The sequence below is a fragment of the Pedobacter kyungheensis genome, assembly GCF_000812965.1.
Taxonomy (GTDB): Bacteria; Bacteroidota; Bacteroidia; order Sphingobacteriales; family Sphingobacteriaceae; genus Pedobacter; species Pedobacter kyungheensis.
On the sequence record NZ_JSYN01000005.1, the window covers coordinates 57672 to 115342 of the forward strand.

General features: G+C 40.3%; 53 protein-coding genes, 2 tRNA genes and 1 pseudogene (2 of these 56 cut by a window edge). 24 read left to right on the plus strand and 32 right to left on the minus strand.

Features of this window, described 5'->3' with window-relative positions; genetic code table 11:
- A protein-coding gene (locus OC25_RS05755) for a hypothetical protein (protein ID WP_039472754.1) crosses the window boundary here: on the minus strand, window positions 1–89 show its start. The gene continues 169 nt to the left of window position 1, outside the view; only the first 89 of its 258 coding nucleotides appear in the window; the start codon lies at window positions 87–89; the stop codon falls past the left edge of the window.
- 336 nt (window positions 90–425) lie between these two features.
- Here OC25_RS05755 and OC25_RS05760 point away from each other — a divergent pair, with 336 nt between their 5' ends.
- Together OC25_RS05760 and OC25_RS05765 are read left to right on the plus strand one after the other, a co-directional pair.
- The gene (locus OC25_RS05760; protein WP_245221905.1) at window positions 426–1379 is read left to right on the plus strand and encodes a sensor histidine kinase; all 954 of its coding nucleotides are present in this window, start codon (window positions 426–428) and stop codon (window positions 1377–1379) included.
- Between the two features lie 57 nt (window positions 1380–1436).
- Window positions 1437–2186 carry a LytR/AlgR family response regulator transcription factor gene (locus tag OC25_RS05765; protein WP_039472761.1) on the plus strand — a complete coding sequence of 250 codons (750 nt, stop codon included), beginning with the start codon at window positions 1437–1439 and terminating at the stop codon, window positions 2184–2186.
- A gap of 82 nt (window positions 2187–2268) precedes the next feature.
- On the opposite strand, the gene OC25_RS05770 is transcribed toward OC25_RS05765, so the two are convergent.
- From OC25_RS05770 to OC25_RS05785, 4 genes are read right to left on the minus strand one after another with little or no spacing between them, the layout of a single operon-like run.
- The gene (locus OC25_RS05770; RefSeq protein ID WP_039472763.1) at window positions 2269–3036 is read right to left on the minus strand and encodes a lysophospholipid acyltransferase family protein; all 768 of its coding nucleotides are present in this window, start codon (window positions 3034–3036) and stop codon (window positions 2269–2271) included.
- A 58-nt stretch (window positions 3037–3094) separates the two neighbouring features.
- Window positions 3095–3649: an NUDIX domain-containing protein gene (locus OC25_RS05775; RefSeq protein ID WP_039472766.1), complete on the minus strand. Its 555-nt coding sequence runs from the start codon at window positions 3647–3649 to the stop codon at window positions 3095–3097.
- A gap of 27 nt (window positions 3650–3676) precedes the next feature.
- A complete protein-coding gene (locus OC25_RS05780) occupies window positions 3677–6103 on the minus strand; it encodes a TonB-dependent receptor (RefSeq protein ID WP_039472769.1) in 2427 nt (808 codons plus the stop codon).
- Between the two features lie 58 nt (window positions 6104–6161).
- Window positions 6162–8648: a TonB-dependent receptor gene (locus OC25_RS05785; protein ID WP_039472770.1), complete on the minus strand. Its 2487-nt coding sequence runs from the start codon at window positions 8646–8648 to the stop codon at window positions 6162–6164.
- A 242-nt stretch (window positions 8649–8890) separates the two neighbouring features.
- Between OC25_RS05785 and OC25_RS05790 the strand changes: the two genes are divergently transcribed.
- Entirely contained in the window at window positions 8891–9817 is a 927-nt protein-coding gene (locus OC25_RS05790; protein WP_039472773.1) for an NAD(P)-dependent oxidoreductase, read from the plus strand.
- A gap of 138 nt (window positions 9818–9955) precedes the next feature.
- Window positions 9956–10432, plus strand: coding sequence for an OsmC family protein (locus OC25_RS05795; protein WP_039472775.1), 477 nt, complete (start codon window positions 9956–9958; stop codon window positions 10430–10432).
- A gap of 69 nt (window positions 10433–10501) precedes the next feature.
- Here the strand turns inward: OC25_RS05795 and OC25_RS05800 are convergent, their stop codons facing one another.
- Window positions 10502–12382 (minus strand): M1 family metallopeptidase, encoded by a 1881-nt coding sequence (locus OC25_RS05800; protein ID WP_039472778.1) that lies wholly within the window; start codon window positions 12380–12382, stop codon window positions 10502–10504.
- 315 nt (window positions 12383–12697) lie between these two features.
- On the opposite strand from OC25_RS05800, the gene greA reads away from it, so the two are divergent.
- The gene (gene greA / locus OC25_RS05805; RefSeq protein WP_039472782.1) at window positions 12698–13171 is read left to right on the plus strand and encodes a transcription elongation factor GreA; all 474 of its coding nucleotides are present in this window, start codon (window positions 12698–12700) and stop codon (window positions 13169–13171) included.
- A 78-nt stretch (window positions 13172–13249) separates the two neighbouring features.
- Complete coding sequence (locus OC25_RS05810) at window positions 13250–13648, plus strand: HIT family protein (protein WP_039472785.1); 399 nt, start codon at window positions 13250–13252, stop codon at window positions 13646–13648.
- A gap of 58 nt (window positions 13649–13706) precedes the next feature.
- On the opposite strand, the gene OC25_RS05815 is transcribed toward OC25_RS05810, so the two are convergent.
- Entirely contained in the window at window positions 13707–14579 is an 873-nt protein-coding gene (locus OC25_RS05815) for a hypothetical protein (protein WP_039472788.1), read from the minus strand.
- A 173-nt stretch (window positions 14580–14752) separates the two neighbouring features.
- Between OC25_RS05815 and OC25_RS05820 the strand changes: the two genes are divergently transcribed.
- Window positions 14753–15391, plus strand: coding sequence for an RNA polymerase sigma factor (locus OC25_RS05820; RefSeq protein WP_082018520.1), 639 nt, complete (start codon window positions 14753–14755; stop codon window positions 15389–15391).
- Complete coding sequence (locus tag OC25_RS05825; RefSeq protein WP_039472791.1) at window positions 15388–16572, plus strand: porin family protein; 1185 nt, start codon at window positions 15388–15390, stop codon at window positions 16570–16572. Before OC25_RS05820 ends, OC25_RS05825 begins: the two co-directional genes overlap by 4 nt.
- Window positions 16573–16579: 7 nt before the next feature.
- Here OC25_RS05825 and OC25_RS05830 read toward each other — a convergent pair whose 3' ends face one another.
- The 5 genes from OC25_RS05830 to OC25_RS05850 all read right to left on the minus strand — a co-directional run bounded on the left by OC25_RS05830 (window position 16580) and on the right by OC25_RS05850 (window position 20463).
- The gene (locus tag OC25_RS05830; protein ID WP_039472794.1) at window positions 16580–17458 is read right to left on the minus strand and encodes a pirin family protein; all 879 of its coding nucleotides are present in this window, start codon (window positions 17456–17458) and stop codon (window positions 16580–16582) included.
- Between the two features lie 368 nt (window positions 17459–17826).
- Complete coding sequence (locus OC25_RS05835) at window positions 17827–18927, minus strand: NADH:flavin oxidoreductase (RefSeq protein WP_039472798.1); 1101 nt, start codon at window positions 18925–18927, stop codon at window positions 17827–17829.
- Window positions 18928–18936: 9 nt separating this feature from the next.
- Window positions 18937–19239, minus strand: a complete 303-nt coding sequence (locus OC25_RS05840; protein WP_039472802.1) for an ArsR/SmtB family transcription factor — start codon at window positions 19237–19239, stop codon at window positions 18937–18939.
- A gap of 289 nt (window positions 19240–19528) precedes the next feature.
- Window positions 19529–19996, minus strand: coding sequence for a hypothetical protein (locus OC25_RS28210; RefSeq protein ID WP_209435570.1), 468 nt, complete (start codon window positions 19994–19996; stop codon window positions 19529–19531).
- Window positions 19997–20052: 56 nt separating this feature from the next.
- Window positions 20053–20463, minus strand: coding sequence for a winged helix-turn-helix transcriptional regulator (locus OC25_RS05850; RefSeq protein WP_039472805.1), 411 nt, complete (start codon window positions 20461–20463; stop codon window positions 20053–20055).
- A 98-nt stretch (window positions 20464–20561) separates the two neighbouring features.
- Between OC25_RS05850 and OC25_RS05855 the strand changes: the two genes are divergently transcribed.
- Both OC25_RS05855 and OC25_RS05860 read left to right on the plus strand, forming a co-directional pair.
- Window positions 20562–20945, plus strand: coding sequence for a DoxX family protein (locus tag OC25_RS05855; protein WP_039472807.1), 384 nt, complete (start codon window positions 20562–20564; stop codon window positions 20943–20945).
- Window positions 20946–21011: 66 nt separating this feature from the next.
- Window positions 21012–22709 carry an arylsulfatase gene (locus OC25_RS05860; protein WP_082018521.1) on the plus strand — a complete coding sequence of 566 codons (1698 nt, stop codon included), beginning with the start codon at window positions 21012–21014 and terminating at the stop codon, window positions 22707–22709.
- 55 nt (window positions 22710–22764) lie between these two features.
- On the opposite strand, the gene OC25_RS28105 is transcribed toward OC25_RS05860, so the two are convergent.
- Entirely contained in the window at window positions 22765–22941 is a 177-nt protein-coding gene (locus OC25_RS28105; RefSeq protein WP_167335366.1) for a hypothetical protein, read from the minus strand.
- Window positions 22942–23097: 156 nt separating this feature from the next.
- Here OC25_RS28105 and OC25_RS05865 point away from each other — a divergent pair, with 156 nt between their 5' ends.
- Complete coding sequence (locus OC25_RS05865; protein WP_039472809.1) at window positions 23098–23970, plus strand: oxidoreductase; 873 nt, start codon at window positions 23098–23100, stop codon at window positions 23968–23970.
- Between the two features lie 101 nt (window positions 23971–24071).
- The gene (locus OC25_RS05870) at window positions 24072–24878 is read left to right on the plus strand and encodes a helix-turn-helix domain-containing protein (protein WP_039472812.1); all 807 of its coding nucleotides are present in this window, start codon (window positions 24072–24074) and stop codon (window positions 24876–24878) included.
- On the opposite strand, the gene OC25_RS05875 is transcribed toward OC25_RS05870, so the two are convergent.
- The 5 genes from OC25_RS05875 to OC25_RS05895 all read right to left on the minus strand — a co-directional run bounded on the left by OC25_RS05875 (window position 24871) and on the right by OC25_RS05895 (window position 30114).
- A complete protein-coding gene (locus OC25_RS05875; RefSeq protein WP_039472814.1) occupies window positions 24871–26061 on the minus strand; it encodes a T9SS type B sorting domain-containing protein in 1191 nt (396 codons plus the stop codon). The genes OC25_RS05870 and OC25_RS05875 overlap by 8 nt on opposite strands.
- 129 nt (window positions 26062–26190) lie before the next feature.
- Window positions 26191–28116, minus strand: a complete 1926-nt coding sequence (locus OC25_RS05880; RefSeq protein WP_039472817.1) for a carbohydrate-binding domain-containing protein — start codon at window positions 28114–28116, stop codon at window positions 26191–26193.
- A 164-nt stretch (window positions 28117–28280) separates the two neighbouring features.
- Entirely contained in the window at window positions 28281–28505 is a 225-nt protein-coding gene (locus tag OC25_RS05885) for a CDGSH iron-sulfur domain-containing protein (RefSeq protein ID WP_039472820.1), read from the minus strand.
- Window positions 28506–28564: 59 nt separating this feature from the next.
- Window positions 28565–29263, minus strand: a complete 699-nt coding sequence (locus OC25_RS05890) for a GNAT family N-acetyltransferase (protein ID WP_039472824.1) — start codon at window positions 29261–29263, stop codon at window positions 28565–28567.
- Window positions 29264–29316: 53 nt separating this feature from the next.
- The gene (locus tag OC25_RS05895; protein WP_039472828.1) at window positions 29317–30114 is read right to left on the minus strand and encodes an alpha/beta fold hydrolase; all 798 of its coding nucleotides are present in this window, start codon (window positions 30112–30114) and stop codon (window positions 29317–29319) included.
- Window positions 30115–30271: 157 nt separating this feature from the next.
- On the opposite strand from OC25_RS05895, the gene OC25_RS05900 reads away from it, so the two are divergent.
- Entirely contained in the window at window positions 30272–30862 is a 591-nt protein-coding gene (locus OC25_RS05900; protein ID WP_082018522.1) for a DUF2306 domain-containing protein, read from the plus strand.
- Here OC25_RS05900 and OC25_RS05905 read toward each other — a convergent pair.
- Together OC25_RS05905 and OC25_RS05910 are read right to left on the minus strand one after the other, a co-directional pair.
- Window positions 30830–31039, minus strand: coding sequence for a hypothetical protein (locus OC25_RS05905; RefSeq protein ID WP_039472831.1), 210 nt, complete (start codon window positions 31037–31039; stop codon window positions 30830–30832). The genes OC25_RS05900 and OC25_RS05905 overlap by 33 nt on opposite strands.
- A 112-nt stretch (window positions 31040–31151) precedes the next feature.
- A complete protein-coding gene (locus OC25_RS05910; RefSeq protein ID WP_039472834.1) occupies window positions 31152–31766 on the minus strand; it encodes a hypothetical protein in 615 nt (204 codons plus the stop codon).
- Between the two features lie 485 nt (window positions 31767–32251).
- Between OC25_RS05910 and OC25_RS26755 the strand changes: the two genes are divergently transcribed.
- Window positions 32252–33478: a TlpA family protein disulfide reductase gene (locus OC25_RS26755; protein ID WP_167335367.1), complete on the plus strand. Its 1227-nt coding sequence runs from the start codon at window positions 32252–32254 to the stop codon at window positions 33476–33478.
- A gap of 123 nt (window positions 33479–33601) precedes the next feature.
- Here the strand turns inward: OC25_RS26755 and OC25_RS05920 are convergent, their stop codons facing one another.
- Window positions 33602–35269: an alpha/beta fold hydrolase gene (locus OC25_RS05920; protein ID WP_052265995.1), complete on the minus strand. Its 1668-nt coding sequence runs from the start codon at window positions 35267–35269 to the stop codon at window positions 33602–33604.
- A gap of 90 nt (window positions 35270–35359) precedes the next feature.
- Window positions 35360–35842, minus strand: coding sequence for a glycosyl-4,4'-diaponeurosporenoate acyltransferase CrtO family protein (locus OC25_RS05925; RefSeq protein WP_039472837.1), 483 nt, complete (start codon window positions 35840–35842; stop codon window positions 35360–35362).
- 222 nt (window positions 35843–36064) lie between these two features.
- On the opposite strand from OC25_RS05925, the gene OC25_RS05930 reads away from it, so the two are divergent.
- Window positions 36065–36412 carry a lipocalin-like domain-containing protein gene (locus tag OC25_RS05930; RefSeq protein WP_039472843.1) on the plus strand — a complete coding sequence of 116 codons (348 nt, stop codon included), beginning with the start codon at window positions 36065–36067 and terminating at the stop codon, window positions 36410–36412.
- A 12-nt stretch (window positions 36413–36424) separates the two neighbouring features.
- Window positions 36425–36556: pseudogene (locus tag OC25_RS27285) on the plus strand (DUF1398 family protein); the annotation flags it as partial.
- Window positions 36557–36633: 77 nt separating this feature from the next.
- On the opposite strand, the gene OC25_RS05935 reads toward OC25_RS27285, so the two are convergent.
- Complete coding sequence (locus OC25_RS05935; protein WP_039472846.1) at window positions 36634–37407, minus strand: LuxR C-terminal-related transcriptional regulator; 774 nt, start codon at window positions 37405–37407, stop codon at window positions 36634–36636.
- 156 nt (window positions 37408–37563) lie between these two features.
- A complete protein-coding gene (locus OC25_RS05940) occupies window positions 37564–37986 on the minus strand; it encodes a GNAT family N-acetyltransferase (RefSeq protein WP_039472848.1) in 423 nt (140 codons plus the stop codon).
- 137 nt (window positions 37987–38123) lie between these two features.
- Between OC25_RS05940 and OC25_RS05945 the strand changes: the two genes are divergently transcribed.
- Complete coding sequence (locus OC25_RS05945; RefSeq protein WP_039472850.1) at window positions 38124–38624, plus strand: adenylate kinase family protein; 501 nt, start codon at window positions 38124–38126, stop codon at window positions 38622–38624.
- A gap of 42 nt (window positions 38625–38666) precedes the next feature.
- Here OC25_RS05945 and OC25_RS05950 read toward each other — a convergent pair whose 3' ends face one another.
- Window positions 38667–39203, minus strand: coding sequence for an NADPH-dependent FMN reductase (locus OC25_RS05950; protein WP_039472852.1), 537 nt, complete (start codon window positions 39201–39203; stop codon window positions 38667–38669).
- A gap of 254 nt (window positions 39204–39457) precedes the next feature.
- On the opposite strand from OC25_RS05950, the gene OC25_RS05955 reads away from it, so the two are divergent.
- The 5 genes from OC25_RS05955 (at window position 39458) to OC25_RS05975 (ending at window position 48743) form a co-directional block, all read left to right on the plus strand.
- Window positions 39458–40036, plus strand: coding sequence for an RNA polymerase sigma-70 factor (locus OC25_RS05955; RefSeq protein ID WP_052265996.1), 579 nt, complete (start codon window positions 39458–39460; stop codon window positions 40034–40036).
- A 100-nt stretch (window positions 40037–40136) separates the two neighbouring features.
- Window positions 40137–41303 (plus strand): FecR family protein, encoded by a 1167-nt coding sequence (locus OC25_RS05960; protein WP_039472855.1) that lies wholly within the window; start codon window positions 40137–40139, stop codon window positions 41301–41303.
- Between the two features lie 153 nt (window positions 41304–41456).
- Window positions 41457–44774: a TonB-dependent receptor gene (locus OC25_RS05965; protein ID WP_052265997.1), complete on the plus strand. Its 3318-nt coding sequence runs from the start codon at window positions 41457–41459 to the stop codon at window positions 44772–44774.
- Between the two features lie 21 nt (window positions 44775–44795).
- Window positions 44796–46439 carry a RagB/SusD family nutrient uptake outer membrane protein gene (locus tag OC25_RS05970; protein ID WP_039472859.1) on the plus strand — a complete coding sequence of 548 codons (1644 nt, stop codon included), beginning with the start codon at window positions 44796–44798 and terminating at the stop codon, window positions 46437–46439.
- A gap of 135 nt (window positions 46440–46574) precedes the next feature.
- Window positions 46575–48743, plus strand: a complete 2169-nt coding sequence (locus OC25_RS05975) for an alpha-N-acetylglucosaminidase (protein ID WP_039472862.1) — start codon at window positions 46575–46577, stop codon at window positions 48741–48743.
- Between the two features lie 18 nt (window positions 48744–48761).
- On the opposite strand, the gene OC25_RS05980 is transcribed toward OC25_RS05975, so the two are convergent.
- Window positions 48762–48959, minus strand: coding sequence for a sigma factor (locus OC25_RS05980; protein ID WP_039472865.1), 198 nt, complete (start codon window positions 48957–48959; stop codon window positions 48762–48764).
- Window positions 48960–49167: 208 nt separating this feature from the next.
- Here OC25_RS05980 and OC25_RS05985 point away from each other — a divergent pair, with 208 nt between their 5' ends.
- Window positions 49168–49347, plus strand: coding sequence for a hypothetical protein (locus OC25_RS05985; RefSeq protein WP_039472868.1), 180 nt, complete (start codon window positions 49168–49170; stop codon window positions 49345–49347).
- 45 nt (window positions 49348–49392) lie between these two features.
- On the opposite strand, the gene OC25_RS26760 is transcribed toward OC25_RS05985, so the two are convergent.
- From OC25_RS26760 to OC25_RS06005, 4 genes are all read right to left on the minus strand, one after another.
- On the minus strand, window positions 49393–50031 hold the full coding sequence (locus tag OC25_RS26760; protein ID WP_052265998.1) for a Crp/Fnr family transcriptional regulator: 639 nt from the start codon (window positions 50029–50031) through the stop codon (window positions 49393–49395).
- Between the two features lie 208 nt (window positions 50032–50239).
- Window positions 50240–51226: a 2-hydroxyacid dehydrogenase gene (locus tag OC25_RS05995; RefSeq protein ID WP_039472871.1), complete on the minus strand. Its 987-nt coding sequence runs from the start codon at window positions 51224–51226 to the stop codon at window positions 50240–50242.
- A gap of 392 nt (window positions 51227–51618) precedes the next feature.
- Window positions 51619–51690 (minus strand) — tRNA-Glu (locus OC25_RS06000).
- Window positions 51691–51723: 33 nt separating this feature from the next.
- Window positions 51724–51799: transfer RNA gene (locus tag OC25_RS06005), tRNA-Met, on the minus strand.
- A gap of 763 nt (window positions 51800–52562) precedes the next feature.
- Here OC25_RS06005 and OC25_RS06010 point away from each other — a divergent pair.
- Window positions 52563–53027: a hypothetical protein gene (locus OC25_RS06010; protein ID WP_245221907.1), complete on the plus strand. Its 465-nt coding sequence runs from the start codon at window positions 52563–52565 to the stop codon at window positions 53025–53027.
- A 68-nt stretch (window positions 53028–53095) separates the two neighbouring features.
- On the opposite strand, the gene OC25_RS06015 is transcribed toward OC25_RS06010, so the two are convergent.
- Together OC25_RS06015 and OC25_RS06025 are read right to left on the minus strand one after the other, a co-directional pair.
- A complete protein-coding gene (locus OC25_RS06015; RefSeq protein ID WP_156131404.1) occupies window positions 53096–53815 on the minus strand; it encodes a hypothetical protein in 720 nt (239 codons plus the stop codon).
- Window positions 53812–57671 carry the 3' portion of an FG-GAP-like repeat-containing protein gene (locus tag OC25_RS06025; RefSeq protein ID WP_039472887.1) on the minus strand. The gene runs 2455 nt beyond the window's last position, so 3860 of the gene's 6315 nt are visible here — the last part of the coding sequence; its start codon lies off the right edge, out of view; it ends in the stop codon at window positions 53812–53814. Before OC25_RS06025 ends, OC25_RS06015 begins: the two co-directional genes overlap by 4 nt.

Sequence of the window (57671 nt, forward strand, 5' to 3'; positions counted from 1 at the left end):
ATGATTGATTGTTTTATTTGAGAGGCAGTGAAGCTGACATCAGCAGTTACTGCTTGGTTGTTTAAGTTGATTGCTGATGTAGTTTTCATGTTATTATCGTTTTGATGATTCAAAGAAACTCAAGAAAAACAAGCTGCTAAAATGTATTATACCAAGTGTTCAAGATTCTAGATCAACAGCCGTTTTTGGCGTTTGTCGATAAAATTTGGCGATTGGGCCGTTGGTAGAAAAAAAATGCCCGTTGGTAGATTGTGTTCGGTTTAAATTGAAAGTTTATTTACTTTGGATGCATAAACTAAACACGCATATATCAATCAATTTAGTTTATACTGATAAAATATATTTTAATGAAACAAAGCAAAGGACCTTTAATACTTCATTCTATCTTTTGGGGGGTAATATTTCTTTTCTTAATTGGTGTATCCATGATAGATAAAGAGCCACATACTTTAAAAGATTACTTTCTCTCCTATGGCGTTTTTGGAATGCTTAATGTTTCGGTATTCTACATCAATTATATTTTTCTGATACCGTCATTAATCAAAAAGCGGAAAAGATATTGGTTATATATCATATCCTTTTTGTTGTTGATTGTTATCATGTCGTTGGTGAAAACGGTAATCGCAGTATTAAATCCAGATGAATTGCTGCATTACACTATGGATGGTGAAGTGCGTGAAATGTCTGTAAATGCTTTTGCTATAAATAGAGTTTTTGCGATCGGCTTTTTTCTTGTCGCAAGTTGTATCATTAAATTCACTATTGATTGGTTTGGCAGCGAACGGATTCAAAGAAATTTAGAAAGCGAGCGCCGCGAAATGGAACTCCAGTTTTTGAAATCGCAGTTAAACCCACATTTCCTGTTCAATTCGTTAAATAATATTTACTCGCTGGCTTATCAGAAATCGGATAAAACTGCCGATGCAATTATGAAGCTTTCGGAAATTATGCGCTACATGATTTATGAAAGCAATACCCCAACAGTTTCATTAAGTAAAGAGGTAGATTATTTAACCAATTATATCGAACTGCAAAAAATCAGGTTTAAAGATGGTGCTTTCATCGAGCTTACGTTGAACGGCGAGATTGACGACCAGAAAATTGTGCCCTTAATGTTGATTTCTTTTGTTGAAAATGCCTTTAAGCACGGTGTGGTGAATGACCCGGCCGAGCCTGTAAAAATAAATATTATTGCCAACCAGAAGATTTTGCATTTTAGTGTAATTAACAAAAAAAGCAATTTAAATAAGGATGCGCAGGGCGGAGTAGGTTTAACCAACGTAGAAAGACGTTTACAATTGGTTTATCCCGACAGATATAAATTAAATGTTGTAAATTCGGCTACGCATTACACCTGCGAACTGATGATTGATATATAAGGGCAAATTACTTGTTGGCCGGATATATTAAATCGTGAATTAAAATTAAAATCTAAAATGAACCTAAACTGTATTGTTGTTGATGACGAGCCTTTAGCGCTTGATATTTTACAGGATTATATCTCAAAAGTACCCTTTTTAACCCTGGTTAAAAGATGCGAAAACCCCATTGAAGCCTTGCAGGTTGTGCAGGCCGGAGGGATTGATCTGGTGTTTTTGGATATTCAGATGCCTGAATTAACGGGCATACAGTTTTTGAAGATTGCAGGCAACAAATGCCATTATATTTTAACTACGGCCTATCCACAGTACGCGCTGGAAAGTTACGACCTGAACGTTTCTGATTATTTGTTAAAGCCAATTGCTTTCGATCGTTTTTATAAGGCGGTAGAAAAGGTACATAATCAGGTAAAGCCTGTAGAGGCTCCGGCAAGTGTGGCGCAACCACTGGTTACTCCAGCGCCATTTTCGGGTACACCAAACCCTGTACAGGATTATATTTTTGTTAAAACGGAGCATAAGATCCAAAAAATTTACCTCCACGATATCTTGTACATTGAAGGCTTAAAAGATTACATTTCTATTTTTACCAAAGATGAGCGTGTAATTACGCTGCAGAGCATGAAGAAAATGGAAGAGGCCTTGCCGCAAAGCCAGTTTATCCGCGTACACAAATCGTATATTGTTGCTGTAGATAAAATTGAAAGCATTGAGCGCAGCCGCATCACCATTAACCAGAAAATTATTCCGGTGGGCGATACTTACCGCGACGAATTTTTCAGGGTAATCGGGAATAAGAATATTTAGTGCGGGATCTTTAGTCTGAAGTTCGGAGCCGGCAAGTAAAAGCTGGAATTAAACGTTTGGCTCTTCCTAATCTTGATACTTGCTACGCAGTACCTGATACTTTATTTTCCTCAAGCTCCTGCCCCAAAACTTTTCTGATTGCATTTTCGGCTTCCAAAGTAATTTCATTGGCTGTTTTTCCTTCTGGTTCTATCGAGCTTAAAACTGTCCATTTAAGAGCATTGCCTGTGGTTAAAGGGAACATGCCAAAGCGTACAATTTTCCACGAGTTTTCGATTGCTACCGGAACAACAAGCGCATTAGGTACCACTTTTAAAATGGTTGCAATACCGCCAAACTGAAAGGTTTTTACCTGTCCATCTTTGGCCCGTGTACCTTCAGGAAAGATTACCGTGCTCCAGTTGTTTTCTTTCATGCGGCGGCCAAGTTTAATAATTTCTGATATAGCCTGTTTATTGTCTTTGCGGTTAATATTGGCCCCGCCACCTAAACGCAGGTTGATGGATATGGATGGAATACCTTTGGCAAGTTCAATTTTGGAGATAAACTTTGCGCTGTATTTTCTTAAAAACCAGATTAGCGATGGGATATCATACATGCTCTGGTGGTTTGCTGCAAAAATAATGGGCCTGTCAGTTGGTAAATTGTAGGTGTTTTTAAAGCTGATGGAATTAAAAAGAAACAGCTGACAATAGGTTAAAAAGAAATTCAACACATCAACAGAAACCTTGTGCGCTTTATAACCGGATAGTTTATAGCATAACCATTGAATGGGATGGAAAATGCAAAGGAATAATCCGAAGAAGATATAGAAAATCGGGCTTAAAATATAGCCAAAAAGCTTGCTCATCTGGTTGATTTAATGGATGGCAAAGATAACAATAAATTATTCGGGTTTGATTATAGCATTATAATTCGCCGTTTTGCATCATTATTTTGGCTTTTAAAATTGCCGCAACGCTTATCGAATCGGTTATTTCGGCATTGAGCACCATTTGGTAAGCTGCTTCAAAAGGTAATTTTTTAAGCACCAGTTCTTCTGTTTCTTCGGGCATGGCAATACCCTGAATCAGGCCGGTAGCCACATAAATAATGCCCAGTTCATCGCTTACCGAATTGGAGAGGTGCAACCTTAAAATTTCTTTCCAGTTTTGTGCGCTCATCCCGGTTTCTTCCAGTAATTCTCTCCTGGCGCTCTCTAAAGGTGCTTCGTGGAAGGGGCCACCACCTTCCGGAATTTCCCAGCTGTAAGCTTTTATGGGGTAACGATACTGACCAACCAGCCAGGTGTTGTAATCCTCATCAAGTGGTAAGATCCCAATGGCCAGGTTCTTAAAGTGCACCTCACCATAAATGCCTTTTCCGCCAGTGGGGTTAATTACCTGATGCTCGGTTACGCGAATCCAGTTGTTATCGTACTTTACATCACTTTGCAGCGTTTTCCAGGGATTAATCTCTTCCATACCGCAATATAGGGATATCCTTTTAGCTTATTGCGGTTTTGTCGGTGGTGGTGGCGGAATTTTATTCACCTTGATTTTGGTAAAACGGTAATTCAGGCTGAAAGTGAAATTTTGGGTATTGTTAGTCGAATAATTCTCTACCCTGAAATTCTGGCCTTCGTTAAAAAAGGTATTGGTACGGTTGCCTAAAATATCGTTGATGGTTACATGAAGGTTTAACCGGTTAGCGAAAAAGACTTTCCTTGCCGAGAAATTAGAAGTCATAGAGCCTTTGTTGCGGCCTTGTGCATTGGCATTGTTGGCATAATTTAGATTCGACTCAAAAGCCGTTTTGAAAGGTAGTTGCATTGATAAGCCAACTGCAGCCCTGAAGCTGATCCCATCACGGTTTAAAGAGCTGTTGAGTTGCGATTTATAATTGCTTTGGATAATACTAAAATTCCCGTTGGCCGATATTTTATTAGTTGGCCGGTAATTACCGATTAAAATGAGCGATAGTGCACGATTGGTGCCCACATTATCGTAGGTGTTTTCAGATCGAGCAGTGTTCGAACCCGGAATTAAGGTAACCGTGCGGTAACGTTCTATCACGCCCTGACTGGTAGAATACGATAATCTGGGGTTAAAAGACCATTTCTGCCCAAATGCACCGAAATTAATATCGAACTGGTGAGTGTAAGCTGGCGATAAATTGGGATTTCCGTAAGAGATATTCAGTGTATCTACATTATTTACCTGAGGGTTTAATGTATTTTCACGCGGGCGATTAATGCGGATGCTGTAGGTAGCGCCAATATTATAGCGTTTGCGGTAAAAACGATTTAGCGAGAGATTAGGGAAAACACTTAAATAGGGCTTTACATTATAATTTTCTCCTGTCGATAAATCGAAGGCTACATCCGTAAGCTCTGCTCTGACACCGGTTTTTACGCCCCAGCCTACGTTACGGTAATTATACGAAGCATAAGCAGCACCAATGTTTTCGTTGTATAAAAATTGGTTTGATAATTTGTTGTTCCGCAAAAACTGCTGCGTGGCAAAGTTGAAATTCTCTATTAACAGGTCGTTATCGTTTTTTCTATAGTTAAAGGCCAGGCCTGCTTCAATGCGGTCGCGCTTTTTAAATATGGGCTTTTCGTAATCCAAAGTTACATTCAATCCGCGGTTGCCAGTGTGGTTATTGTTCTGCTGCAAGCTGGGGTTTAATGTGCTGGGTTGGGCATAGGTGGTACTGTAGCTGCGGAAATCGATATTTTTATTGGTATTGAAGTTTATTCCTAATGATATTTTTCCGCCGCTGGTGTCGGTTTGTAAATCGTAATCGGTATTAAAAACAAAATTGTTGCTGTTTCCGTTGCCGGTGTTGAGCTGATTACGCAAGCGGCTTTCTATATGATTTTCATTTAGATAATGCAGATCGGTAGAAGAGTTGGAATTGGTATGGTTGAGGTTGTAATTGGTTGACAGGCGTAAACTCTGTTTGGGGCTAATGGTCCAATCTAAACCCAGCCTGAAATTGCCACCGTTATTATGGTTTTTGTAGCCTCCGTACTGATCGTAATAGAAAGTGGTATCGGGAAAGAAATTCTCGCGGAAATTATGGCTATTGCCTTTGCTTACATTGTAACGGTAAGCGGCACTGCCATTAAGCGCGTACGATTTACCCCTATAAGAAGCATTTGCATTGGTGTTGCCGTTGCCCTGCAAGCCACCTGCAATGCCAACATTACCGTTAAAGCCAACTTTAAACCCTTTTTTCATCACAATATTAATGATGCCTTCACCATCGCCGCTGTATTTGGAAGGAGGGTTGGTTAGTACCTCTATTTTATCAATCGCATCTGAAGGAAGTACATTGAGCAGGTCGGCAATGTTCGAGGTCATATAATCAGATGGTTTACCATCTATAAAAATCCGGGTATTTCTTTTGCCAGCTATGGTGGCATTACCATCAATATCAACCTGTACCATGGGTACATTTTTAAGTACATCGGTGGCGGTGCTGCCTTCGGCCAGCAAGGTAGAGCCCACGTTATAGGTAACGCCATCGGCACCAAATTCGATGGGTGGTTTTTGTACGGTAATGGTAACTTCCTGTAACGCATTTTGTTCGGAGCTTAGTTTTAACGCTCCCAGGTTTTTATCGTAATCTTTCTCGGTTAGGGCGATGCCATTTACTTTTAAGGGAGCGTAACCTACAAAACTTACGCGAATGCTATAATTGCCTGATTTTAGGTTTTTAATGCTAAAGCGGCCGTCTTCATCAGTGGCTGAGGTAATTACCGGCTGTTCAGAGTTATCGAGGTAAACCGATATTACTGCAGATGGAATGGGTAAGCCACCAACTTCTTCGACCACTTTTCCACTAATTACCCCTTTTTCGACTGCAAAGGCTGTGAAGGAGTAGAAGAATAGAAAAAATATAAGACCAAGTTTAGGTAAAGGTTTTTTCAAGCGCTAATTATTTAAAAAAAAAGGTGCTTAGCAAATTTACTAAGCACCTTTGATAAAATTAAAATGATCCTTCATCAGGTCGGTTATCCTGATCTTCTCTTTTTTGTTTTTTAGTACCGGTAAAGGTTGTTTTTCCAAAACGATAAGAGAAGGTTAAGTTACCCATAGTTCCCTGAAACTGACGTTCAAAATCAACAATGGTTGCTTTATCTTCTGTAGTCATGCTCCATCTTCTGGTGTTAAATACATCCCGCACATTGAAACTTAACGAAGCTTTTTTGTTCGGGAAATCATATTTGGCACCTCCGTCTACTCCGTACATTGCATTGCGTTTACCTTGAGCCATTACTTCAGGGGCACGGTAATCGCCACGCAGCTGCAACGACAGGTTTTTAACTACAGTTAAGTTTGCGGTAAGGTTCGCATTCCAGCTAAAACCGCTACTCGAAGGGATATCAAATCTCGCATCGCCAGCAAACTTAGCCTGGTATAAGTTAACGTTAGTGGTAAAATTTAAAGGTTTGATCAGATCAAAACGACCAATTAATTCTACCCCGCTATTAATCTGGTGCGATAAGTTTTGAGGGGTTGAAGTAATGATACCATTAACCGGCGTGCTTCTTACCCTTTGGATCACATCGTTGGTTTGACGGAAATATAAGCTAGAAGTTAAAGTTACTTTCTTCCAGTATTTGCTATAGCCCAGCTCAAATGAGTGTACATCTTCCGGGATCAGGTTCGGATTACCGCCTCTGTAGTTTAAGGGATCAGAAACATCTAAAAACGGGTTGGTATCCCACGGGCGTGGACGGTTTACACGACGGGTATAGCTTAACTGAAGCTGGTTTTCGCCTTTCAGTTTTTGTGTTAAGAAAACGCTGGGATAAATTCTTTTGTAATGGATATTACCTACACTTGTACTTAGCACATTATTGGTGTAACCTTCAAGGTGCGTATCTAAACGTGCATCTTCGCCCCTTAAACCAATCTGGTAACCAAAATCTTTAATCTGGTTCTGATAGTTAAAATAAAGTGCATGCACCTGGTCTTTACTATCAAAACCGTTAATTAGTTTATTGTTGCGCACATAAACCTCTGTATTGGTTGGGATCGAATCGGCATATTGATCGTTATTACCTAAGCGGATCTGGCTGCGGTAACCTACTTCAATTTTACCTGCTTTACCAACCGGCAAAGCATAATCGGTTTGGATATTGTAATTGGTGTTATTACCGGTATTAAAAACACGTTGTAAGCTTAACGTTTCGTTAATGGGCGTGCCATTACGGTTTGTGGTAGTAGTACTGTAATTCTGGTCGTTGTTATTGGTGCCATACGAGTAACCAAAATTAAAGGTTAGCTCTTCTTTTGGTTTTTTAAACTTCTGCACAAAATCCAGGTTGGCATCGTAACTGTTGCCATAGCCATCAGTAGTATTGGTTCTGGTACTCAATAAAACCGGCGCTTGCGCAAGGTTTAATTGTCTGATATCAAGCAGTTCGTTACGGTCGTTTGTCCTTGAGTTAAAACCTCCCGATAAACTGATTACACTTTTGGGAGCCACATAATAATCGATACCTGCTTTGGCATTATGGCCCTTATCTAAGGATTTTGAAACGGTAGTCTGGTTGGCAAATCTAGTAACAAGTGTGTCTGGTTTATAAAAGATATCCTGAAAACCACCACCAACACGGTTACCGTAACGGTAGCTGTAATTACCATAAATATTTACTTTACTATTTTGGAAGCTTAAATTGGTGTTTGCATTGTAATTATCGCGGTTACCAGCTGTTGCAGCAACCGAACCGTTAAAGCCCAGCCTGGTGTTTTTCTTTAATACAATGTTAATGATACCCGATTGGCCCTCTGCATCGTATTTAGCCGATGGATTGGTAATTACTTCAACGCTTTCAATCGAACTTGCCGGAATAGAAGCTAAAATCTGCGCCACATTTCCGCCGGCAATTAAAGACGGTTTACCATCAATTAAAACCTTAACTCCTGTCGAACCGCGTAAACTCACATTTCCGTCCATATCGGTAGAAACTGAAGGTACATTTTGCAATAAATCACCAGCCGAACCACCTTCACTCACCAGACTCTGGTCAACTGAAAATACTTTCTTGTCAATTCCCATTTGCATAGCGGCTTTTTGACCAGTAACGGTAACCTCGCTCAGCACATTGCCCTTGGCAGCATTCATTTTAATTTCGCCAAAGTTTAATGCACCAGTAGCGGCTGTAATGGCCACATTATCGCGAACCATGGTTTGGTAGCCCACAAAGCTGATTTTAAAAGTGAAATTTCCTTTTGGAATATTGGTCATCGTAAACGCTCCGTTTACATCTGTTTGGGCAATTTTGGCATTTTTGCCTGTCGCTTTATCAATTAAAACTGCTGTTGCAAATGGAATGGTTTCTTGTGTTTTAGCGTCTTTAAGTACGCCGGTAATTTTTGCATTTCCGCCGGTTTGGGCAAAAAGATTAAAAGCAAGGGTTAAAAGCAATAAGATAATTGGTATTGTTCTCGAATGTAAGAGTCTCATTAAAAGTTAGTTTTTGTCGTGTATTTTTATAAAGGGAGACAAAGTAACGGCAAGGAAGTTTAATTAAGGAGCCGTAACCATTTTATTACAGCCATTTTATGGTAATATTTTTGTTGGTTATAAATCGATTTACAGTTAGCAATTGGCAGTTTTCCCTTTCGTGGAAAACAATGGTGGAATATTACAATTGAACGATCTTCAAAATGTTACTTTTGTTTATCACATTGAGCATAAAATAACAGATGAAAAAAATATTGATTGTTGATGATTTGCACCCTGCATTTAAAGAACAGGCTATTGCTATGGGATATGAGGTTGATGATGAACCGCAAATTACCCGTCAACAAACACTCGGGAAAATAAAAGATTATACAGGTATTGCCGTAAGAACTAAATTCAAGATTGATGCTGAAATTTTTGCCGCTGCACCCCATTTAAAATTTGTGGCCCGGGCTGGGGCGGGTTTAGATAATATCGATGATAAGATTGCTTTTGAAAGAAATATTGAACTGATTAACGCACCAGAAGGCAATTGCGATGCAGTGGGCGAACATGCTACCGGTTTGTTGCTTTCGCTGATGAATAATTTCAGGAGGGCAGATATCGAAATCAGAAATGGCCTTTGGGACCGGGAAGGGAACCGTGGTTACGAGCTGAAAGGTAAAAAGGTAGGTATTATTGGCTATGGTTTTATGGGACAGAGCTTTGCTAAAAAACTGGCTGGTTTTGAGGTTGATGTAATGGCTTACGATAAATATAAAACCGGTTTTAGCGATGCCTTTGCTCGCGAGGTAAGCATGGAAGAAATTGTAAAACACAGTGATGTATTGAGTTTGCACATTCCACTAACTGCCGAAACCAAGCTGATGGTGGATGATGAATATTTCTTTCACTTTAAAAAACCGATTTTCTTTATCAATACTGCCCGTGGCGAAATTGTTAAAATTGATGCGGTGTTAAACGCCATTAAAGCAGGTAAAATATTAGGTGCCGGGCTTGATGTATTGCAAACAGAAAAATTTCCAGCCCTGGGCGAACAGCCCTGGTATAATGAACTTAAAAATAACGATAAGGTGATCTTAACCCCGCACGTTGGTGGCTGGACATTCGATTCGTACCGTAAAATATCTGAAGTATTGGCAGAGAAGCTGAGTGTACTTCATTTTTAGTATATAACCTCGCAGGTTTCAAAAACCTGCGAGGTTTGAAGCATTATAAATTAGCTGCGTGTAAAAAACAGTTGATATTTTTTGCCTCAATTCAATCATAATGTTTAAATTGAGTTAGAAAATTTAACTCAATTTATCATGCCGAAAGATCACTTATATTCAACTACAGTAACCTGGACGGGCAATAAAGGCTCTGGTACAATGGATTATCGCTCGTACGATCGCGATTATGTTATTTCTGTAAAAGGAAAAGCCGATATTTCGGGTTCTTCAGACTCAGCCTTTTTAGGTGATAAATCTAAATATAATCCCGAAGATTTATTACTGGCATCTATATCGAGCTGCCACATGTTGTGGTATTTACACCTTTGTTCAAAAAATGAAATTGTGGTAATCGATTATAAAGATGAGGCGGTAGGCACCATGGAAGAATCGGCTGATGGAAGCGGACGTTTTAGGGAAGTTACGTTGCACCCGCAGGTTTTAATTGCTGATAAGGCACATTACGAGCTGGCAGAAGCATTGCATAAAGAAGCCAATAAAATGTGTTTTATAGCCAATTCACTCAATTTTCCAGTAAAACACGAAGCAAGCTGCAAAGCAGAAAACGCATAGCAGTAATAAGTTATCAATTTTCAGTTGGCAGTTATTGATAATTGCCAACTGAAAACTGTGAATTACCAACTATTTGGTTGCCCAAACATTATCAGCAGGAGTGGCATCCATATAAATGCCATTATCCAGCGAAACTGATTTTATCTTTTTGCCTGCATTAAAGGTTACATTAATTTCTTTCTGGTTTGCTTTCCAAACGGCAGGCGTTTTATGGATCGTATCTGTTTTTCCATCTGTATAGGTAACTACCACATCAAACGGAATAGCAAAACCACCCACATTTTTAATCGTTACGGTAGCTTTACCAGCTGCAGAACTCACTTTAGTAATGGCTAAGTCGAGGTAATTGTTGGTAAAGAACCAGTTTTGGAAAAACCAGTTCAGGTTTTGTCCTGAGCCTGCGTTCATCGAATTAAAGTAATCCCACGGAATAGGGTGTTTACCATTCCAGTTGCTCATATAGGTGTGCAATGCTTTCTTAAATAATTCATCGCCCAGCATATCTTTCAGTGCCAGGTAAGATAAAGAAGCTTTACCGTACGAGTTATTGCCGTAACCAGCTCCCGAAACCTGATCGGACATTGAAATTACCGGCTGATCTTCTTCTGTTGATTTATCGTTAATGTATTTATCAACTCTAAAGCTTTTGTAAAATTTATCGGCTGCTTCTTTACCATGTTCGGCAATGCCAATCAGGTATTCAAAAGTAGTTGCCCATCCTTCGTCCATGTAGGCATAACGGGTTTCGTTAATACCCATGTAAAACGGGAAATAAGTATGTGCCACCTCATGATCTTGCACCAGCTGTGCAAAAACCGGATCGCCAAACTGCGAATCGTTTACCATCATCGGGTATTCCATATCGGCAAAGCCCTGGAAAGCGATGGTTTTTACATAAGGATAAGGAATGCCTGGCCAGTTGTTCGAAAACCAGTCTAAAGCATTCAGGTTGTATTTAACTGAATTTACAAAATCGGTACCGGTAGTTGGGTTATAAGCGGCTTGTGCACTGGCCCTGCGGTTAGTCTTTTTATCTACAATTACACTGGCGCCATCCCAAACGTAATGGTTACTCAAGGCAAAAGTAACATCGGTAATGTGTTGTACAGCAAATTTCCAGGTATTCCAGTCTTTTTGTGCAGTAACCTTACCGTCTTTCATTTCCTGCTCGGTTGCAATGTGGATTACCTCATCACCGTTATACGATTTTTTTAAACGTGCCGAAATTTCGGGTTGTAATACCTCATCAGGGTTTAAGAAATCGCCTGTAGCATAAACTACATAATTTTTAGGCGCTTTGATCGAGAATTCATAATCGTTAAAGTCGTTGTAAAACTCGGCCCGGTCGGTATGTGGTATACGATCCCAGCCATTATAATCGTCGAAAACCGAAATGCGTGGATAACTATAAGCTACAAAAAAAGAATTGGGATCGATTTGTCCTTCTCTGCCACTTTCTTTCGATAGAGGATAATCCCAGGTTATTTTAACTGTGATTTTTGATTTGGGCAATAAAGGCTTTTTTAATTTCACATTACCAACAGTTCCCCAATCTTTACTGTTTACGTTATAGGTTTCGCCATCAACCGAAAAAGCAGAAATGTTTAAGCCAGAGCTTAAAAAATCTTCACTTACCGCACCGCCTCTTGGCGAAGTTGGCTTATGTAGGTTATTTACAAAACGAATAGCCAGGTTTCTTAAGGTATCGGTGCTGTTGTTGCTGTACAAAATTTCCTCCTCGCCGCTAACCACCTTTGTGTCGGCATTTACCTTAATATCCATGTTATATTTACCATGGTTTTGCCAGTAATTTGGCCCCGGTTTTCCGCTTGCCGAGCGCGTACCCTTTGTATAGGCCGCTTTAATATTCCGTGGCATATAAAGCTCTTGTGCAGAAGCTGCATAGCCGCCCAGGCCGATCAGCAGGGCTATAGAAAGTAACTTTTTCATTTTTACGAATAATTTTAAGCTAAAAATAGAATTAATGATTGAATTTCGGAGGGGTGTATGGCTGAATGTTACGATTTGGTGAGCTTCGCATATTGGTAAAATGATTGGATTTTTAAGTTTTGAAGGATTGAAATAATGTTTAAGCTAATTCCATAATCTTACTCAAACCTGGGTAAACTGAAAAATCATGGTAATTTATTTGCTTTTGTAATTTCCACAATTTATCTTCGTTATAATTGAAGCAAGACTATGTAGCAAACCAACTATGTAGTCTTGTTTGTTTTTTATAGCGTTTGAATAAAAATTAAAAGAGCAATGACAGAGGTAACATACTATACCCAAGAGGGGTTGGATAAATTGAAAGAAGAAGTACATTATCTAACTACAACCGGTCGTCAGCTTATATCTAAAGCAATTGCAGAAGCAAGGGATAAAGGTGATTTATCGGAGAATGCAGAATACGATGCAGCTAAAGAGGCTCAAGGGTTGCATGAAGCAAAAATAGCCAAATTACAAAATACGCTGGCCAATGCACGTTTAATTGATGAGTCGAGATTAGATTTATCGAAAGTGCTTGCATTATCTATCGTTAAAATAAAAAATGTTAAAAACGGCGCAACCATGACTTATCAATTGGTGGCCGAGAGTGAAGCTGATTTAAAAACAGGAAAAATTTCTGTTAAATCGCCTATTGCGCAAGGCTTACTGGGTAAATCGGTTGGCGAATTTGCCGAAATCGAAGTACCTGCAGGTAAAATGCAATTCGAAGTACTCGAGATCTCGAGATAAGTATATGGCGTATGGCGCTAGATGGGTAAACCGCTTCGCGCCATACGCTTAACGCTAACCTTTATACCCTTTACCTTAATGACTATATTTTCAAAAATCGTTGCAGGAGAAATCAGCGCACATGTTGTAGCCGAAACTGCTGAATATTTAGCCTTTTTAGATGTTTCGCCATTAACTGCCGGCCATGTGCTGGTAATTCCGAAAATCGAAGTCGATTATATTTTCGATATGGAAGAAGATCACTATGTTGGGCTTTGGATGTTTGCCAAAATTGTAGCTAAAGGGGTAAAAATTGCTTTCCCTTGTAAAAAGGTTGGTGTTTCGGTAATTGGATTAGAGGTGCCTCATGCACACATCCATTTAATCCCGATGAACAATGTGAGCGATATGAACTTTAGCAAAGAAAAGCTAAAGCCTACCACTGAAGAACTGGCAGAAGCTGCTGCGAAAATCAGGCAGGCTTTACTCGAAGCATAAAAAAAGGTCGGCTGCAAATTTGCCAGCCGACCATTCTACCCGCCTAACCCCAAATATTTTAAGGTGCCGGAGCAACTGTAGTTGTGGTATACACATACGGCCAAACTGAACCAACTGCAGCAGTAGCTGGTTTAACGGTAATTCCTTTGTTATCGCCCCTTTTTGCATCAGGTACATAATAATACAATGGCCAGCCTTTATAAGTAAGCTGTTTTTTGCCAATTGAGGCAACAGTAATTACAGCAAGATCTGTTTTTGCAATAACTGAAGGTGCAATCAATACTTCAGCTTGATAAACCGGCCAGATTCCTTCCTGGGTAGCACCTTTTGTGTAGTTGTTAACCCCATTTTTATCAGGTGCAAAAGCATAAAGTGTTCTGCCAAAAGCATCGGTAAAATATTTGGTATTGCCAGTTCCTTCTGCATAAGCGCTGGTGTAGCTTTTACCGTCAGCACCGATCAGTTGCGCATTGGCAATCATTAACGAATAATCAGGCTTGGCCACAAACCAGATTCCACCCACACCATCACCTTTAATTTCTCCGGCGGCAGCATCGCTGGCATAATAATACAAGGGATAGCCGCGGTAAGTACTTTGCTTACGTCCATCGGCACGGGTTACTTCGCCCACTTCGGCTTTGTTTAAGTTGAGGTCGGTGCTGGCATCAGCCGAATAATATATTGGCCAGGTTGTTTCGCAGCCACCACTGCAGGTTGGCGTACCCGCTACATCAGAAGCAAAAAAGTAAAGCGTTTTTCCGTCCTTATCTGTTAATACCGCTCCAAATGTGGTAGTGCTTGCCAGTTGGATCCCTTTTTTCTGTGGTACAGGTTCAGGAGTGGGTTCGTCGGCACTGTTCTTTTTGCAGGCCGTAATAACCAGGGCCATACAAGCTACGGCCAACAGGTTTCTTTTTAAGTAGATTAGCATAAGATTTCGTTTTTAGTTTTAACTTTAATAAAATAATATGCTGCTATTACGCCGCGGCTTTGTAAATAGTTGCTTCCGGAAACAACATTTTTTGCGAAAACCAGTGAAATAAAAATAATTTCAAAAAATAAATTTTAAAGGCAACCTTTTGTAATCGGTTACCGTAATGTGTTTTGAAAGGAGAACATGTGACCGCTAGTAGCGATACCGAACATACTATACAAAAGCATATTCAGGGCTGTATTAGAAATGATAGAGATAGTCAGAAAGCACTATACAAACATTTCTATAGCTTTGCTATGGGAATCTGTTTGCGATACACTAACGATCGGCTGGATGCTGCCGGGATACTGAATGATGGCTTTTTTAAGGCTTTTAAAAATATTTCAAAATACGAAACTTCTAAAGCATTTATGCCCTGGCTTGGGCGGATCATAACCAATACCGCTATAGATTATTACCGTGCTAATTTAAAATTTGCCGATCATGTTGATATTCAGGATCACGAAAACATTGTGCAGGTAAGTTCTGTATACGATAAATTGGCCTATCATGATCTGCTGGCGCTGGTACAGCATTTAAGTCCGGCTTACCGCACGGTTTTTAACCTTTTTGCCATAGATGGGTACAGCCATGAAGAAATTGCCGAAATGCTGGAAATATCTGTCGGCACATCAAAATCGAACCTGTTTAAAGCCAGGCAAAAATTACAGGAAATGCTAAAAGCAACCGAAGCGAAAACTTACCAGGTAAGAAATTCGGAAGTAGACAGAAACCTTTTAGAGGTTAGGTTAAACACAAACATGCAATGAAAGAGGGAAAAGATATAGATAAATTGTTTAAGGACGGACTGGAAAACCCCGATCTGCCTTTTAATGATTTAGATTGGGATGATCTGGAGGAAAGATTGCATCCGAAACCAAAACGAAGGGTAATACCTGTGGTTTGGCTTGCTGCTGCGGCAATTGCTGCCATGGTATTGATTGTATTTTTATTGGTAAAACCAACTGAAGGACCAATTGGTATTAATCATGTGGTGAAAAACAGTGCGGGCGATAAAAACAAAGCTAATCCTGAAAATAATGCAACTAAGGTTACAGAAACACATTTAAAACCAAATGATCCGATAGTAAATACTGATCCGGCAGGGTTAGTGGCTAATAAAGCTAACAGGAATCCTTTTGTACAGAAACCTGTCGGAAAAAATGTTTTGAGCGGAACAAATACGCCAAAGTTAGTTTTGGTGGATGCTGATCGTGCAAATTTATTGGCTGATGTGGTTTATCAACCTGGGCTCCATACTGAATTTGATCCGGCAACTTTTAAAGATCAAAAGCTGATTGCCTCTGTAGCTACAGGTAAACCTGAACGGATTAAGCAACGGGTTTTGAATAAAAAACCACGGTTGGTATTGAGTATTTTAGCTGCACCCGATTTAACCAGTGTGCAAAAATCGGGTATGAGTAGTTTAAGTGGTGGTTTGGGAGTAGAGGCTACCTATATTTTAAGCAAAAAAATTAGTATTACTACCGGGGCCACCTATGCTAAGAAAATTTACGATTCGGACTTTAGCTTATATAAACCGAATAGCAGTTACGTTTTTAAAATTATACCTTCAAATATCCACGCCAATTGCGATGTAATCGACATCCCGTTAAATGTTAATTATAAAGTTTTTGGCAATAACCGGAATAGCGTTTCAGTAAGCACGGGGCTTTCGAGTTACCTCATGCTAAAAGAGAAATACAGTTATAGCTACGATGGCGTTTACCAGGGACCGCAGGATTATGAGGTGAGGGGCCGTAACCAGCATTATTTAGGTATTGCGAACGTAGGTATCGAATTTCAACACAAAATAAATAACAATTTAAGTATCAGCGCCAAACCTTTCATGAAAATTCCGCTAACCGATATTGGTTACGGAAATTCGCGACTGTCGTCAACAGGCGTGGCCGTTTCGGTAAATATGAATTTGTTCGGAAAAGGAAATTAATCCTGTTTTATTGTCTTTGCTGCGGTAGCGGTACGAAATCCGTTTCGCCTGGTACGGGTTTGAAGCTTTGCTCCAGCCATTTTTGTTTCGCCTTTTCAATGAGTTCTTTATCCGATGCCACAAAATTCCAGTAAATAAAACGTTCTTCGGGGAAAGGTTCGCCTCCAAAAATGTAAACGGTTGTGTTTTCGTGCAGGGTAAACTCACACAGTTTGGAATCGTTGGCAATTAAAATCTGTCGTGGCTCAAAAATATGACCATCGCTTTCTATGGCACCTTCTAAAATGTACAGGGCACTCTCGCCGAAAAGAGAATCGCCAATATTAACTTTTTGGCGGCTTGTACTTTTCAATTCTAAGAAATACAGCGGACTATAAACCGGAACTGGTGATTTTCGGCCAAAAGCTTCGCCCGCAATTAACTTAATAGCAACACCATCTTGTTCCCATGTGGGGATATCGGTTTCTTCGACGTGAAAAAACTCCGGGTCCATTTGTTCAAGTGCTTTAGGCAATGCTACCCAAATCTGTAAACCATGCAGCATTTTATCGGTATGCCGTAAATATTCAGGAGTCCGTTCTGAATGTACAATGCCACTTCCCGAAGTCATCCAGTTTACCTGACCGGGTTTAATCACCACATCAGAACCCAGGCTATCTTTATGGGTAATTTCGCCCTCAAACAAAAAGGTAAGAGTAGAAAGGCCGATGTGTGGATGCGGAGGAACATCCAGGTTTTCATGATCGCTCATTGCTGCCGGTCCCATGTGGTCGATAAAAGAAAATGGGCCAACCATTCTTTTCTCTCTGAAAGGCAGTAATCTGCCAACCATAAAATTGCCAATATTGGCCGGGCGTTCTTCTATAATGAGTTTAATGTTCGACATGATGATGGGGATTTTTGATGAGGTGAATTTACGGAAAAACGATGGGATTTGGAGGAGAATTATACATCTCTCGTCATTGGCGAGTTTATTTTCTTTTTAAAGATCAATGGATCCCTCCAGCTGAAAAAGCCTCCTCGAAATTACGGACCAGGCGATAGCGCAACTATCTCCGTGGTTTCTGTGTTTTCCGTGGCTAAAAATCTGAGTGCTGTCAGATTTTGCCATCTGACAGATTTTATTAGCTTGATCTAATAGAACTGAGATGTGTCAGCTGGTAACAGCCGATACCACAGCCTAACAGTTGACAGCAAAAAAAAACACCCCTTTCGAGGTGCTTTTTTAAACTTAAAAAGAAAAAATAAAGCTTGTTATACCAATTGCATCAAAGCTTCTTTGCTAAAGCCTTTCAATTCTTCGGTGCGGTTGTTTTTAATTTTTTCTACCCAATTCGGATCGGCTAAAAGCGGGCGGCCAACAGCTACGAGGTCAAAATCGCCGCGATCCATTCTGCGTACCAGTTCTTCTAAAGAGCTGGGTTGTGAGCTTTGGCCGGCAAAAGCGCCAAAGAAATCGCCATCTAAACCAACAGAACCAACTGAAATGGTTGCTTTGCCGGTTAATTTTTTAGCCCAGCCTGCAAAGTTAAGGTCAGAACCTTCAAACTCTGGTTCCCAGAAACGGCGTTGCGAACAGTGGAAAATATCGATGCCGGCATCGGCCAGTGGCGTTAACCATTGTTCCATTTCCTGCTCATTTTTGGCCAGTTTAAAATCGTAAGCTGCGGGTTTAAATTGCGATAAACGAATAATTACTGCAAAATCTTCACCCACTCTTTTACGCACTTCTTTAATTACTTCTACGCCAAAACGGGTACGCTCGGCTAAGGTTTTACCGCCATAAATATCGGTGCGGTTGTTGGTTGCATCCCAGAAAAACTGGTCGATTAAATATTGGTGTGCACCATGTATTTCAACAGTATCGAAACCAAGGGCTTTGGCATCGGCAGCAGCCTGCCCGAAAGCAGCAATGGTATCGGCAATGGCGGCATCGGTCATGGGTACCCCGTTTTCAAATCCCGGACTGTTAAAAGATGATGGTCCTTCAAATGGAGCACTTGGTAACCAACCAGAAGCGTGATTGGCATGGATACCCTGGTGCCAGATTTGTGGACCCATTTGTCCGCCAGCGCTGTGTACACCTTTAATTACATTTTCCCAACCTGCAAGTGCTTCTGCACCATAGAAATGTGGAATATTCGGGTCGGCAGACGAAGATGGTCTGTTAATTACCGTTCCTTCTGAGAGGATTAAACCGACCTCGCCAGCCGCTCTTTTGGTATAATAGGTGGCTACATCGGCTGTTGGTACACCACCCGGAGAAAATGAGCGGGTCATTGGAGCCATTACGATTCTGTTTTTTGTATTTAATGTTTTAAGGCTAAAGGGCCTGAATAAACTATCTGTGTTCATATCCGTGGATTATAATTCTGAATTGATGATTTGACTTAATTTTTCTATCCCTGCTTTATTGCGTTTGTAATAGGTCCATTGCCCAACACGGGTGGCGCATACTAAATCGGCACGTTGTAAAATAGAAAGGTATTCGGAAATGGTACTTTGAGACAAGCCCGCCTTGTATTGAATTTGTCCCACGCAAACACCAACGTTTTCGAAATCGGCGTTAGGTTGCTCCGGGAAATTTTTCTCTGGTTCTTTTAGCCAGTTTAAAATTTGTAAACGGGTTTTATTTGAAAGGGCTTTAAATATCTCTACCTGATCCATGATGCAAATGTATATCGACTTTTCCCGATATACCAATTAAAAGATGGAAGTTGACAATCAAATGGCGATTATGCTGCTTAAATGGGGTTAGAGATCGTTTTTAAATTATTGATATCCAGTATGGATTAATGAATAGGAGCGGGTTCGATTTCAAATGAGTGGCCAACGGAATTTCAGCCAAAAAAGAACGGGGATAAATCATACCGACCTATCCCCGTCATCTAAATTAACGCTCTCATATATATAAACAACCAAAAAGGCGATTTATTATATAGCAGTGAAAATTTTTTTATTTTTTTTCTGCAGCCTTCTTTGCAGCGGCTTTCGGCTTCTTCGGCGCAGCTTCAATTTCTGCAGCTGGTACAGCTTTTTTGGTCGCTGGCGTTTTTGTTTTCTTAGGTTCAGCTTTATCAGCTTCTTCTACAGTTTCTTTCTTTTTAGCTGGTGCTTTAGCTTTTTTAACTTCAGCAACAGATTCGGCTACCACTTCTTCTTTTACTTCTGTAGCTGCAGGCGCTGCAGTATTTTGTAAATAAATGGCCAATAGTTGTTTTAAGTAAACATCTGGTTTAGGCATATTAATTACGGTGCCTGGTTCTTTATCCTGCGCTTGTTTAGTGTAGGCCGATTTAATTTTGCCCCAGTCTTTTGAATAAAGTTTGATGAACATTTCTAAAAACTGTTCCTCTGTATATTTTTTAGGCAACCTACCCAGCACTGCCTGTATTTTTTCTTCTTTTCTATGTAATATCGCCATCGGTTTTATTTTCTGCAAAGATAGCCGAATTTTATCATAATCGGGTTTTTGCTTTTTTAGGCCGAAATGCCAGGGCTAGCATTGGTTTCTTCTAATGAAACATCTTTTCTCCTGTTTTTTACCAGGCGTTCGCGGTGCTGCATTCCCCATTCCCTCAGTTCGTTAATTACACTATCCAATGTTCCGCTGTACTCGGTTAACTCGTAAGTTACAGTAACAGGCGTGGTGTGAAATACTTTTCTGATTACAAACTCATTCAGTTCGAGTTCTTTTAATTCTTTTGAAAGGATTTTTGGGGTAATTTCTCCCAGCGATTTTTGAATTTCGTTAAAGCGGAGTGGTTTTTCCTGCAAACTCAAAATCAGAGGGAGTTTCCATTTACCGTTTAAAACATAAAGCGCATCTTTTATCGCATTCATACTGGCGGTACAGGCAGATTTATCGTGGTGTTTATCTTTTGGTTCCATGTTGCAAAGTTACGTGCTTTCCTAAACGATACCGCTATCCTTTGGGAAAGTAGTATCATTTGGATAGTAAAAGTATATAAGTTTGCCTCAAAAAAAGTATGAACACAAAAGCAATTCAGATTACGTATTGGATATCAACAGCATTGGTTGCGTTGATGATGGTTTTTTCCGCTTATTCCTATTTCACCAACCCGGAGGTTAAGCAAGGATTTCAGCATGTAGGTTTTCCCGATTATTTCAGGATAGAATTGGGAGTAGCGAAATTCTTAGGAGCTATTATTTTACTGGTACCAGTAAAAGGTTTGATTAAGGAATGGGCTTATGCCGGTTTTACCATTGTATTTATTTCAGCAAGCATTGCGCATCTGGCTTCGGGTGATACAATTGGTCACGCCAGTGCACCCCTGATCTTTTTAGTGGTTTTGGCCGTATCTTATTTTGCCTATCATAAAGGTAAGTATCAAACTAATAAAACGATTTAGATTGTATTGCAACAAATTAATGATGAAATATAAACTCTCGCGTTTTTATTTTATTTTGGGTTTGATATGAAAATCTATACCAAATATTCGGCCCTCGCTTTATTTGCTTCGATGGCCTTTTTTACTGCATTTAAGGATGGTGGTAAACCCCAAAAAAAGGTGACTAAAGTAGACGAGCGGCCCAATATTATTGTCATTCTTGCCGATGATTTGGGTTTTTCGGATATCGGTTGTTATGGCGGTGAAATTAAAACACCAAACATCGATTATCTGGCCAGTCAGGGTATTCGTTTTAGAAATTTTTACAATACTTCCCGTTGTTGCCCCACCAGAGCTGCCTTACTAACCGGGCTTTATAATCACAATGCTGGCATTGGTGAAATGACCCAGGACCGTAATATTGAGGGGTATCGCGGTGCTTTAACCAAAAATGCGGTTACGCTTGCTGAGGTTTTAAAAGATGCTGGTTACCGTACAGCCATGTCGGGTAAATGGCATGTTTCCAATACTGTAGAACAAGCTACGCCTCAGGCGCAGCAGGATTGGTTGAACCATAAAACAAGTTTCCCGCTGTTTTCGCCGATTGACCAATACCCAACCAACCGGGGGTTCGAAAAATTTTTTGGTACACTTTGGGGCGTGGTCGATTTTTTTGATCCTTTTAGTTTGGTAAGTGGCACTACGCCAATAACTGAAGTGCCCAAAGATTATTACCATACCGATGCTATTAATGATACGGCTTCAACCTATATCCGCGAATTTAGCAAAAGCGATAAGCCTTTTTTCTTGTATGTGGCCGAAAATGCACCACATTGGCCATTGCAGGCAAAGCCTGAGGATATTGCCAAATATAAAGATACCTATAAAGTGGGTTGGGATGCCATCCGCGAAGCCCGTTACAAAAGAATGGTGGCTATGGGTTTAATCGACCTTAAAACAGCCCCGCTTTCGCCAAGAAAGAGCAGCGAGAATTGGGAAAATAATCCAACCAAACAGTTCGATGAAATGGCCATGGCCGTGCATGCAGCCATGATTGACCGTATGGACCAGGGTATTGGGCGAATTATTAAAACTTTAAAGGAAACCAACCAGCTGGATAACACCCTGATTGTATTTTTAAGTGACAATGGTGCAAGTCCGGAAGATGCCATGCGTTATGGACCGGGTTTCGACAGGCCAAGCCAAACCCGTGCCGGCGAAAAAATTGTCTATCCCATTTATAAAAAGGTAATGCCGGGTCCGCAAACCAGTTATACCTCTATTGGCCCCATTTGGGCCAATGTAGCCAATACGCCCTACAAGTTGGCTAAAGCGCAATCGTACGAAGGTGGTGTACATACACCGATGATTGCCTTCTGGCCTAAGGGGATTACTGCTAAGAAGGGGAGTTATAGTGATCAGGTTGGCCACGTAATGGATTTTATGTGCACTTTTGCCGAGCTTGGAAAGGCCAGTTATCCAACCCAATATAAAGGCAATACCATTAAACCCATGCAGGGTGCCAGTTTAGTGCCTGCGTTTAAAGGGAAGCAAGTTGCAGGGCATGATGAATTATTTAATGAGCATTTTAATGCGCGCTATATACGTGCCGGCGATTGGAAAATGGTTAGTCTTGCCGGCGATTCGACCTGGCATTTATACAACATTAAAAACGATAAAACCGAATTAAAAGATCTGGCAGGTCAAAACCCAGACCGCGTAAAGGCATTAAATGCCAAATGGCAGATATGGGCAAAAGAAAACCATGTGCTGCCGAAAAAATAGTTATTGGCATTAATTCGACTAAATAACCGGCTGGAAAGTATTGACCCGAATCAGGTTAATCTTTCCAGCCTTTTTGCATTTTCTTATAGGCTTTTTTGCTGATTTTAGATCTCTTTTTTGATCGCGATTTCCCTTTCTTCTTTCGTGCGTTAATGTTGTTCACCAGCGAATTTTTAACGCCAAGCTTATTTTTCTTAAGCTTCTTTTTGCTCTTTTTCTTTGCTTTTGCCATAATGTATTGAATTGCTGTGCTTATTCAACATCAAATCATTAAGAAAAGTTCCGGCAAAGTGGTAGGTGAGCTTTTTAACAAAGTAAGTTGAGCTATATAGCAAAGCGCTGCGGTCAAAATCGATCTACCTTTGAATTAAATAAAAACAGAAAGAATATGAAAATTTGGTTTATAACAGGTAGTGCCCGTGGTTTGGGCCGTAACCTAACAGAAGCAGTTTTGGCTCATGGCGATAAAGTTGCTGCAACAGCAAGAAATACAAACGCTCTACAAGATTTGGTTGAAAAATATCCTGATCAGGTTTTTCCCATTCAATTAGATGTAACCGATTACGATCAGGTGCATTTGGCAGTTGAATCGGCTATAACACATTTTGGCCGGATTGATGTATTGGTAAACAATGCGGGTTTTGGTATTGTAGGTGCCGCTGAAGCGTTTACCGATGAGCAGGTGAGAAGTCAACTGGAAACCAACCTTTACGCACCTATTGAAATTACCCGTGCAGTTTTACCTTTTATGCGTAAACAACGTTCGGGGCGTATTTTACAAATCAGCTCAATAGGTGGCCGCGTAGGTAATGCAGGTATTGGGATTTATCAGGCAGCAAAATTTGGATTGAGTGGTTTTAGCGAAGTACTGGCCAAAGAAGTGGTTGATTTCGGGATTTACGTAACCAGCGTAGAACCAGGTGGTTTCAGAACGGATTGGGCGGGCGATTCGATGACGTATGCTGCGCATATTGAAGGCTACGAAAAAGTAGAACAAAGGGCTGAATATTTTAAAAATGGCGGGTTTGTACCGATGGGCGACCCTGCAAAAGCAGCCAAAGTAATGCTGAGTCTTGTGGATAGCGCGGAACCTCCTGTACACCTGGTTTTGGGAAGCGAAGCCATTGGCATGTTAAAAAATGCAGATGAAGCGCGCACTGCCGAAATGGAAAAATGGATGGCCGTAAGTATATCAACCGACCACGATGAGGCCAATAATTTCCTCACTTCAGATTTAGGTAAAAGCTTTTTGAAAAAGTAGGCAGAATAGGTTGAACACAGCCATGGTCCAATTGCTGTGTTCTGCTTTAAAATCCGGTTCTAAAGCTGCAATTGCTTTTTTTATTTTATAAATTTGATTACATGCAAGCAAACAAAAAGCCCAATATCCTCTACTCTTGTTATTCGCAAAAAAATAGCGAGGGAGAGCAGTTTATTGCCCAGCATAATTTAGGTTTCATGATTTCGGGTAGCTCGGAGCATTTTATTGGTGGTGAAAAATTTGTTTTTAAACCCGGTGATTTCCGTTTTTTTAAAAGGAATCAGTTAACCCGATGGACTAAATTTCCGCCAGCTGGCGGCGAATACCGGTCTATTTCTATTTCGATAGATCAGGATACACTGCACAGCATTAGCGAAGAGTACAACCTGAAGGCCACTGGTTTTGATCACTGTCCGGGAGCCATGTTGCTGGAACCCAATAACCTGTTAAAGAATTATATCGATTCTTTAGGGCCTTATCTTGATGGCAACAATGAGTTTAACAAGGGGTTAACCAATTTGAAGGTTAAAGAAGCGGTAATGGTGCTGCTCGAAACAAATCCGGAATTAAAAAACGTACTTTTCGATTTTTCTGAACCCGGAAAGCTGGATCTGGAGGCCTACATGAATGAACATTATAAGTTTAACGTAGATATAAATCGGTTTGCCTATTTAACCGGCCGAAGCCTGGCTGCTTTTAAGCGCGATTTCCAGAAGATTTTTAATACTTCGCCTAACCGTTGGTTACAGCAAAAACGCCTTGCCGATGCACACTACCTGATTAGCGAAAAAGGCTGGAAATCATCAGATGTATACCTGGAGGTGGGGTTTAAAGATTTATCGCATTTTTCTTTTGCCTTTAAAAAAACTTATGGTATTGCCCCCTCGCGAATTGGTACACTTACCTGAAAAGGGTGATGCTACCTGATAATTTCCTGGTGCCACCGTTTGTCGTAATCAGATAAAAATAGGTGCCAACAGGAACAGGTTTGCCGGCTAAAGTGCCATCCCAGGGGATAGTATAGCCTTTTGACTGAAATATAATGTTCCCGTTCCGGTTAAAAACTTTTACTAAATCAGTGCTACCCATTGCTTTTATCTGCCAGTAATCATTCACACCATCACCATTAGGCGAGAAAGAATTGGGCACTACAATTTCGCAATCATTTCGAATTGCTACAGGAATCGGATTGGAATAGGCTATGGCATTGGCCAGGCAGGAACCGGAACCAAAGGCCTGGCAGCTGACAATATCACCATCTTTCAAAGTCGTGCTGGTAAAAGTATTTCCGGCATGGTTGGCATACTGATCATTTACAAACCATTTAATAACCGGGGCTGTGGCAGAATTGCCCACAGTTTCTGCAGTAAAGGCAACTGCGGTACCTGCGCAGGTAACATCGGTTGTGCTGCTGGCAATTTCTACACTAAAAGCCGTGAAAGGTGTAACCTCAACGGTAATGTAATTGGATAAGGCAGAAGAAAGAGGAAGGCAGTAGTCGTTATTGGTTACAATCAGCGAAATTCTGTCGCGATTTGCCAAACTGCTTGTGGTATAGGTAGCACTGTTGTTGGCAACATTTACACCATTAACCAACCACAGGTAGCTGGGATTTGCTCCCGCGTTATCAGTTGCGGCATGAAAAGAAACGGTAGCCCCTTCGCAGATATTAATCAAAGGAGTACTGATAATAGCATATGGGCGTTGAAGATCAGATACTGTTAGCAATTGACTTGCTGTTCCTATTCCGTTGCTCGCCGTTATTGTGGCTGTTCCGGGGCCATAAATGTGTATTCGCCCGTTAACAATGTCGGCCACATCAGGTTCGCTCGAGGTGTAGGTGATGGGCAGGTTGCTCGTAGCCATCGGATCAAAATCAGGATCGCATATTCTTTTGGATGGAATGGGCGGAAATGTTATCGCCTTGAGGCCAACGGTGCCTGAAGTTTTAATGACTTTGTAAGATAGCGCCGAAGCTACCGCAAAAGTGTTTACTTCTCTATTGGCATATTGCCAGGCAGATGATGATGGAATGGAGAGTATGGCTGCAATAAAAAAGCAGGCCAGGTGGAGTGCGCTTGCTTGAGGCATCACGTTATTAGATTGGCAAAATAAACGGCCTAAATTAGGTAAATATCAATTCTGGCAATTAAAATTACTGTTAACAAAAAAACACCATTCAGTTAAGGATGGTGTTTTTCTCCGGAGGATAGCAAAATACTATTTGCTTACCGTGGTTAAAATACTGCTCGTAGTAAAAGTGGTTGCTGCGGTACCTTTGGTATAGGTTGCACCTGTGTACAAACCATAGAAATTCGATCCACCACTTACGCTACCCCCGGTATAAATTGAATAGGTAGTTCCCGCTGCCAGGGTTGGGCTGCTAAATAACATGGTCATTTTTGAATATGCTCGTGGTACTACAAAAGTAAAAATATCTGTTCCTGTTGCCGATTCTACATGAACAAGCTGGTTTGCAGTTGCTGAGCTGGTAAATACTACTGCACGTTGTGTTGTTACACTGGTGGTTGGGTTGCTGGTTGCCCCGCCCACACCAATTAATGTTCCACCGGTAATTTTAAACTGGTTATTGTCGCAATCGAAGCCCTCTTCGGGTGCTGTTGATCCTGAAGATACAATTAAGCCGCCCGTAATGGTTAAAGTTCCGTTCGAATCTATCCCGTCGTTAGTGGTGCTGTAGGCGTAAATGTTACCGCCATTAATTACAATTTGTGTCGCGGCATTAAGGCCATCGTCGTAGGCTACAGATTGCACTGTGCCACCGTTAATGGTTAAAATGCTCTTGCTTTCTATACCTTCTGCTTCAACACCAGTAGTTTTAACACTTATGGTTCCACCATTGATGGTTAAGTTGCCATCACTTTTAATTCCTTTTGCCGAGGTATCGTCGCTGCCATAGGTAAATTTGCCACCAGTGGTTGATACATTTATGGTTCCATCATTAATAACCAGCGTACCATCGGCGTTAATGCCCTTGCCACCTGTGCCGGTACTGGTGATGTTAACCGTGCCTTTATCCATTTTGAAATTACCGCCTGCTTTTATACCTGCTGCAGATGAAATATCTTTATCGTTGGTATCGTAAAATGCAGCGCCAGATGTGGTAATGCTGGCATTTGCATTGGTAATGGTAAAATCTTTACCGCTGCTGAAGCCCTTAGCACCTTTACCCGAAACGTTTACCTTAATGGCATCGCTACTATTGATAATTGTGGCACCTTCGCTTTTTATGCCCATTGCTTTTTCGCCGGTGGTAGTGACGGTTAGTGTGCCGCCATTTATTTTAACCGATGGATCGATGCTTGTATCGGTTCCTTCGTACGAAGCCACCAGACCATCATCTACACTGTTGATGGTGATTGATCCGGCAGTAGTTTGCAAATAACCTTCCTCTACTTCTATGCCGTCGCCGGCTGAGGTAATGTCCAAAGAACCACCTTCCATCATAAAATAATCGTTGGCATGAATGCCATCAGAAACTGCACCCGTAATGGATATCGTTCCGCCTTTTATGTCTACGTAATCATCACTGCAGATGGCGTGTTTGTAATTACCTTTAACAATTAAGCGGCCATTACCTGTCAGAATGAGCTGTCCGTTACTGAAAAAGGTACCTTTCATATCTTCAGATCCGTTAGCGGTGTAGGTGGTGCCATCAATTAACCGGTTGGTAGTACCACCAACCAAAGTAACGGTTGCTTTTTTGCCCGATTGGATATTAATTGCCGGACCGTTAGTACTCAATATGTCTGCGCCGTTTAAGATCAATCCAAATTTATAATCGCTGTATATTTTTACCGATCCACTGGTTGTACTGCCCGAAACCACATAGTTTAGTTCTGTACCAGAGAGGCTAGAGGTAATGATTACCACCCCATTGGTATTCGAAACGGTAACCCCGCTGTTGGCATAAGGATTGGTAATTGTAGCCACGTTATTGGCATAAGCGATGGTTATGGCATTAGCTACCGTGGTATCTTTGCTGTTGGTAACAATGGTGCCGTAAGTTACGGCTGTTTCGGTTGTGGTGGTAGTTTCTTCGTCGCTACTGCTTTTTTTACAGGCAAGCAAACAGGTTAATGCCACGAAGCAGGTTAAGGTGGGTAAAAGTTTAAATATCCTCATCTTTTAAAATCGTTAATAAAACGGGATGAATTTATTGCGATTGCCAGCGCCGAAATGTTAAGACTCTACGAATGGTTAAATTGAGTCGATAAATATAAAAGTGGGTAGATTTTAGGGGGCAATTAGAAACAAAAAAAGCATCAAAATTGATGCTTTAAAATAAGTTAAACTTTTTTTGGCGGAAGATCAAAAGCAATGGCTTCATGCTCGAAATGATCTTTGTGTGAGCCATCGCAAAAAGGTTTATTTTTAGATAAGCCGCAACGACAGATTGATACCACTTCTCTACCTTGTAAGCCATAAGTATTTCCGTTTCTATCTACAATTTCGAAATCGCCTTCTATTTTAACGGAGCCATTATTGTTAATGGTAAGTTTTGTTTTAGACATGTGTTTTGTTAGTTTTCTGCAAAACTAAAATTTACTTGCTGCAATTTGCGATCTGATTTCTATTTAGAAACATTCTCTGGTTCCTTTTTAATCACGTATGCGGTCATCTCTGTTCTGATTTTGAAACCTAGTTTCTGATATAATTTAATGGCGCCCAAATTGTCGTTTTTAACATGTAAAAAAGGAATTTCTTCACGCTTGAGTATCCTGCGGATCTGTTCCTGTAAAATCTTAAAGGCATGCCCTTTCCCTAAATGATCGGGATGGGTACAAACTGCGCTTACTTCGCGGTATGGGGCAGGGAAGAACCTGTGGCCTGCCATGGCTATTAACTGGTTTTCGGCAAATATGCCCGTGTAATTACTCAGCTCAATTGTTTTGGCTAAAAACGGACCAGGTTTGGTAAGCTCTACCAAAGCGGTCATTTCGGTTACATGGTTTAGATCGAGGTCGGTCAGGTCTTCGTTTGTACTTTCCGGTATGTTTTTGCCTTCATAAACCAGCTGAAACATATCAATGTGCATTAATAGTGTCCAAAAAGCTGGTATGGTTAAAGGCGCTTTTGAAAAGATTACAAATAAACTATCTGGTTCGCTGATCTCATAGAGTGTTTGTAAGTTTTCTACCGAATTATCTTTCAACCCTGCAAATGCAGCAATATCTTTCAGGTAATATTTAACCTCATCAACACCTTTTGCAAAATGCCCGTGCGCAGAATTTAAAGCATGATAAATGGGGTTATCTAAGAGATGTTCCATGCCACAAAGATATCCAATTGGCTATTAATTTCTTGCTTTGCCGGGGTAAATACCTAGGTTGCTGTGTATGATGAATGTAAAAAAGATTCGATTAAACCAGCGGTAAATTCGAGTGTTTTAGGATCGATATCTGGCGCGCATATTTCACCAATCATACTTCCATGTATACCCGGTAAAATTACCAGACGCGAATTTTTAATCAACCTGGATGTTTTAACCAAATGTTCGGGAGTAATTACGTCGCGATCGGCCAGCATTAACAAAGCCTCGGCTTTAATTCCTGCAATCTCATCATCGCTGAGGTCGATATAGTTTAGCATACGCTGTTTATCTTTCTCAAACATATTTTGCAATCCGGCAGGATCGGGGTTCAGCTCCAGATAGGACTTTTTCAGGCCTTCGGGCATGTGGTCTAAAGTTGCGGCACCGAAACCATCATAAAAACCATCTATCAGTCCTGTTTTTTGGTAATTGGCAGAAATAACCACGATTTTATTTACCACAATAGGATAACGCACCGCAATATGCAGTGTTGTGGTGCCCCCGTTACTAAAGCCAAGAAAATTGGCCTTTGCAATATCTAATTGCTCAAGTAGGGTAACTACATCATTGGCATCCTGTTCAAAAGATTCAGGAGCATCACGGTCGCTGGTACGTCCGTGCGCCTGCAATTCCACAGCAATTAATTTATTGTTTTGGGCCAGATAAGGAATAAAATTGCCAAAGTTGGAGGGGATGGTAGAGCCACCGCCGTGGATCAATACCAACGGAATTTCACCTTCGCCATAAACCTCGTAATACATACTGATCCCGTTAACGGATTTTGTGCCAGTTATTTTTTCAGTTTCCATATCTTTATGATTTACTTAGCCATTTAGCCTTGCCGGTGCGCATTTATTTATAAATTTAGCATAAGTAAGCCATTAAATTGTAGAAAGTCTGGATATTGTTAAGTATATCGCCCGAAATGTAGCCGTTTACCTGTTACTAGCCATCATCACTTATCTGATGCTGATTGGCATTATCCGTTATTATCCGCTGCGCGATGATATTGGCTTTTTGCAGTTTAAACAAGAATACCTGGATATATTACCCTGGAAGATTGCTTTTTATACCCATGTGTTTACCATTATTTTTGCCTTGCTAGCTGGTTTCACCCAGTTTTCGACGACAATATTGGCTAAACATAAAAGGTTACACCGCATCATGGGCAAAATTTATGTTTACGATATTTTTCTGAACTTCCCGGTGGCTTTTGTGATGGGTATTTATGCCAATGGCCTTTTACCTACCAAAATGGCTTTTATCCTGTTAGATTGTTTATGGGTTTGGTTTACTTATAGAGCGGTAGTTGAAATTAAGAGCGGCCATGTTTCTAGGCACAAGGAATTCATGATCCGCAGTTATGCACTTACCTTATCGGCGGTTTCGCTAAGATTTTGGAAGATTGTTATTTTAAGTTTTGTGCAGGTAGATCCCTTACCACTTTATATGATTAATGCCTGGCTGGGTTTTGTGCCTAATTTGTTGTTTGCCGAATGGCTGATTAGAAAAAGGAGGCGAAAACTAACGTTCAAAGCGAATATTGTACAAGATTAAAGCGGCAATAGCACTAAAAATAATGATGCTGCTCAATATAAAAACGCCAATAGAAATGGCAGTTACATACTGATTATTACGTGCAATTAGCTTTTTTCGTGTAAGCGTTGTGATAAAAGCTGCGGCCAGAAGCGAAATAAGTGCTGGAATAACAATAAAAACGAAGATAAATTCCATAAACGTTAATTTTTTGCACTAAAATAACGATTAATTTGTTTGTTCAGATCAGGCTAAACAAAAAAGCATCAACCGGTTGATTGATGCTTTGTATTTAGTTGGAACGAATAAATTAAAGTGTGAACTGAATTTGTTGCACCAGGTAAGCTTTACCGAATTTTTGAGGATCATGCGTAACTGTTGCTTTAATGGCTTTCCATTTGGGTTGCAGTCCTAATTTCCAGTCGGCACGTATTTCTTTTACATTTTGCCAGATTTCTTCCAGCTGCCCTGCTACAGTATTGTTGGCAGGGGTGAATTGTAATTTATCGGGAATAAAATAATAATCGTTTCCTGTTTTGCTTAATCTTATCGTTGGTCCGCCTGGCACGTAAGATACAATCAGCTGGATATCGAAAGATTCAGTTCCCTTGTATTGTTCCTGGTTAATGACTTTGACAAATTCAAAATAGCTTGATGGACCATCTTGCGGTGGATCGCTGAGGTAGCGAAATCTTGCCTTTATCCGGTAATTCGTACCTGGTAACCGCTGATCAAAACCTGATAAGTAGCTGCCTGCATCAAGATTTTCGGGTAGTTTAATTAAAACATCCTTGTCGGCGCCATAGCGGTGATCGACCATTAATTCAACTTCCTGACCATTTTTTAAGTTAAGGGGGCCATAAACAGGTTCTTTTTTACACGATAAAAAAGAAAGGGTCAATAGAAACAAGGCTAGTTTTCTCATAAAGGCTTTAAGCTGGTTTTTGGTTAATTTAGTTTTTTTAAGAAAACGATAAGGTTAATGCAAACGCTACATTTATCTTGTAAAAGATGTTTTCGGGCTTTTTAAAAAACAAAAAGTAGTCGATATATTTTTTTAATACTAAGTTTTTGGACTTAATGATTCTATTTCTCAGATCAATTTAGCAAAGTTAAGGCATCTCGTAAAATAGTATTAATTCGATATTTGATTATGGGGTGCTTAGATGGCTGTCGCAAAAATGGACATCTAATGTTTGATAGAAGACTAAATTATCAGTACTTTCAGGACGGGGATTAATCCTCAAAAAACAAACGCTTTCTTCAATGTTTAAGTATTTATTTTCTTTTTTCGACTGGTTAACAGGTATTTGTCTGCAGGTGATTAATCAAGGTTGTTACGATGTGAAATTGTATTTCCAATTGTTTAACAGAATCTGGAAACCGGTATCGATTTATTCAAACACTAAGATGAATATCTTCTTATTCACTGGTATTGTTCTTTTGATGGGATGTAAGACAAAAAAAGATGTTACCCTCGTTGGTAATTTTCCATCTAGTAACAATGCTGTTGTTATGGTTAAAGGAAAAGCTGTTAAGCTTACAGAAAATGTAAAAAACGATAAATTTAATGTGACAATCAAAGAAGCAAAAGCAGGATTCTATGATCTTACCCTTGAAATTCCTCCTTTAGTTAAGGAAGAGAAAGATATTAGAAATCGTTTAGGCAAAACGATGAAAATCTCTGTTGCAAGGATGATTTCTAAAACAATTTATATTGATCCACAGCAGGATATCAGCTATAATTTAAAACTGGAATTACCCAGAGGCATAAATTCGGTTGATTCGATGCCAGCTAAAGTATTCAATAAGCTTAATTTAAGTTTGGATTCCAGGAGCTATGATAGCAAAGTGTATGAAAAGATATCAATAATCCAACGAAAATACTACTACATAAAGAATTCTAAAGAGAGCGAACTGAACCTAAAACGTGATCAGGCGTTGGTTGATAAAAAAATGGAAGAATATAGTGCATTAAGTGATTCTTTGGTTTTTTTATGGAAAGCTAATTTGGTGCCTCAGATGACTGGAGAATACCGGGAGACAATGCGTGAAAATTTAGGATCGATTATAACTCCGTATCTAATTTCGAAGGCCGTTGATTTAGACCAGCACTTTCAGGAATATAGCAGTATTGTTAATCATTTGAAAGGTGCAGCAGCTACTTCTGAATATGCCAATAGTGCCCGTGAAAGACTAAAATTTTTAGAAAGCACCAGTATCGGACAAAAATTACCAGAGCCTATAGGGGTAGATCCTAATGGTAAACAGTTTAAAAGCAATCAAAAAAGAGCCAGATATACATTGATAGAGTTTTGGGCTTCCTGGTGCGCACCATGCAGACAGAATAATCCTGAACTGCTTAAAATATATACTAAATACCATAATAAAGGATTCAATATAATCGGAGTTTCTATCGATGAACACAAAGGAGCCTGGCTAGATGCTATCCGCAAGGATAACCTGATCTGGCAACACGTTTCAGATCTTAAATCCATGACGGCAAGTCAAAACACTAGCCGCTTCAATATTGTAGAAATCCCTAATAATTTTCTGATTAATGATAAAGGGATCATCCTGGCTAAAGATTTGAGTACAGAAAATTTAAAAGAAAAGTTAACAATTTTGCTGAAATAGCCTGGTTCGTCAAGAGTTCTATTTGCAACAATATGGTTAATGTACTATAAAAAGTTAATCCTGATGTTTAAATCAAATACGCCTGACAAAGGTCTCATTTGATCTTGCACTAACATTAATCCACTATTTTGGTATGGGAAGTCTCAAAAAATCAAGAATAACCTTATTTAGATCTTCCGGTTTTTCAAAAGGAACATAATGCGTGGTATTTGGAATGATTTGTAACTGAGACTTGCTAATGTTAGCCGCAATTAATCTCGTATGCGCAGGCTTAATAACATCATCACTTCCTGCAATAACCAATACGGGATTGGCAATCTGTTGCAACTGTTTTGTAGTGATATGGGGCTGCTCAAGCGTCAGACTAATCAAACGGGAGTCTTTTGATGGGTTTTGGACCTTAAGCTCATTGCTGAAAGCGGTGAGTAAACTATCTGATACGCCCGATGGATCGAGGTTTGCACCGATGGTTACTATATTGTTTACCAGTTCCGGATGGGTAAGATTGAAGCTTAGCGCAGTATTGCCGCCATCACTCCAGCCAACAATATTTACTTTTTTCAGCTCCATTGCCGTAAGCACCTTATACAGATCATTGGCAAAGCCATCGTAACTATAAGCCTCAGAAGATAAATCTGTGCTTCTGCCCTGACCTCGCGTATCCAGAGCGATTACCCTGAAGTGTTTCGCAAAAGCGGGAATTTGCTGATAGAAATCTGCTATACTTCCGTTGTTACCATGTAAAAGTACCAGTGGCTCACCTTTGCCATACTCTTCTGTGTAAATTCTGGCGTCTCCCAGATCAATATATTTGCCGTTTTTGTTTTTGCCATATCCGCTTTTCAGGGAAGCTTGCTTGTAACGGTAGTAATTGGCCAGTGCAGTTATCTCTGGCTTTTCAGCTGCTGAAGGCTTGTCTGCAAGCTCTGGTTTGTCTGCTTCCTTACTATATTTAAGATCCAAATTAGCGATGAAAGTTCCGGCATTGCTTTCCCAGTTTCCCTGACTTTGATATCGGAACAGCAAATCTTTAGCTACCGTTTTCTTTGCCGAAACGCCAAAAACAAAATTATTGCTGCTATCTGGTGCGTAGGCAACCAGCTGTAGTGTAACTGCGATCTTGTCCAAACCATCAAAACTGAGCTCATGAGCTGCAAGATCTATATGCTGCCAGCCAGTAGCGGTGGTATGATAAGTAATGTTTTTACGTAAAACATTACTATCTGGTAAATTATTTTTTACGGTATAAACATTAAGTTTTAAGGTGATAGCAGAAAACCTCGAGCTGGGCATGATATAGAAATTATAGGCTTTGAGCAAGGTTCGGTTGTATATTTCGAAAATATTTCCCTGTTCTATGCTTGGAACGTTCTTATCGAACATTTTAGAAAAAGTAATCATGGGTCTGGATTGCTGCCCTACGATCCGTTCTTTCAGTTTAGTTCCTTTGATAAGCACTTCGGCCATATCAAATACCTTTTCTTTGAGCGTAACAATGATACCCGGTTTGAGTTCGTTTTGCTTAAGCTGCCGATCCATAAAACCGATGGCACTGAACGTTAGACTAGTGCCGGCAAGACTGTCGGGGATAACCAGTTTGAAAGAACCATCTTCGCTGGCCACAGTAGCAACCCTGCTATTTTTAATACCTATTGAGCAATAGGGGATAGGATGTTGCTGAGTATCTTTGATACTCCCGGTTAAAATATATTGTGCCTGGGCATTGAATAAGGTAAATAAGGCTGCGAATGTTAAAAACAGCCTTTTAAAACTGCAAGGGATTTTTTTCATATACCGCAAAGACGATGCAGCCGGCTGAGTGGTTGCATGACCTATGGAGTTTAGACTCAACCATTCAGGAATACCTTTATTCTGAGCGCTTTAGTTTTGCCTGCTCCTTAGCGATAAAATATTCAAATATTTATCAATACGTCTCTTGTTTTGCTGTTGCAACAGGGCAGGATAGATGTTCATCAGGATGTTAACCAAAGTCATTACCACCGCAAAAAGGTACAAACCTTTCAATATTTTAATAAAAATAAACACAGACATAAAACCAAAAGCCAGTAAATGGTTAAGCTCAGCCAGGTTCATTTCTTTTCTGTATTCATTTAACTCGCTAACCATAATTTTTTTCTTCATAGAGAGCTTAGGGTTGAAAAATTTAAAGAAAGAATGCAAAATGATATATTTAAATACATTCAGTCCCAATAATTTGTTAACCTTCTCATTTTTTATGTAGTTAAGGTGCATTAAGCGCGGATGGTATAAATTCATTTTTGTGAAAAAAGCATTCAATAACATGCCGGCAATCCAGGAAATAAAGGCAATAGAGAAACTGAAAGTGATTTGTTTGATGAGCATAATGGTCGGTTTTCCTCTTGTTTTCCAGTCGATAAATCAGGGATGCTAAAATACAAGACACTTTTTATCTTTTAACAATCCTGATTGTAATTTCGAAAAATAAATAGCAGGCATTAAACGTACACCTAAACAGTAAATGTTTGTTAACTTATTTTTTGCGGTATCAGCCTTTCACTTGAATGCAGATTAGAATTATTTGCTAAATTAGCTAAAAACTAGACTATGAAATTCTTAATTACTTTGATTATCTGCCTGGCCTGTTATTCGAGCCATGCACAAACTGCCAAGGAGCTCGTTGGAAAATGGAAACTTGTAAAACAAACCAATAACGGCATCGTATCTACCCCCGAAAATACCTATCAGGTTTTTAGCGAAGATGGGGTATTTAATGGGATCAATGGAGATAAATCCAGAAAAGGGAAATGGAAATTATCGGCCGATAATAAACAATTAACCATTAAAATCAGTGTTGTTTCAATCGCTTTCTCAGTTGATTATTTCGATGCCAAAAAACGCATTATAAGCAGCAATAAAACAGGCACTCTGGAATATGAAAAAGTTACTGAATAGCAGGGAAAAACAGACTTCCTTACCTTCATTAAAATGTGCGCAAGCTTTGGCATCGAGAAATGGGCTATTCGCATGGATAAGATGACTTGCATATATTACGATAAGGCTGGAAATGAAGTGCTGGAAGAGAAAATTCCTCACTAATTTTTGCAAGTGCTTTTAGAGCACTTGCCTTTCCTACACAATCATCTACTTAGCGAGAAAGGTCTGGACAGGCCGATTTACAATATATGGTTGGCCATACAGTAGGATATTAATCCGGCACTGTTTGTTACGCCTGCTTTTCGCAGGATGTTTCTTCGATGGGTCATTACCGTATGAGGGGAGATAAATAGCTGCTCAGCAATTTCCGGATTTTTATAGCCCTTTGAAATAAGCATAATTATTTCCAGCTCTCTTTCACTAAATGATGCTTTTTCGCTCTTTAAAGGTGAAGGAATAGTTATTTTTTTCTTCCATAAATTCCTTTTTCCCAGTAGGTCGCTTAAGGTTACCGTAAAATTATTTTTCTGCGTGAGTAGACTGATATCGGTGTGGACATTAAGCACAAGTTTCACCTTACCCTTATCATCAGTTGTCAGAGTCACAGCCTGGTGCTGGAAAAGTCTGTAGCTACCATCGGCTGTTTTAGCCCGAAAACAGTAAGCACTTTTAAATAGGGCAGTTTTACTGATCGTATGCTGCTGGCTGCACTGGATCAGCACAGCCTCTTCAGCAGCAGCAACATAGGCAATATCCTTCGGATGAATGATGCCGATGATATCATCGAAGGTTAAAACGTCTTTTCTAATACCTAGTATATCGCCAATGTTATTACTGGTATAAACCAGGCTTCGGTCGCTGAAATCTACAATATAGTGATAACTAGGACCAGAGGTAAAAATAGAAGCTAAAAGTTGATTGATTCTCAGTTCTGGGAGATTATTCCCCTTTGAGCTGATTCGCATCAAATTATTGTCCCATACCTGATGAAGTAAGGATTTTTTTCTATCCATATGAATCTTGAGGGCATTATAGGGAACAGATAAAAAAATAGACGATAGTAGTTGGGTAGATGTAACTGCTGTTCGTACTTAAAACCTTCGATTGAATATAATAAATAACTTCCTAAAGACGATATCCAGATTTTAATAATCTGCAAAATGCCCGGTTTACAATCCCATATGCAAAATTGGATATTCTTTACCCATTCCATCCAATTCTGATCTATTTAAAATATAGAATCCAATGTGTTTATAGAAACCAACAGCTTCCGTATTTTGCTCATTTACATCAACTTTAGTTACCTTTAAATTCTCAATGGCATATTTAATCAACTTTTTACCTACTCCTTTACCACGGCTATCGTTATGAACGAATAGCATCTCAAGGTTCTCTTCCAAGGTACCCATAAATCCAGCTAAAATGCCACCTTCTTCAAACCCCAATAGTTTAACATGTTTAAAATACACAGGCAGCTGTTCCTTATAATAAGTAAAGTCTTCATCTTTCAAAAAATCATGTGTATTTAGTACTGCACTTCCCCATATTTCTATAAGACGCGGATAATCCCTTAGTTTAATTTCCCTTATCATAATTACAAATATAAAAGTTGTAGCTTATACACTGAATTTTAGGTAAAACTTCTCCAGCGTACTCCCCCTAAGAGGTAAATGCATAATTGATCATTGTTTAAATATTTTATAATCACCCAAAATTCCTATAATTACAAATGAAAACAATTGTATTTGGTCCTTCAGGCTCCGGAAAAACCTACCTCGCAGGCTATCTTGCAAAGCAAGGGCTGCCGGCTTATGATGCCGATCAGATAGAAGGGCTTTGCTCCTGGTATAGTCAATCTGGAATCAGAGTTTCACCCCCTGCAAGCGCCGAGCAAGCATTGAACAACGGCTATTCATTTCTTTGGAGTAGAAAAGTCCTAATCAAATTTCTTGATAACCGCCCGGAAGTATTCGTTTTTGGTGGCTCCGGAAATGTTTTCAATATGATTGATCTATTTGATAGAGCCTATTTTTTGAAAGTGGACAAAAATGTGCAGCTGGAACGGCTTAATAGCATCCATCGCCCAGCACCGATGATGGATTTTGACAGAAAAGGTGCCGTAATCTGGGGAGATAGGCTGGAACAAGAAGCGTTAAAGCAAAATATACCCTTTATTGACGCTAATCAAAGCCCTGAGGAAATCTATAAACAGTTTAGGACCACAATTTAAGTTTTGGGAGCTAGGTCATTCCAATAAGGGTGTTTACTACCTTTAATTTTTAAGTCGTTCTTTTACCTGATCTATTATACTTTGAAAACGACCTTTTAGTTCGGGATTTGTAACCCCCTCTTCCACTGAAAAATTTTGTCCAAAGGCAGGAAGAGAAAACATCTCAATAATTTCTGCACCATGAGATGGGAATCTTTTGGCAGCAGTTTCCAAAGAAGAAAGACCACCTCTTCCCCCTGGAGAGGTCGATAAGAGTAATATTTTCTTTCCCTCAAACATTTTTAATTTATAGCGCGAAGACCAGTCCAAAAGGTTTTTGAATCCTGAGGTATAGCTACCATTGTGTTCCGACATTGAAATAATCAAAAAATCAGCTTCTCCTAATTTATGAACAAAGTCCATAGCTGAGGGGTGATGTCCAATTTCTTTTTCAAGATCAACAGTAAATACAGGTAGGGGATAATCGTTAAGGTCCAAAAGTTCTACTGCCGCATCCGTAAATAAAGAAGCGGTATAGCCCGCGAATTGTCTGTTGATTGAGCTTTTGCTATACGAGGCGCCAAAGGCGATGATTTTCATGCTAATTATCTTAATTGTCTGGTAAGGATTCAAATATAAGCCGATTTTCCTAATCAATCTCTTCTGGCAGTTTAAAGTAGGCAAATAGGTTTGATTTTTTGTTCAGTTAAACATTTTAAGAAATATGGGTATATATACACTATTCTAATGCCCAATGACTGATGGCTATACCTGGGTCCTTAAGGTAGCTCACAAAACGTAACATTTCGGTTGTGTTTGTGTATTTTTTTTCTAATTTAGTTCAAGAATACCAAATGCCAGTCTATCCATTACAATATCAAGATGAGTTGATATCCAGATTAAAATGTGGTGATGAGCTTGCATTTAATGAAATTTATAACAGTTATTGGAAGCAGCTTTACTACACCGCTTTTACCATTTTGCAGGACGAGGAAGGGGCTTTGGACGCGGTACAGGAAGTTTTTGTAAGTCTATGGCAACGCAGAGAACAACTCAATATCGTAACGCTTAAGGCCTATCTCCATCAGGCAGTTCGTTTTACAGTGCTAAAGGCAATCAGGGCACAAAAAACCGACAAAGAGTTTTACAAACGACTCGCTAAAATTACCACAGAAATTATTATCGAACAGCCCCTGCTTTTTAAAGAACAACAGAAACTGATTCAGGGATTAATTGACAGCCTCCCCGCTGACTGTAAGAGAATTTTCCTGATGAGCCGCGAGGAAGAAATGACTTACAAGCAAATTGCAAGTAAACTCGAGATTTCGGAGAAGACGGTAGAGAAAAAAATGTCCAAATCATTAAAGCTCATCCGCGAGGGCCTAAGTCTGGAAATGTGCCTGGTCATCATCGCAGCTTACCATTTGTTGTGATTTTATAGCTTTGTATTACAATGTCTTATGATTTTTGTCTTGATGATTTCCTTGCTGCCGTAGGGTATAAGTTTGTTTTTGGTACTTATTATTTCAAGACATGGAAAAAGAACAGTTTTTAATCCTGATAGACAAATACATTAATGGGGAGGCTACCGATGGTGAAAAACTTTTGGTTGAGGCTTACTACGCACGATTGAGAGGAGAGTGGGATGTGGATACAGCAGAAATAAAAAATGAAAAAGCTATACGGGAAACCTTGTTTAAACAGATTAGCGCAGAGATAAAAACCAGTAACGATACTCTGGTTAAAATCAGGCCAGCTAAACGCCAGTTAATATGGTGGTATAGTGCAGCAGCCCTGTTACTGATAGTTTTTAGCATTGCCATAATATTATACAAAGCCAAGACAGCCATTGGGCCTCGAGCCATTGACTATGCAGCGTTAATCTCTCCGGGTGGAAATAAAGCCATTTTAACCCTTGCCAATGGTAAAAAGATAATTTTGGACAGTATTTCAAACGGAGCAATAGCCGAACAAAACGGCATTCAGATTAAAAAGAAAAGCAACGGAACCCTCGAATATATCCAGCTGACAGCCAGCCCATCGGATAACCAGATACAAAATATCTCGAATACTATCCAGACCCCACGAGGGGGACAGTATAAAATTATATTAGAAGATGGTACCATCGTTTGGCTCAATGCAGCATCTTCTTTGCGCTATCCGCTACATTTTAATGGCAGCGAACGGCGGGTTGAGCTAAGCGGCGAAGGATATTTTGAGGTAGCACATTTAAAAACCAAACCGTTTATTGTGGTGACCAGCAAACAGGAAGTAGAGGTTTTGGGCACACATTTCAACATCAATGCTTATAGCGATGAGGATGAGGTAAAGACAACCTTACTCGAAGGAAGTGTAAAAGTTAAGGCCTTCAGAGATAAAACCCAGTCTAAATACCTCAAACCAGGAGAACAATCGGTATTGAATAACAGCAACTGGCAGGTAAAACAGGTAGATGCTGCCACACAGGTAGACTGGAAAAACGGCCGTTTTATTTTTAAGGACGAAGAACTGAAAAGCGTGATGCGCAAACTATCGCGGTGGTATGATATCGAAGTCGGTTATACCGGGCCAGTAGAGAACTTAAACTTCAGCGGAAGAATTTCGAGATCGAAAACCTTAAAAGACGTGCTCAGAATATTAATGCGCACGAATGATGTCAATTTTAAAGTAAATGAAAGGAGGGTTACAGTTATGCCATAATTACCATATAGGCAGGCTGTAGCAAAAACCGGAAGTGCTGAAGACACTCCCGGCTGGAGTTCAGTTTGTCTGCACCAAAATATTTTTGAGAATACTATCAACCAAACACAATGGTCCGGAAACGGGGCATTTCAACCTAAACTATTCAAATGTATGAAATTTTACGATCTTAACTCGTACTGGAATTCCTGTGCGAAAAATAAAGTTCTGCTAACCATGAAACTTACCGTTTTACTCTTCTTTGGCCTGGTGTTCCAGGTGTGTGCAAATGGCTATGCACAAAACAAGATTACCCTTGCAGAAAAAAATATTTCTTTAGAAGAAGTATTGGATAAGATCAGCCAGCAAAGCGGATTGGATATCTTCTATAATGCCAACCGGATAAAAAAGATAAACAACATCAGCATTAATGTTAAAGAGGCTTCCCTGGCAAGCGTTCTGGATAAATGCTTTACCGGCCTGCCATTAACCTATACGATTGAGGCATCAACGATTGTAATTAAAGATAGAAACGAGCCGAAATATAATGCTTTTAACCGTCAGTTTGCCGATGTTAGAGGACGGGTTGTTGATGAATCCGGCCAGGGTTTGCCTGGAGCAACCATAAAAGTTAAAGGGACTACAATGGCCATTGTAAGTGGCGATAATGGCGAGTTCGTGCTGAAAAACGTTCAGGAGGGGGCTATTTTACAAGTATCATTTGTTAGCTACCAATCGCAGGAAATAAAAGCCAACCTGAAGGCCGAAATGTTAATTCAGCTTATTGCCGAGGCCGGAAGCTTGAATGAAGTAGTGGTATCGGGCTTTGGACAAACGCAGAAGAAAGTAAGCGTAACCGCGGCCATATCAACTGTCCAAACCCGAGAGTTGAAACAAAGCCCTGTCTCTAACCTAAGCAACGCCTTAGCCGGTCGTTTACCGGGCTTAACTACTATTCAATCCTCAGGTACACCAGGCTCAGATGGCTCAGCCATTTATATCCGTGGTATCGGTACGTATGGAGCAAGCAGGAGCCCGCTAATTGTAATTGATGGATTACCCCGGGGCGATGCTAACTTTGGAGATATCGATGTTAATGAAGTCGCCTCAATCAGCATATTAAAAGATGCTGCAGCAACTTCATTATATGGAATACAAGGTGCTAATGGTGTTATTTTAGTAACCACTAAACGCGGAAAGATCGGTAAAACGAATATTCAGTTTAACGGCCAGTATGGCCTGCAAACCCCGCAACGCCTGCCTGAGCGTTTCAGTAGTTTACAAAAGGCTATTTTAGATAATCAAGGCTCCGTTAATGATGGAAGCAACCCTATTTGGACTGATAAAGAGATTGAACTTTTTAGAACCAAGGCTGATCCCTACACCTACCCTGATGTAAACTGGTATGATGTGATTTTTGAACCGAATACCCCCCAGCAGCAGTATAATGCCAATATGAGCGGCGGTAATAGCAGCGTGAAATACTTTGTGTCTTTAGGCTACCTGAATCAGGGAACACTCTTTAAAGGAGCTAATGACAATAAATACAGCGTAACCCAGAAATACGACCGCTATAATTTCAGGTCTAATATCGATATTACCGCAACGGATATGATGAATGTACGCCTCGACCTGGCCTCCAGGATAGAGCAGCGTACAGGCCCTGGCCCTGGTTATGGTACGGTTTTCAGCTGGGTAAACCTGATGCAGAATTATACCACACCTGTTTTTAACCCCAATGGTACTTATGGAGCAGGGCGGATTACTGCGCCAGATGTATGGAATCCACTTGGAGCGATTAAGGAAAGCGGTTACTACGATAATTTCTGGAACAGTACGAATGGTACTATTGAGATCAACCATAAGCTCGATTTCATTACAAAGGGACTAAATGCGAAAGGTTTATACACTTTCGAAAATTACGGCGCTATTAATTACGGCCAGAACCAAAATTTTACAGCTTTTCGATACCGTAAAGATCCAGTAAGTGGTGCAGAAACCTATACCCCTTTTACTCAGCAAACCTCACTTACTAAATCATCAAGCACCTCCGCTACCCGTTATTACTATTATAACCTGCAGATTAATTATGACCGCTCATTTGGTAAGCATACCTTTTCTGGTCTGGCCTTATTTAACAGAAATTATACCTCTGTTACCGGCGATTTACCCAGGGCTTATGAAGGTTTTGTAGGTAGGGCAGCCTATAACTACGATTCAAGATACTTTGCCGAATTCAACATGGGGTACAATGGTTCAGAAAACTTTCCCAAAGGGAAGCGTTACGGCTTTTTTCCTGCGGTTTCCGCCGGCTGGGTAATTTCGGGTGAATCGTGGTATGATATTAAAGCGATGAATTACCTCAAATTACGGGGATCTTTTGGATACGTAGGTAACGATAATATCGGCGGTTCAAGATGGCTCTTTATATCTGATTACAGTAGAGGCGGAGGTTTTGATTTCGGTACCACGCCAACTACAGCCGGAGGATACAATGTTAACCGTACAGGTAATCCGAATATTACCTGGGAAAAGGCACAAAAATCAAATATCGGCTTAGAGGCGGGATTCTTTAACAACGCCCTTAAACTGGATGTAGATGTGTTCAGGGAGAATAGAAATAATATCCTCACAACACCGCAAACTATCCCTACATATTTGGGTATCGCAGGCCTTTCAGCTATCAATGTGGGTAAAGTATTAAACCAGGGTTTCGAGGCTTCCCTAAATTTTAACACCAATGTAGATAAAGTAAATATTTTTGGATACATCAACTGGACCTACAATAAAAATAAAATCCTCGCGCGTGACGAACCTAATTTAGCCTATCCATACCAGGCATTAACCGGGCTCCCTGTAGGTTACCAGTTAGGCTATATAGCAGAGGGTTTATTTAAAGATCAGGCAGAGATAGATGCATCGCCCAAACAGAGTTTTGCCGGCCGGGTTATTCCAGGCGATATCCGCTACCGCGATATGAATGGAGATAAGGTGATTAATGAAAACGATAGGGTAGCCATTCAGGTAAGCAACTTTCCTAACAATACTTTTGGAGCCTCCCTTGGAGCCAGTTGGAAAGGCATTGACCTGAGCGTTTTAGTTCAGGGCGCTTTAAGCGGCAAAACGAATGTACCTTACCTGGGGCCGCAAAGATTAGCAGATGTCTGGACGCCGGCAACTGCCGCTACAGCCAGCTACCCAACGGTACATTACAGTCTGGCAGGCGGACAGAATAACTCACAGTTGAGCACTTTCTTTATCTACAGCTCTGATTACCTCAAACTTAAAAATATCGAACTCGGATACACGTTCCCAGCGCGTACACTCGCTAAAATCAAAATCAGCTCACTGCGGATATTTGCCAATGGCCTAAACCTGGCCACATGGGACAAGCTACCTTATAAGGATTATGATCCTGAGCAGACCGCAAACGGGACGGCATTGTACCCAACGATGAAGGTGTACAATGTAGGCGTATCGATGAATTTTTAAACTGACTTAAAATATTTAACAATGAGAAAATATAATTATGCTTTACTACTGGTACTCATCCTGTTGGGAGTGAGCTCTTGTAAAAAAAGTTTTTTAGACCGGGTGCCCAGTGATTATATCAATGAAACAGAAGTCTTTGGCGATATCAATAATGCCGAAGGCTTCCTGAACAATATTTATACAGCCATTCCATCATGGAATTATGGAGCAGGAAATTCTTATGTTACAGCTGCCATGACCGATGAGGCGAAACAGCGCTGGGCAAACGGAGCGGTTCTGTTCAATACAGGCGCATGGAATCCAAGTAACTTTTCCCCCCTGGGAGATGACTGGACAAATGCCTATGCCAAAATCAGAGCCTGTAATCTTTTTTTAACCAATTTCGATCAGATCCCCGAAGACCCCAATGTTCCCAGCCGGAAGGCTCGGTTAAAAGGAGAGGCGCTAATGCTACGCGCATTTTACCACTTTGTTCTCTTTAGGGGCTGGGGAAAAATTCCGATTATGGATAAGCCCCTCTCGCCGGCCACAGATGGCGATGCCGTATTTTTAAAACGCAGCGAGTATAGTGAGGTTGTTGGTTTTATCGAGAATGATTTAAACGCAGCGATGCAAAACCTACCAGCCAAACAGGATGCAGGTTTATGGGGCAGAGCTACCAAAACTATTTGTCAGGCCATAAAATCAAGATTGTTTTTGTATTACGCAAGTACGCTGTTTAATCCTGCAAATGATGCCGCCAGGTGGCAGAAAGCAGCAACCCTGGCTAAAGAAGCGCTGGATGCTGCCCTGGCACAGGGTTATACTTTAGAACCTAAATATGCCGACGCCTTTTTGAAATATGCCAATACCGAGTGTATCTGGGGAAGGAATATCGGAACAGGTGCAGGATCTGGTATCGATCAGGTAATGCAACCCCTGGGCTATAGCGGCTGGACTAATTGCGGACCCATTCAGGATTTTGTAGATGCATTTGAAATGAAAAATGGCTTGCCTATTCAGAATGCTGCATCAGGCTGGGATCCAAAACATCCATATAAAGACCGCGACCCGAGATTTTATGCTACAGTGCTTTATCCGGGAGCAACATGGAAAAACAGAAAAATCAATATCTACAGCAACGATAAAGATAATGCCAATGAACCGGGAACGAATTACTGGTGGAGAAAATACATGACAGAAAGCCTTAACTTATCGAATAGCTCGGGAGGGGTAAATAAATCATTCTCTATTTTCAGAACCGCCGAACTGATGTTAAATTATGCAGAAGCACAGAACGAGCTGGCTGGCGCAGATGCAAGCGTATACGGCGCCATTAATCCAATCCGAAAAAGAGCAGGCATGCCCGATATCCCAACTGGCTTGACCAAAGAGGAGATGCGTGAGGTGATCAGACATGAGCGCCGCATTGAGCTGGCCTTTGAAGGCTTACGTTTCTGGGATGTAAGGAGATGGAAAATAGCCGAAGTGGTAGATAACAGACCCATATATGGCGTGAATTATACCATATCGTCTACTAATGCTACAGATACTACCTTTACCTATTTCGAAGCACAAAAGCGGGTTTTCGATAAAACAAAACATTACTTCTTGCCCATCCCCCAAGGTGAAATTGATAAGCTCAACGGGAAAAATCCTGATTTTAAACAAACAGAAGGCTGGTAGATAAAGATTATTCCATAAATGACGCTCCGTATAAGGTAGGCCATTCCATGGCCTGCCTTATTAATGCTCAAAGCTAATGAACAGCAGAAATTTGGTAACCAATTTTCTTCAAAAAATAATTAGTACACTTACAACATGAATAGTTCAAAAGTTAAAAAATATATCTTGTTATGCATTGGCCTGGCTTGCTTTGGCTATGTAAAGGCGCAGGTGTTTTCACCCGTAAAAGAAATTGCTGCAAGAAGAGTCCCCTGGCTGGTTTCATCACTTACTTTCAGCAATATTCCAGCGCAGGATGGCAAAGATGTTTTCGAGCTTTCTACCAAAAATAACAAGATCAATATTGCCGCTTCAAACGCCAACGCTGCCGCCGAAGGCCTGGGCTGGTACCTCAGATATTATTGCAAAAGAAGCTTGTCTCATTTAGGCGATAACCTCGAAGCGGTCAAAAAACTGCCACAGATTACGGGTAAGGTGAGGATAGTCTCTCCGTATCCATACCGCTATGCCTTAAATTATTGCACGATCAGTTATTCGATGAGTTTTTACCAGTGGAAAGACTGGGAACGAGAGCTGGATTGGATGGCCTTAAATGGCGTAAACCTGATACTGGCACCGGTAGGTATGGAAGCAGTTTGGCAAAATACATTAAAGCAAATAGGTTATACAAAAGAAGAAATCCTGGCCTTTATACCCGGCCCAGCCTTTGACGCCTGGTGGTTAATGGGGAATTTGGAAGGATGGGGAGGACCGGTAAGCCAGACCTTAATTGACCAGCAGGTGAGCTTAGAGAAGCAGATCATTAAGCGCATGAAAGATTTAAAGATCGAGCCTGTCATGCAAGGGTTTTATGGTATGGTACCCACTAGCCTTAAAAATAAAATGAAGGTTACTGTGGCCGATCAAGGCAAATGGGCAGGAGGTTTTACACGCCCTGATTTTTTAATGCCAGATGACCCTGCCTTTGAAAAGCTTGCTGATATTTACTATAGCGAGATGAAAAAGTTATACGGTAGAGAACTACACTTCTTCGGTGGAGATCCTTTTCATGAAGGCGGAAATTCTAAAGGGGTAGACGTTACTGCGGCAGCAACCAGTATACAAAAGCGCATGCAACACCATTTTCCGGGAAGTACCTGGGTATTACAAGGCTGGCAATCTAACCCATCGGCTGCTTTACTAAAAGGACTCGATAAAAAGAAAACCCTGGTAATAGAGTTGTTTGGCGAGAACACCAATAACTGGGAGAGGAGAAAAGCTTACGATGGTACACCTTTCGTATGGAGCAACGTGAGCAATTTTGGAGAGAAAAACGGACTATACGGCAAGCTTCAACGCTTTTGCGATGAGGTAAGCAGAGCAAGCAAAAGCAGTTACGGTCCGTTCCTCTCAGGCGTGGGCATTATACCCGAGGGGATAAACAATAATCCGGTAGCCTATGATTTAATGCTGGAATTGGGATGGCATCAGAACTTCATAAAAGTGGATGAATGGATAAAAGGCTACCAGGATTACCGTTATGGAAAAAGTAACACGGAGCTTAACCAGGCCTGGCAACTCTTATTGCAAACAGCATACAGTAGTCCGGAGATCTACCAGGAGGGGCCTTCAGAATCGATTTTTTGTGCAAGACCAGCCGTGGCCATAAAAACAGTATCATCATGGGGCACACGTAAAAGAAATTATGACCCGCAACGTTTTGCCCAGGCAGTTAAACTGTTCGTGGCAGCAGGAGCAGATTTTAAGTCAGTGGAGACATACCAGACCGATAAAATTGATTTTGTAAGGCAGGTACTGGCCAATCAGGGCGATATTGTCTATGAGAAAATGCAGGCAGCCATCAGCGCCAAAGATGCTGATGGCTTCAAAAAAGAAAGCGAAAGCTTTCAGAGGCTGATTTTACAGCAGGACTCGCTTTTGAGTGCCAGCAAATATTTTTCATTAAACCGTTGGCTAAAGCAAGCCGTTGATTTTGGTAAAATGCCTCAGGATAAAACCAATGCGCTAAAAAACGCCAAAACACAAATTTCCTACTGGGGACCAGATGATAACCTGAAAACCGATCTGAGGGATTACGCCCATAAAGAATGGTCAGGACTGTTAAGATCCCTATATCTTCAGCGCTGGCAAGCATTTATAAAAGATGAATTAGCGAAAATAAACGGCACCCCGCATCAAGCTCCAGATTATTTTGCCATGGAGCTGGCATGGACAAAAAAACCAGACGATTACCATGAACCGGAGCTTAATAGTGAACAACTGTATCAGCTAATCGCCCGAATATTGAAGGAGTCGGAAAACTAAAGCCCGCGAAGTTTAAAGTCATACAACTAACTTGTAAAATCCTGGAAGAAACAGCTCTTTTGAATAGGTGAAAAAATAAAAAAAACGTATAGTCTTGATCATCGTTTCCTGAAATAGATCATTTGCGTCGTCGAGATCATGGGTAAATTTCATAGCGAAATTCTTAAGTGCCCCCTGATGGACATAGATTTGTAGGTTGAATTGTTTTTCGGTCATGATTGATGTTTTTGGTAGGTCTAAAGGAAAAAACAATAATGATACCTCAAAAAACTACAAGGTGCTCAATCGCACCGATTTTCAATGCCTGTTACGGAATTGAACAGAATGAATGTGAGTACGCAGATGTACGTGAAAGATAAATAATCGAATAAAAATGTAATATATTCGCGGCTTCAAATAGTCGACTATTTAATAAAATAACAAAATGGAAAAATTCGCAAAAATTAAAGAAATCATTGCAGGGGTAGAAGCTGATGTAGAAAAATTCTATAACGCAGGAAATGCTGCGGCTGGAACAAGAGTTCGTAAAGCGATGCAGGATTTAAAAACTTTGGCTCAGGAAGTACGTACTGAGGTGACAGAAAAAAAGAACAGCGATAAATAACAAACAATCACTGTTTTGGGAAAAAGGGGTATCATTTATCCCTTTTTATGCTTTGTTACTTAGCTTACTCGCCATCTCTGAGCGAATACGGCTTAGGGTTTCCAGACGCATGCCTAAAAATGAAGCAATATATTTCAGCGGAACCCGCTCGAGCAAATGCCCATAGCTAATCAAAAAACGCTCATAACGAAGCTTGGCATTTGGCAGCCTTGCAATAAAAGCCCGCTCTGAGGCACCCTGATAATAAAGTTCGGTCATCTGCCTGCCGACCAGATTCGCTTCAGGATGATTCTCATATAAAAAGATCGACATCTCATGTGGAATAGCAACAGCTAAAAGCGGCTCAATGGTTTCTATATATTCCTCAGATTGTCCACCATGCCATAAATTATTTATTGTTCCAGCCAGCTCACCTTCTACGGCAATCCAGGTAGTAATCTTTTTAGCCCCAACTTTAATAAAGCCATGGGCAACCCCCTGCAAAATCAGAAAAATATAACGGTTTGTCCTAATCGGTGAGGCAATATGCTTGTTCCTCCCAAAATGTACCGGAAAGGTCTGAACATTAATCACATCCTCAATCTGCTGATTAAGCGGATGATATTGTTTAAAAATAGGTATAATCGGGGATTGGCCACCGTAAGGTATCCATCGGGTAGCTAACGGTTCAGGCTCAAAATTCATGTTGACATCAAAAATGCTAAAAGACTGTAATAAATCACACTGCTATCCCTAAAAGGAGTAAAGATAATACTGTTCCCCTCCGGAAACAGTATTAACATCTAAATTAACGCTCTCAATCTTTTGGATTGATGTAAGGCTCTCACCCCTTACCCCGCGAATATAAGAGGATATTTAATAGCAAAAAAAAGAATTTAAACCAGCATGCAGCCTATGGCTTAATTTCATTTACAAGTATCTTTCCCGAAACATACGCATCTGCGTTTGAAAATGTAGTTTCGGCAATCTGTCGCATTGCTTCCCTTGTAAAAAAGCCCTGGTGGGAGCTGATGAGCACATTAGGAAATGATATCAGACGGGCAATCAAATCATCCTGAATAACTTTCTCGGATAGATTGCGAAAGAAAAGCCCAGATTCCTGTTCATATACATCTAGTCCGAGAGAACCGAGTCCGCCGGATTTAAGTGAGGTGATAACAGCCGAGGTTTGGATTAGTGCACCTCTGCTGGTATTGATCAGCATCGCCCCTTTTTTAAAATACCTTAGGGTTTGTCCGTTTATCATATGAAAGGACTGCTCGGTTAAGGGACAATGCAGTGTTACGATATCAGCATCCTTTAACACTTCCTCCAGGCTAGCATATTTAAGTCCGTCACTTCGTAGCTCCAAATCCGGATAAGGATCATAGGCTGATATCTGACAGCCAAATCCTTTCAGAATCCGATACATGACTTTACCTATATTACCTGTTCCAATAAGCGCAACTTTTGAGCTATGCAAATTAAAGCCCATAAGCCCTTCCAGTGAGAAATTACCTTCTCTAATCCTGTTATAAGCTTTATGGGTTTTACGATTCAAGGTCATGATCATCGCGATGGCGTGTTCAGCAACAGCCTCAGGAGAATAGGCAGGTACACGAAGAATGCTAATACCCAGTTCTTCTGCCACCTCCAGGTCAACGTTATTGAACCCCGCACACCGCAAAAGGATTAGTTTTACCCCATTTTCAGCTAAAGCAGAAAGAATCTGACCGTTAGCCTGGTCATTTACAAAAAGACATACTGCATCGCAGCCTTTGGTAAGGCTCAGATTATCATAATCTAATGCCTGTTTAAAGAAGATAAGCTCATGGTCAGTATTGTATTTCTCCAGAAACTCCTCATCATAGGAGCAGGTACTAAACACAGCAATTTTCATTATCGGTTGGGTTTACCGAAAGGTAGGAATAATATTCGGTTGATAAGAAATTCCCGGTTTAATCTGATTGTTCACAAGAAGAGAATTTTTATATAAAAATATTTTATTGCTAATTTGAAATTTACAATTCAAAATGATACTGAAGCAGATTTTTGCCTTAATAGGTTGACGAGGCAAGATACTGGCGTAAAAAACATGATTCAGTGAGTCGGTATTCTTGTTGGGCGACTCACTGGATGTTGGTAAAAAAATGCAAATTTTCTTGTTGAAATATGAATTCTCTCGATTTATAAAATCGCCTATTTAGGCTGCAGATGGCGATTTGGGAATTCTGTAAACGAAAAAAGCCTGCAAATTTAAAATTTGCAGGCTTTTTTATTTGTAAGTATTCGTAGCCCGTAGGGGAATCGAACCCCTGTTTCCAGAATGAAAATCTGGCGTCCTAACCCCTAGACGAACGGGCCATTATTAATAAAAGAGTGTCTTTTCAACTCCTTTGGTAGCGGGGACACGACTCGAACGTGCGACCTTCGGGTTATGAGCCCGACGAGCTACCAACTGCTCCACCCCGCACTCTATTTTTCGCCCCAAATATCCGTTTGAGGGAGTGCAAAAGTAGAATTTATTTTTGAAAATACAAACCCTTTCAAGAAAAAAATCCAATTAAAATTTAATTTTCTGCCTTCATTTGTTTTTAAAATAGGGCTAAATAATTTAAAATGAATAGCTTAAAACCTGTTAAGTCAATTAAAATATTTTTCACTTTTTTAAGCAAAATTATTTTTCTTGAAAACATTTGGAATATTCGCTATGGCTTCGTTTCTTTGTTTAAAATTAGTCTAAATAAGAATAACTCATTTCTCTTCTACCTTTGGACTTCAATTTTTATCTCAATATATATTTGGTTAGTTATGTTGATTAAAAGACCTGTTTGCCTGCATCTTCATCGGATGCGGGTAAATCAGGCACTAAAAAGTCCTTTTAGGAATTAAAGGTGAGATTTCGAATTCCAAAATTCTTAATATCTTTATTCAAATCTTAAATACGCTAATCATTTAATGAAGTCTTTTCTCTCTAGCTTTAAATACAACTTTAGTCTATTGCTAATTGCCGCTCTGGTATCTTGTAAAAAAGAAAATCAAACAGAACAGCCATCCCAGATTCAGGTAAAATCTCCTATTTCGCCAAAGCTTATACTACTACAACGGCAACGAAAAGAGGTGTCACGATAGATAGTGCATCACAAACGATTCCAGTTAATTGGAGTTCAGCTACAATATGGGTAGAGAAAATTTCGCTTGCCGCCCAAGGTAAAGGAGCGCTGGATACTATTATTATGGTAGGGAAGAAACTAAACATTTTCAGTGCTGATGCACTGGCAGGAGTCATTCAGTTGCCCGCCGGTTCTTACAAAGATGCTAAAGTAAGGCTGTTTTGCCGGAAATCACCGCGCTCAGAATTTGCGTTAGATTTTAAAGGTACTTTTACCAATAGCTTTGGTGTAGTTGATAGTGTATTAGTTAGAAGTTCATTACCCTTCGAAGCAAATTTGAATGTTTCGGAGATTGTAATCGGACAAACTGATAATTATAAAGCAACATTTAATTTTGATCTCAGTAAGATGTTGACCGGAATTTCTACCAAGGCATTAGAGCAAGGAGGAAGAAGCTCAATCGGAATCGATGGTAAGAAACTCTACGTAATTTGGAAAGGTGGCTCTGCCGATGAGCCTTTTTATAACCAGATTATTCAACACTGGCAATCAGTGGCCAGTGTTGTGATCAGCAAAGCAGTAGAGTGAAATATTTTTAGTTATTTATTCTATAGCCAAGTATCTTTTAGATTTTCTGATTCTTCAAAATATCCTACCTACAGTATCGTAAACTTGAAAACTGCAGATTCTGACTTGTTCCCCGACCTGTCTTTTGTTATGATTTTCCAGTAATAAGTAGTTGCAGTGGTTACATTTACCGAAATTGTTGTCGCAGTATATCCTTCTTTGTACAATGTTGGGTTGCTTATCGTTCCGAAATATACATCGAAACTTAAAATATCCCGGTCTGGATCATCACCTATCCATACAAGGTTTGTTTTTCCTGCAGAGGCGTTAAATTTTGTTTCCATTAATGGGGAAGTTAATTGTGCCGGATACGGGGCATAAGAAGAGGTAGCTTCTCCCGCATTATAAAATTTCCAAATATCACTTTCCAAAGTCAGGCTATTTAGGCTCGATTTAGTTTTTACAGACCATGAATAGTGAGCATTTTTAGTCAATGCCATTTCAATTTCTGTTCCATTAGTTGTACCAATTGTAAGTTCAGAGGTCGTTAAATTTTTGATAGTTACAATGTAACCTGCTGAAAATGCAGATTCATTCCATTTAAATCTAATTGCATTCATGGTGCTATTAATAGAGGTACCCGTGATACAAACCTCATCTTTGGCAGGAGTGATTAATAGGGCCTTGGTAGTTTCCTTTGGTGTAGGTACCACCGGAGCTGGAGGTGGCGTCGGCTCAACCGTTTTTTTCGTGCAACTGAATAGGCTACATACCAGTAGGATTAATAAAATTGATCTTAAGGTACTCATTTTTTGAGGATTTTGGTTTGAGAAACGAAATTATCGGCAGCAATTTTTAATATATACATGCCTGAGGTAAATGATGAAAGATTCAGTGTGATTTCTACGTCGTCAAGCATTTGCTTTTTGGTAAACACCAACCGGCCACTTAAATCATAGACATCAATCTTTACCACTTTTTGATAATACTCTGACCCCATGGCAACAGTTAAGGTCTGATCAAAGGGGTTAGGATAGGCGGTTATTCCTGACGCCAATGATATACTTTTTTTGATGATACCTTGACAGCTAAGATCTGAAGATATCGTTAAACTATTGCTCCCTTGCTGAAGAGCTAATGTAATCTGACTATTACTTGTGGTATACTTTTCGCCATTTAAATCAATATGATAGGTCTTAGCGCCACCTAGATTAAGGGTAATGGTTTTATCGTTCACTATCGAAGAAAAAAGAGCAAGGTCTTTAGGTTCGGTAATAGTTACCTCGAAACACTGCTTGTAATCTGTATACTCCGCTACGGTAATACATACGCTATAGGTGCCAGCCTTGAGAGAGCCAATATTGAGGTTTGACCTGAAGTTATAGGTTTTGTTGTAGCCTGCTCCGGTAACGGTAGCGCTATAGTTCATATCTATTCCGGCACTGATCGAAATCTCTCCGTTATTAGATAATCTACAGGTTTCGTTTGTTGCTTTAACCTTAAAGATAGTTGAAGGAAGTGTATTTAATAATGTGAAAGTGAAGGGTTCGGAAATAAGTTGTTTATTGTTGTGTAGGATTGCGGCAGTATATGAACCGCCTTCATCTGCAACGATGCTACTTGAGGTAGCTCCGGAGATAATTGCCCCATTTTTTCGCCATTCATAAGTGAAGCTCGTGCCGGTATTTGCGCTTAGGCCTAGTTTTGTGTTGAGATAGTATGGGGCGCCCTTGTCGGCCGAAATTACCGGTGCCTTTGCTAAAATAAACCCTGCCATGGTAGAACTTCCGTAAGGTGTATCCACAATTATATTTCCCGAGCGGACAAACTCTGAGGAGGGTAGTGTGACCGAAATTGTATTGTCGTCTAGCACGGTAAAGGGTGTTTTTAGTGAAAACCATACCTGCGTTGCTTCTGTGAAGTTTTTACCTTTTATGGTAATTGTTTCCCCAAATTCAGCAACCATAGGGCTGAAAGAAGTAATTACTGGCGGAGGTGTATATTTAAACTGAAGGTAGTCGTTGGTCCCCTCAGAAGTGCTTAAGTTAACAGGGCCACTTCCTCCTGCGCCAACGATGGCAGTGATGAGGGTCGGTGACTCGATTTTAAATGAGGATGCAGGTACTCCTCCAAAACTTACGCCAGTGACCGAAGTAAAATTGAAACCATTTAAGCTAACCGCTTGACCTTCTGGTCCAGATGCAGGCGATAAAGAAGTTAATAAAGGCTTGATAATTGGTTTGCTAAAAAGCACTACAGAAGATGAAAACTCCGAAAAGGTGATAATGTCTGGTTTGCCATCCTCATCCAAATCGGCCGCCATTCCTAGAATCGGATCATGAGGCTGGGCATATTTTACGCCTGGAGCGAAGGATATAGTTCCTGGCTGACTGATATTTTTTAGTACAGATACAGCGCCGCTTGCCTTAAACAAATCAACTTTCCCGTCCCCATCCAGATCAGAGAGATTGATCATTGGAACGATATAGCCTTCATCTGCAAACTTTAGTGGTGCAGCAAAGCTGATTGTGCTTGTTGAGCTGGTATTTCTGAAAACTAACACACTGTTGGAGGCAACCAGCAGATCGGCTTTGCCATCATCATCAAGATCGCCAGCCACTACATCTATTGCCTCGTTTGCGACTGGAAATACAATTGCTGGATCGAAAGTAATCTGCGAGCCAATGCTCGTGTTTTTATGGATGACAAGTTGATTTGAATTACGACTCGAATAGGCCAAATCAAGCTTTCCATCATTGTTGAAATCCTGTAATGTAATTTTGGTTACCCATCCCTGTCCTGGCAGGTCTATTCGTTCACCGAATTTTAAGGTCCCATTGGTGCTTTCGTTTCTGAAAATACATACTTTTTTATCTGCATAATTTGCTATGGCAACATCTATTCTCCCATCACCGTCAAAATCGCCAATTTTTATATCACTCAGTGTTTGAAAGGGACTATCACCCGCGACAAAATCGTATTGAATAAGGGAAATTTTACCTGGAATAGAAGTGTTTTTAAATACATGGAATCGGTAAGGAGAGTAAGTAACCAGTTCCGGTTTTCCATCTCCATCCATATCGGTGACAATAGTGGTTTCAGGGACGTTGATCATAGGAATAACCAATGATTTTTCGTAAGAAATCTCACCATTCTTTTTAATTGCATGATATATGTGGAACGATTTATCATTCACGTTATTAAGGGCATAGGTAATATCCAGTAATCCATCGCCATCCAAATCCCCTACAGCTCCTTTTTTATAGCCAGACTGTGGTCTAATGGCCGGGGAAAATGATTTTTCCGTAAAACCGGTATAATCCCCTGGAAATGTGAGCATGAAAGAATTGATGCTGGCCCCAAATAATCCATTTGTGAATACGGAAATAGGAGAGTAAGTTGCTTTGGAAGGAACGGTAACGGTGAGCATTGTTGTGGTTGATGCAGTTACGGTGCCATAAGCTAGACCGAATAGGACCTTGTTTTCCGAAGGAGTTTCGCTAAAATTTTTTCCAATTATGGTAATAGATTCTCCGGCATTAGCCCTTGGTGTTGAAATGGAAGTAATGATGGGCGGTAATCCATACGAAAAACCAGGCCGGCTTGAAGATCCCAAGGGGTTGCTAACAGTAATACTTCCGGTAGCCCCATCGCCAAGGGTTGCAGTGATTTGTGTTGGAGAATCGATCACAAATTTTGCTGCTTGACTTCCCCCAAAGCTAACCGCGGTAGCATCATTGAAATTTTCCCCGTTAATGATGATCAGATCGCCTTTCTTCGCATTTGAAGGAGAGAAAGATAATACAAAAGGGGTGTTGTTTACCTTGTTTTTGAGATAGGCAATTACGGCATTTTCTTCACTCTGAAAAACGATATCGGTTTTCCCGTCCTGATCGATGTCGCCAGCCTCAATGGTTTTTACATTACTGAGTGTGCTGAAGACAGTCTTTTGAGCAAGTTTTGGATTCCCGATTGAACTGATATTGACCAGTACTGCTGCGGATTTGTTGATCTCACTATGGTACAGCACATCTGGTCGGCCATCACCATCCAAATCGTGAAAATGTAAATTTGTTGGACTTACTGCTACCTGATATTTTATAGGGGCAGCAAAGAGGAATGAGTTATTTCCAGTGTTGGTATGGATTTTAAGCTCATTGAGGCTGCTGCTAATGGTTACAATATCTATTTTTTGATCGCCATCTACATCGAGAGTCGCAAATTCCGATGGCCTATCTGTCGGCACTTCCAAAGCTTTGGTGAACAGTATTTTGTCCAATGTGCTTACATTTTTATAGATTTCAAATTTATCTAGTGAGGAAAAGGTAATTAGGTCGAGCTTGCCGTCATTATCAAAATCGTTAATTCCCACAATCGGGCTGTAATTCTCGTTGTAATTTGCAAAGCTGATATTGCCTGGGCTTGAAGTATTTTTCCTGATAATGCCGCCAGTAATAAGATCTGGTTTGCCATCACCATCAAGGTCTTTGAAATCAAAATAAGAGGTATTACCTGAGGAAAGAACTGTTGGTAATGAAAAGGAAATCTTTCCTGTGGTTGATGTATTCTGGTAAATAAACACGCCCTGTATTACATTAGCATCCCAAACTGCAAGATCAGGTTTGCCGTCACCATCGATATCTGAGGCGCTGAAGACAAGCGCCG

What these genes read in the sequence shown, in the direction of transcription:
- OC25_RS05760 (WP_245221905.1), top strand. Translation starts at nt 426, where the DNA reads ATGATAGATAAAGAGCCACATACTTTAAAAGATTACTTTCTCTCCTAT.
- OC25_RS05765 (WP_039472761.1), top strand. Translation starts at nt 1,437, where the DNA reads ATGAACCTAAACTGTATTGTTGTTGATGACGAGCCTTTAGCGCTTGAT.
- OC25_RS05770 (WP_039472763.1), bottom strand. Translation starts at nt 3,036, where the DNA reads ATGAGCAAGCTTTTTGGCTATATTTTAAGCCCGATTTTCTATATCTTC.
- OC25_RS05775 (WP_039472766.1), bottom strand. Translation starts at nt 3,649, where the DNA reads ATGGAAGAGATTAATCCCTGGAAAACGCTGCAAAGTGATGTAAAGTAC.
- OC25_RS05785 (WP_039472770.1), bottom strand. Translation starts at nt 8,648, where the DNA reads ATGAGACTCTTACATTCGAGAACAATACCAATTATCTTATTGCTTTTA.
- OC25_RS05790 (WP_039472773.1), top strand. Translation starts at nt 8,891, where the DNA reads ATGAAAAAAATATTGATTGTTGATGATTTGCACCCTGCATTTAAAGAA.
- OC25_RS05795 (WP_039472775.1), top strand. Translation starts at nt 9,956, where the DNA reads ATGCCGAAAGATCACTTATATTCAACTACAGTAACCTGGACGGGCAAT.
- OC25_RS05800 (WP_039472778.1), bottom strand. Translation starts at nt 12,382, where the DNA reads ATGAAAAAGTTACTTTCTATAGCCCTGCTGATCGGCCTGGGCGGCTAT.
- greA (WP_039472782.1), top strand. Translation starts at nt 12,698, where the DNA reads ATGACAGAGGTAACATACTATACCCAAGAGGGGTTGGATAAATTGAAA.
- OC25_RS05810 (WP_039472785.1), top strand. Translation starts at nt 13,250, where the DNA reads ATGACTATATTTTCAAAAATCGTTGCAGGAGAAATCAGCGCACATGTT.
- OC25_RS05815 (WP_039472788.1), bottom strand. Translation starts at nt 14,579, where the DNA reads ATGCTAATCTACTTAAAAAGAAACCTGTTGGCCGTAGCTTGTATGGCC.
- OC25_RS05825 (WP_039472791.1), top strand. Translation starts at nt 15,388, where the DNA reads ATGAAAGAGGGAAAAGATATAGATAAATTGTTTAAGGACGGACTGGAA.
- OC25_RS05830 (WP_039472794.1), bottom strand. Translation starts at nt 17,458, where the DNA reads ATGTCGAACATTAAACTCATTATAGAAGAACGCCCGGCCAATATTGGC.
- OC25_RS05835 (WP_039472798.1), bottom strand. Translation starts at nt 18,927, where the DNA reads ATGAACACAGATAGTTTATTCAGGCCCTTTAGCCTTAAAACATTAAAT.
- OC25_RS05840 (WP_039472802.1), bottom strand. Translation starts at nt 19,239, where the DNA reads ATGGATCAGGTAGAGATATTTAAAGCCCTTTCAAATAAAACCCGTTTA.
- OC25_RS28210 (WP_209435570.1), bottom strand. Translation starts at nt 19,996, where the DNA reads ATGGCGATATTACATAGAAAAGAAGAAAAAATACAGGCAGTGCTGGGT.
- OC25_RS05850 (WP_039472805.1), bottom strand. Translation starts at nt 20,463, where the DNA reads ATGGAACCAAAAGATAAACACCACGATAAATCTGCCTGTACCGCCAGT.
- OC25_RS05855 (WP_039472807.1), top strand. Translation starts at nt 20,562, where the DNA reads ATGAACACAAAAGCAATTCAGATTACGTATTGGATATCAACAGCATTG.
- OC25_RS05860 (WP_082018521.1), top strand. Translation starts at nt 21,012, where the DNA reads ATGAAAATCTATACCAAATATTCGGCCCTCGCTTTATTTGCTTCGATG.
- OC25_RS28105 (WP_167335366.1), bottom strand. Translation starts at nt 22,941, where the DNA reads ATGGCAAAAGCAAAGAAAAAGAGCAAAAAGAAGCTTAAGAAAAATAAG.
- OC25_RS05865 (WP_039472809.1), top strand. Translation starts at nt 23,098, where the DNA reads ATGAAAATTTGGTTTATAACAGGTAGTGCCCGTGGTTTGGGCCGTAAC.
- OC25_RS05870 (WP_039472812.1), top strand. Translation starts at nt 24,072, where the DNA reads ATGCAAGCAAACAAAAAGCCCAATATCCTCTACTCTTGTTATTCGCAA.
- OC25_RS05875 (WP_039472814.1), bottom strand. Translation starts at nt 26,061, where the DNA reads ATGCCTCAAGCAAGCGCACTCCACCTGGCCTGCTTTTTTATTGCAGCC.
- OC25_RS05880 (WP_039472817.1), bottom strand. Translation starts at nt 28,116, where the DNA reads ATGAGGATATTTAAACTTTTACCCACCTTAACCTGCTTCGTGGCATTA.
- OC25_RS05885 (WP_039472820.1), bottom strand. Translation starts at nt 28,505, where the DNA reads ATGTCTAAAACAAAACTTACCATTAACAATAATGGCTCCGTTAAAATA.
- OC25_RS05890 (WP_039472824.1), bottom strand. Translation starts at nt 29,263, where the DNA reads ATGGAACATCTCTTAGATAACCCCATTTATCATGCTTTAAATTCTGCG.
- OC25_RS05895 (WP_039472828.1), bottom strand. Translation starts at nt 30,114, where the DNA reads ATGGAAACTGAAAAAATAACTGGCACAAAATCCGTTAACGGGATCAGT.
- OC25_RS05900 (WP_082018522.1), top strand. Translation starts at nt 30,272, where the DNA reads ATGCTGATTGGCATTATCCGTTATTATCCGCTGCGCGATGATATTGGC.
- OC25_RS05905 (WP_039472831.1), bottom strand. Translation starts at nt 31,039, where the DNA reads ATGGAATTTATCTTCGTTTTTATTGTTATTCCAGCACTTATTTCGCTT.
- OC25_RS05910 (WP_039472834.1), bottom strand. Translation starts at nt 31,766, where the DNA reads ATGAGAAAACTAGCCTTGTTTCTATTGACCCTTTCTTTTTTATCGTGT.
- OC25_RS26755 (WP_167335367.1), top strand. Translation starts at nt 32,252, where the DNA reads ATGAATATCTTCTTATTCACTGGTATTGTTCTTTTGATGGGATGTAAG.
- OC25_RS05920 (WP_052265995.1), bottom strand. Translation starts at nt 35,269, where the DNA reads ATGAAAAAAATCCCTTGCAGTTTTAAAAGGCTGTTTTTAACATTCGCA.
- OC25_RS05925 (WP_039472837.1), bottom strand. Translation starts at nt 35,842, where the DNA reads ATGCTCATCAAACAAATCACTTTCAGTTTCTCTATTGCCTTTATTTCC.
- OC25_RS05930 (WP_039472843.1), top strand. Translation starts at nt 36,065, where the DNA reads ATGAAATTCTTAATTACTTTGATTATCTGCCTGGCCTGTTATTCGAGC.
- OC25_RS05935 (WP_039472846.1), bottom strand. Translation starts at nt 37,407, where the DNA reads ATGGATAGAAAAAAATCCTTACTTCATCAGGTATGGGACAATAATTTG.
- OC25_RS05940 (WP_039472848.1), bottom strand. Translation starts at nt 37,986, where the DNA reads ATGATAAGGGAAATTAAACTAAGGGATTATCCGCGTCTTATAGAAATA.
- OC25_RS05945 (WP_039472850.1), top strand. Translation starts at nt 38,124, where the DNA reads ATGAAAACAATTGTATTTGGTCCTTCAGGCTCCGGAAAAACCTACCTC.
- OC25_RS05950 (WP_039472852.1), bottom strand. Translation starts at nt 39,203, where the DNA reads ATGAAAATCATCGCCTTTGGCGCCTCGTATAGCAAAAGCTCAATCAAC.
- OC25_RS05955 (WP_052265996.1), top strand. Translation starts at nt 39,458, where the DNA reads ATGCCAGTCTATCCATTACAATATCAAGATGAGTTGATATCCAGATTA.
- OC25_RS05960 (WP_039472855.1), top strand. Translation starts at nt 40,137, where the DNA reads ATGGAAAAAGAACAGTTTTTAATCCTGATAGACAAATACATTAATGGG.
- OC25_RS05965 (WP_052265997.1), top strand. Translation starts at nt 41,457, where the DNA reads ATGAAATTTTACGATCTTAACTCGTACTGGAATTCCTGTGCGAAAAAT.
- OC25_RS05970 (WP_039472859.1), top strand. Translation starts at nt 44,796, where the DNA reads ATGAGAAAATATAATTATGCTTTACTACTGGTACTCATCCTGTTGGGA.
- OC25_RS05975 (WP_039472862.1), top strand. Translation starts at nt 46,575, where the DNA reads ATGAATAGTTCAAAAGTTAAAAAATATATCTTGTTATGCATTGGCCTG.
- OC25_RS05980 (WP_039472865.1), bottom strand. Translation starts at nt 48,959, where the DNA reads ATGACCGAAAAACAATTCAACCTACAAATCTATGTCCATCAGGGGGCA.
- OC25_RS05985 (WP_039472868.1), top strand. Translation starts at nt 49,168, where the DNA reads ATGGAAAAATTCGCAAAAATTAAAGAAATCATTGCAGGGGTAGAAGCT.
- OC25_RS26760 (WP_052265998.1), bottom strand. Translation starts at nt 50,031, where the DNA reads ATGAATTTTGAGCCTGAACCGTTAGCTACCCGATGGATACCTTACGGT.
- OC25_RS05995 (WP_039472871.1), bottom strand. Translation starts at nt 51,226, where the DNA reads ATGAAAATTGCTGTGTTTAGTACCTGCTCCTATGATGAGGAGTTTCTG.
- OC25_RS06010 (WP_245221907.1), top strand. Translation starts at nt 52,563, where the DNA reads ATGGTAGGGAAGAAACTAAACATTTTCAGTGCTGATGCACTGGCAGGA.
- OC25_RS06015 (WP_156131404.1), bottom strand. Translation starts at nt 53,815, where the DNA reads ATGAGTACCTTAAGATCAATTTTATTAATCCTACTGGTATGTAGCCTA.